Source organism: Afipia sp. GW821-FHT04G03 (genome assembly GCF_059419985.1).
Genome location: NZ_JBWKSV010000001.1, coordinates 56,126 through 112,031 on the forward strand (window position 1 = coordinate 56,126; position 55,906 = coordinate 112,031).

The following is a 55,906-nucleotide window of genomic DNA, read 5'->3' on the forward strand; positions in this document are numbered from 1 at the left end:
CGCCGGACTGATTTCGAGAATGCCTTCCGCGACCAGCGTGCGCAGGCGCACGGTGAGGATATTCTTCGCCACCCCGAGATTTTTCTGAAACTGGCTGAAGCGCCGCGCGCCCAGCAGCGCGTCGCGCACGATCAGCAGCGACCACCAGTCGCCGATAACGTCCAGCGACCGCGCGATGGGGCACAGATCGCCTTGAAGACTCTTGCGTTTCACGAGCAGACCCTCCGGTCACGACATTCTGGTTGCATCATAAAACTAAAAGCATTACTCAGCAAGTATGGTTTCATTATTAAACTAGATTGAACCAGGAGAGTTCCATGCGATTGAAGGGCAAAACCGCGCTGATCACCGGCGGCAACAGCGGCATCGGCCTGGCCACCGCCAAGCTGTTCGCGGCTGAGGGCGCGAAAGTCGTCATTACGGGCCGGGATCAGACAAGGCTGGATGCGGCCGCCAAGGAACTGGGCACCAACGGTTTTGCCGTTCAGGCCGACACGAACGACATAGGCGCTTTGGAGAAGGCGTTCGTGTCGGCCGCGGCGAAGTTCGGGAAGCTCGACATTCTCTTCGCGAACGCGGGCATCGCGGGCAACACGCCGGTCGGCGGCACGACGCTCGCGACGTTCGAGAGTGTGATCCGCACCAATCTGACATCGGTGTTCTTCACGGTGCAGGCCGCGCTGCCGCATCTCAACGACAACGCGTCGATCATTCTCAACGGCTCGGTCATCTCCGTGCTCGGCAATCCGGGATACTCGGCTTACGCGGCGACCAAGGCCGGCGTTCGCGCGATGGCGCGCGTGATGGCATCCGAACTGTCGCCGCGCGGCATTCGCATCAACGTCGTCGCGCCCGGCGGCACGCGCACGCCGATCTGGGGGCCGGGGATCGCGACGCCCGACGCCGAGAAGGCGCTTGAGTCCCGCATCGCGCGCGCAACGCCGCTCGGGCGCATGGGCGAAGCAGATCACATCGCCAAGACTGTCTTGTTTCTGGCGTCGGACGATGCCGCGCATGTCCAGGGTCAGGAGATCTTTGTCGACGGCGGCGCGACATCATCGCCGGCCGGCGCGCCGATCTATCGCGGATAGGAATTAGAGAAGCGAGACCATCCCGCCGCCGTGGCGCTCCAGCCGTCCTGCCAGTTCGAGTTCGAGCAGGATGGTCCGTGTCACGGCGGCTGAAACACCCGCCATGCGAATGAGATCGTCGATGCCGACGGGCGAGGGGCCAAGCAGATTGACGATGCGCGCGCGTTCGTCGGCGGCGGGTTCGTCGTCCATCGGCTGACTGTCGTCGGATTCGCCGATCGGCAATTCGACCGGACGTCCCATGATCGGCTGCACCGCGTTGATGACGTCGGCCGCCTCCGTCACCAGTGCCGCGCCTTGCTTGATGAGATCGTTGGTACCGGCGGCGCGTGGATCGAGCGGCGAGCCGGGCACGGCGAACACCTCGCGGCCCTGCTCGTTGGCAAAGCGCGCGGTGATGAGCGAGCCCGAGCGATGCGCGGCCTCGATGATGACGACGCCGAACGAGACGCCCGAGATCAGCCGGTTGCGCCGGGGAAAATCCCGCGCACGCGGGCCGTGGCCGAGCGGCATTTCGGAAATCGCGCCGCTGCCGGATGAGATGATCGCCGTCAGCAGGTCTTCGTGTTCGGGCGGATAGATCTTGTCGTGACCGCCGGCCAGCACGGCGACGGTGCCGCTCTCAAGCGTGACGCGATGCGCCGCCTGATCGATGCCGCGCGCCAGCCCCGATGCGATGACGAAACCGGCGTCACCGAGATCACGCGATAGCGTCTGTGCGAATTTCAATCCGGCGCCTGAGGCGTTGCGTGAGCCGACGATGCCGATCATCGGCCGCATCTCGACTTCAAGCGCGCCGCGGACACCAAGCAGCGGCGGTGCATCGTCGATCAGGACGAGGCGAGGCGGGTAACCGGCTTCACCGGGCGCGAGCAGCGTGACGCCGATCCGCCTGCTGTTCGCGATCTCGCGTTCGGCATCGGCCTGCGTGCAGATCCGTCCGGGTTTTGCCGCGCCGCCGCGCCGCGCGAGATCAGGCAGACGGTCCAGCGCCGCGCGTGCACTGCCGTAATGATTGACGAGGGAGCGGAAGGTACGCGGGCCGACATTGTCGGAACGGATCAGGCGCAGCCAGTCGATGCGCTGCGCGTCGGTCAATCTGGTCGTGGCTGACGTTTTGATGTCCACGCGGCCCCCGTGGGACGGGAGTGTTGCGCAACTTCAGGATGTGGACAATCCCGGTTGCGAAGGAATTACCCCTTCTTCCCGATCTTCCCCTCGGTGCCGTCCATCAGCCGCTTGATGTTGGCGCGGTGCATGATCCACAACACGATGGACATCACGGCGAACACCAGCGCGAGCGTCACGTGCTGCGACCAGAACAGCATCAGTGGAATGACCGCGCTCGCGATCAACGCCGCCAGCGACGAATAGCGGAAGATCAGCGCCACGGCGATCCAGATGCCGCAGAATGCAAGCGCGGCCGGCCAGAACAATCCGAGCAGCACGCCGATATAGGTGGCGACGCCTTTGCCGCCCTTGAACTTCAGCCATACCGGGAAAAGATGACCGGCGAACGCGCCGACGCCTGCTGAAATCGCCGCATCGGGTCCCGCGACATATCCCGCGACGATCACGGCGAGCGTGCCTTTCAGCATGTCGCCAAGGAGTGTCGCGGCGGCGAGACCCTTGTTGCCGGTGCGCAGCACGTTGGTCGCGCCGATGTTGCCGGAGCCGATGGAGCGCAGGTCCTGCGTGCCGGCGAGCTTTGTGAGGATCAGCCCGAACGGCACCGAGCCGCACAGGTAACCGAAGGCCAGCGCCAGCAGGAGAGTGCCGATCATGTTGCCTCACACATGTTCATAGACCGTGCGTCCGCCGACGATGGTGCGCGCGACGCGGCCCGTAAAGCGCGCTTCATCGAACGGCGTGTTCTTGCATTGCGACTTGAGGTCCGCCGGATCGAGCACCCACGGCGTGTCGAGATCGATCACGATCACGTCGGCGGGCGATCCCGGCCGCAGCGATCCACCGGGCAGCCCGAGCAATTCGGCGGGGCGCGTGGACATGGCGCGGATCAACGCTTTCAGTTCGAGGTCGCCGGAATGAACGAGGCGCAGTCCTGCGGACAGCATGGTCTCCAATCCGATGGCTCCGGGGGCGGCTTCCGCGAAAGGAAGGCGCTTCACCTCGACGTCCTGCGGATTGTGATCCGACATGATGACGTCGATGAGCCCGGATGCGACGGCCGCGACCAGCGCGAGACGATCGGTCTCCGTGCGCAGCGGCGGCGACAGCTTGAGGAAGGTCCGGTAGGGGCCGATGTCGTTCTCGTTCAGCGTCAGGTGATTGATCGAGGCCGACGCACTGACGTTGAGGCCGGCTTCCTTGGCGCGCTTCAGGACATCGAGCGAGTCGATGCAGGTCAGCGAGCCTGCGTGATAGCGCCCGCCGGTGAGCGCCACGAGGCGCATGTCGCGCTCCAGCACCACGGCTTCGGCAGCGTTGGGAATGCCGAACAGGCCGAGCCGCGAAGCAAGTTCGCCTTCGTTCATCACGCCTTCGCCGATCAGATGCGGGTCCTCGGTGTGATGCACGATCAGCGCATCGAAATCGCGGGCGTAGGTCAGCGCGCGGCGCATCACCAGAGCGTTCATCACGCTGCTGTCGCCGTCGGTGAAGGCCACCGCGCCCGCTGCTTTCAGCAGGCCGATCTCGGTCATTTCCTCGCCCTTCATGCCCTTGGTCAGCGCGGCCATGGGATGAATGTTGACGATGGCGGTGTCGCGCGCTCGGCGCAGGATGAAATCCACCGTCGCGGAATTGTCGATGACGGGCTTGGTGTCGGGCTGGCAGACGATGGTGGTGATGCCGCCCGCCGCTGCCGCCAGACTCGCTGAGGCAATGGTTTCCCGGTGGCCGGCACCGGGCTCGCCAACGAAGGCGCGCATGTCGATCAGGCCGGGGGCGACCACCTTGCCGGCGCAATTAATAATGTCTGTGCCTTCGGGGACTCCGGCGACACCGATGCCACGCCGCGCGTCGCGGATGGAGCCATCGGCAATCAGCACGTCGCCCGGTCCGTCGAGATCGCGAGACGGATCGATCAGGCGGGCATTGGCGAGCAGGATAGGGCGGCGATCGTTTCTCATGATGTCACGCGTTCGGCAGGTTGCGGGCGAGTGCTTCGAGCACCGCCATGCGCACTGCCACACCCATTTCGACCTGTTCGCGGATCAGCGACTGCGCGCCGTCCGCGACGATGGAGTCGATCTCGACACCGCGATTCATCGGGCCCGGATGCATGACGAGCGCATCGGGCTTGGCGTAACCGAGTTTCTTCTGGTCGAGGCCGTAATAGTGAAAATACTCGGAGCTGGACGGCACGAACGAGCCGTTCATGCGTTCGCGCTGCAACCGCAGCATCATCACGATATCCGCGCCCTCGAGACCTTCGCGCATGTCGCGCGCGACCTCGACGCCCATGCGCTCGATGCCGGACGGCAGCAGTGTGGAGGGCGCAACCACGCGGACGCGCGCACCCATCGCATTGAGCAGGATGATGTTGGAACGCGCGACCCGCGAATGCAGCACGTCGCCGCAGATTGCCACCAGCAGACCCTCGAGCCGGCCCTTGTTGCGGCGGATGGTGAGTGCGTCGAGCAGCGCCTGCGTCGGATGCTCGTGCGCGCCGTCTCCGGCGTTGATGACGGAGCCGTCAACCTTCTGGGCGAGCAGTTCGCACGCGCCGGACGCGTGATGGCGCACCACCAGAATATCCGGATGCATGGCGTTCAGCGTCACCGCGGTATCCATCAGGGTCTCGCCCTTGCGGATCGATGACGAGGCGACCGACATGTTCATGACGTCGGCGCCGAGCCGTTTGCCGGCGATCTCGAACGAGGATTGCGTGCGCGTGGAGGCTTCGAAGAACAGGTTGACCTGGGTGCGGCCGCGCAGATTGCTGCGCTTTTTATCGACCTGCCGGTTCAGTTCGACGAACTCTTCGGAGAGGTCCAGAAGGCCGGTGATATCGGCCGCGGAAAGGCCCTCGATGCCCAGCAAATGCCGGTGTCCGAGGACGAAACTCGATTTCGATGCAGTTGTCATTAAAGCAAGAGCTATAGGGAGAGTTGCCCGGCTGAGCAAGGTGGATTCGGCACTTCTGGAGTTTTCCCCCGCTGATGTCCGGGCAGGGTAAACAGGCCGAAAGCACGGTGCGGAACATTGCACTTATCGTATTTTTGCCGTCATGGCGGGGGTTGTCCCCGGCATGACATATCGGACGCCGGGTCATGAAATTTGCAATTGCAGTCTTGCTAAACGGCCTCTGGATGGCTGCCGCCATCGCCCAGCCATTGCCCGCCGATTTCGTCCACCTGCGCGATATCGATCCGACCATCATCCAGGATATGCGTTATGCCACGGCGAACAACTTTGTCGGGCGCGTGCTGAACGGCTACGAGGCGGGGGAGTGCATCGTGACCCGCAGCGTCGGCGCGGCGCTGAAGCGCGTGCAGCAGGATCTGAGACCACGCGGGCTATCGCTCAAGATGTACGATTGCTATCGCCCGCAGCGCGCAGTGGATGACATGTATGCGTGGGCGCAGGATGGACGCGAGACACCGGCGCAGCGGCGTTACAATCCGAAGATGAGCAAAGCCGATCTGTTTCGGCTCGGCTATATCGCCCGGCGCTCGGGGCATTCCACCGGCAACGCGGTAGACCTGACGCTGGTGCGGTTGCCTGCGTCCGCGCCGCCGCCGTTCGATCCCAATGCGAACTATGCCGACTGCACCGGCCCGGCGAATCTGCGTGCGCCGGACTCAAGCGTCGATATGGGCGCCGGTTACGATTGCTCCGACGAGAAAGCGCATACCGGCTCGAAAGCGATCACTGCGTCGCAGCGACAATGGCGCGCCACGCTGGTTTCCGCGATGGCGAAGCAAGGATTCGCGAACTACCGGCTCGAATGGTGGCATTTCTCGCTGCCGGGCGGAGGCCATGCGACTTTCGATTTTCCGGTGAGGAATCGGTAGCTCTGTGGCGGTTTTGGGCTTGAATTGCGGCGCGCCGATCATACTTCAAAAAGACGCGCAAACGCAGCGTGTCTGATTTAAGAAAGGCCTCCATCATGAGCAGAGGCGCTATCGCGATCACCGTCAGTCTTCTGGCCATCCTTGCGGCGACGATATGGTGGGCCTGGCAAGGCTGGGTTGCACATTCCGACGTGCAAATGTCCATTCATGGCTACATCGCCATGGGACTGGGAGTTTTCTTCTCGCTGGTTATTGGCTTCGGCTTGATGGCGCTGACATTCTACAGCAGCCGTCGGGGGTACGACGATCTTCCGCAGGCCAAGGAAAAGTCGATCGAACTGTCCGGCGATAACGAGCCGGCGACGCGCAAGATTCCCTGACTGAACCTGCGTGAAACGTACCGCGATCCGGTGTAACCTGTTGTTCTCAGCTCCGGGAACAACTCATGACGCAATCGATTCTCGCCGCCACAACCGAAGTCTTCAATCAATCGCCTCCGTTCGAGGATGTCGATCTGTATTCGCTCGATCGCCCGCTCGCGGAAGCGGTTGCGGCGAACGGCGGAGAGGGCGCGACAGCGGAGCTTGCCGATTTCGGCCGGCATTGGGGTTCGGCGGCGATGGCGCAGCGCGGCCGCATCGCCAATGAGAACACGCCAAAATTGAAGACCTACGACGCGCGCGGATTTCGGCGCGACGAGGTCGAATTTCATCCGGCCTATCATGAATTGATGGCGCATAGCGCCCATGCCGGACTTCACAACGCGACGTGGAACGAGAGCGGCGAGGCCGCGGGCGGCGCGTCCGAAGTGGTGCGCGGCGCGAAATTTTTCATCGCTGCACAGGTCGAGACCGGACATCTGTGCCCGATCACAATGACGCGCGCTGCGGTCGGCGCGCTGTCAGTGGATCCCGCGTTGCGCGCCAAGGTGATGCCGGTGCTCGGCACGCGCTCTTACGATCCGGCGTTCGCGCCGTGGTGGACCAAGCGCGGCATGACCATGGGCATGGGCATGACGGAGAAGCAGGGCGGCACCGACGTGCGCGCCAACATCACCCGCGCCGTGCGCGACGGCGACGCTTACCGCATCACCGGGCACAAATGGTTCATGTCGGCGCCGATGTGCGACGCATTCTTGGTTCTCGCGCAGGCCGAAGGCGGGCTGACCTGTTTCTTCATGCCGCGTTTCGCGCCGGACGGCTCAGTCAACGGCATTCACTTCCAGCGTTTGAAGGACAAGCTCGGCAACCGCTCGAATGCGTCGTCGGAAGTTGTTTTTGAAAATGCTTACGCGCTGCGCCTCGGCGACCAGGGGCGCGGCGTGCCGACCATCATCCAGATGGTTTCGCTGACCCGGCAGGATTGTTCGCTGGCGTCCGCCGGTCTGATGCGCTCGGGATTGGCGCACGCGCTGCATCACACGCGCCATCGCAGCGTGTTCCAGAAGCATCTCGCCGATCAGCCGCTGATGCGCAGCGTACTCGCCGATATGGCACTGCATGTGGAAGCCTCAACCGCGCTGGTGATGCGGTTGTGCCGCTCGTTCGACCGCGCGCCGACGGAGCGCGCCGAAGCGGCCTATATGCGATTGCTGACGCCGGTGGTGAAATACTGGACCTGCAAAAGTTCACCGGGTTTTCTCTACGAGGCGATGGAGTGCCTCGGCGGCAATGGCTACGTCGAGGAGGGCATCCTGGCGCGGCATTATCGCGAGTCGCCGGTCAACGCGATCTGGGAAGGTTCCGGCAACGTGATGTGTCTCGACGTGCTGCGCGCGCTGTCGCGCGAGGCGGATGCCGCGGCGGATGTGCTGCGCGGCCTTGTCGATCACACAAGGGGACTTCCCGGCGTGGTCGAAGCAGTGGCGTTCATCGCGAAGTCTTTCCGCCAGCCTGACGCCGAACGGGTTGCCCGGCTCGCGGTGGAGAAGCTGGCGCTGGTTGCGGCAGCCGCCGCGCTCAACGAGGTGTCGCCGAAACATGCCGAATTGTTCGCGGCGACGCGGCTCGGTGCGGATCACGGCAATCTCTACGGCGCGGTCGATCTTGCAAATGACGACATCCGCGGTTTGCTGGATCGCGCATTACCTGCTTGACCGTACCAGCGAATTGCCGGAGCGCCCACGATGACTGTTGCCGAAGGCCCTGCCGACCTCGCGCCGGTGTCGCCACCGGGCAAGAGCCGCGAGCCGCGGGTCTGGAAATTTGTCGGAACCAGTCTGTGGGGTCTCGTGCTGTTCGGCGCGATCTTCCTGGGGCAGATCACCGTGGTCGGCTGGTTTCTCCTGCGCGCAGGCGATGCCATCGACGGCCAGTCCATGCAGGCCGTGGCAGCCAACGGCCGCGTTATTTCCTTGTCGGTCATCATGGGTCTGCCGCCGGTTCTGCTCGTGCTGTGGGTCGCAATACGATGGTCGGGGGTTTCGTTCGCGGATTATCTCGCGTTGCGCTGGCCTGCGTGGTGGACCCTCGCGAAGGGTGTCGGAAGCCTCTTCCTGTTGATGGTTGCTTGCGAAATCGTCTCACGGCTCGCCGGCCGCGAGCCATCGCCCGGGTTCATGGTCGATGTTTTGAAAACGGCGCGGGCCGACGGGGCGCTATGGCTGTTGGTCTTCGCGTTCTGCGTGGCCGCGCCAGCGATGGAGGAATTCTTCGCGCGCGGGTTTCTCTACCGCGGATGGTCGGAGTCGTTTCTGAGGCCGGCCGGAGCGATCATCCTGTCGTCGACCGTATGGACGGCGATGCATCTGCAATACGACTGGTTCTTCCTGGGGCAGGTGTTCTCCATCGGACTGCTGCTCGGCTACCTGCGGTATCGCAGCGGTTCGACCTGGCTGACGGTGATCCTGCACGGCATCAACAACCTCGCCGCGACGGTGCAGAGCTTTCTGCTCGCGAATGGGTCGTAGGCGTTTTTCGCTGGACATGATCCTTTCCGAAAACCGGTGCCCACTTTTCGGGGATCATGTCACCAGCGTGATGATGATGGGCATGGTGATGACGGCGAGCGCGGTTTGCAGCGTCAGGATTTCGGCGACCAGCGGTGCGTCGCCGCCCATCTGCCGCGCCAGCACATAGGCGCTGGACGCCGTCGGCACCGAAGCGCAGCACGCGACGATCGCGAGATTGGGCCCGGTGAGCTTGAACGCGAGCCCGAGCCCGATCGCGAATGCGGGCATTACGATCAGCTTCAGCACGCAGGTCAGAAGTGCGGGCGCATCAGGGCGCAGCACGCCCTTGAGTTGCAATCCAGCTCCGACCACCAGCAGTCCCAGCGCCAGCGACGAGCGTCCGAGAGCGTCGATCAGATCGTTGACGAAGGTTGGAAAGGAAACTCCGGTCAGGTTGGCCGCGAGTCCGAGCGCACACGCCCATATGAATGGATTCTTCGCGATCGTCAGAAGAATATGAGCCCACGACAGCCGGGTGGGCGCGGCGTAGTGCGCGAGAACCCAGACGGCCATGATGTTGAGAATGGGGATCATCGCCACCATCGCCACGGAAGCGAGGGTGAGCCCGACCGCGCCATAAAGATTTCCCGCCACCGCGAGCGCGACGTAGGTCTGCCAGCGGCAGGCGCATTGAAAGACCGATGTAAACGCTGGTCCGCTGACGCCCATCCGTTTCATCAGAACGGGCCGCAATGCAAAGCACAGTCCTGCCATCAGCAGCACCGCAATCAGCAGCGCACCGCCGACGCCCGCGACCGGGACGCTGGCGAGATCGGCGCGCGCCAATGTCTGGAACAGCAAGGCTGGGAACAACACGTAGTAGACGAGTTGTTCGACCCCGAGCCAGTGAGCGTCTTCCTTCAGCAGGACGCGCTTCAGGCAAAATCCCATGACAATCAGAAGAAACACCGGGAGCAATGCGGCAGCCACGAGCAACATCGGTTACGGCTTTCCCGGCACTTGCCGCAGTACGGACAGGCGGTCCAGCGCGCCTTGCAAAATGAAAATCGCGGCGTGTTCGTCGATCACCTTGGCGCGTCTGGCGCGGCTCATATCCATGTCGATCAGTTCGCGTTCCACCGCGACGGTGGACAGCCGCTCGTCCCAGAGCCCGATGGCAAGCTCCGTGAGCCTGGAAAAATTCCGCGCGAAGGCGCGGGTCGATTGCGCGCGCGGTCCCTCGCTGCCGTCCATATTGATGGGCAGGCCGAGGATGAAGCCCGCGACGTTGCGCTCGGTGGACAGTGCGAGCAACCGTGCTGCATCGGCGGTGAAGGTTTTGCGCTGAATAGTCTCGACGCCGGTCGCAAGTTTGCGGTCGGGATCGGAGACGGCGACCCCGATCGTCTTGGTGCCGAGGTCGAGCCCGATCAGGGCGCCTCGGACGGGCCAGAGCGCGGCGGCCTCGGTCAACGGGAGAATGGATGCAGGCATGGTCTTCGCTTAACACGCAGCACGCCGGTGGTGCAAAGCGCAGTTGCACGCCACACGCTGCGAAAGGGGCATAGCCGCCTTGTCCGGCGACATGCTAGATCTGGGCCTGCCCCGGCAACGATGCCGCCGCCAAATCCCCATCGCGCGAATTCCTGTCATGAATGAGCAAACCATGTGGCCTGACCGCAGACTTCTCGACCTCTTCAAGATCAGCGTTCCAATCGTGCAGGCGCCTATGGCGTCCGCGATGGATTCCGAGCTTGTGATCGCAGCCAGTGAGGCGGGGGCGCTCGGTTCGCTGCCCTGCGCGACCATTTCAGTCGAAAAGGCGCGCGAGCAAATCGGCATCATCCGTCAACGCGTCACCGCGCCGCTGAGCATGAACTTCTTCTGTCACACGGCGGTCGATGTCGATCCGGCGCGCGAGGCGGGATGGCGCAAGCGGCTGACGGCTTACTTTGAAGAATTGGGACTCGACCCGGGCATGTCGGTGCCGGCGGCCAATCGCGCGCCGTTCGATGCGGCGATGTGCGAACTGGTCGAGGAGATGAAGCCTGAGGTCGTCAGCTTTCATTTCGGCCTTCCCGACAAGACGCTGCTGAAGCGCGTCAAGGCAACCGGATGCGTGGTGATCGGCTGCGCTACCGTGGTGAAGGAAGCGGTCTGGCTCGAGCAGAACGGCGTGGATGCCATCGTTGCGCAAGGCGCAGAGGCGGGCGGTCATCGTGGAATGTTCCTCACCGACAACATCGCCTCGCAGCCCGGCACGATGTCGCTGGTGCCGCAGGTGGTAGATGCGGTGCGCGTGCCAGTGATCGCGGCGGGCGGCATCGCCGATGGACGGGGCATCGCGGCCGCCTTCGCGCTGGGCGCGGCCGGTGTGCAAATCGGAACAGCCTATTTGCGGACCCCGGAATCCAGGGTCAGCGCGTTAGGGCAGGCGGCTATTGCCGGGGCCACGGACGATTCCACTGTCATCACCAATGTCATGACGGGCCGTCCGGCGCGCGGCGTCGCCAATCGTGTCATGCGCGAAGTCGGGCCGGTGTCGTCCGATGCGCCGACGTTCCCCCATGCAGCTACGGCGCTTGCGCCGCTCAAGGCGGCTGCGGAAAAGCAGGGACGGGTGGACTTCACCAATCTTTGGGCCGGTCAGTCGGCGGCGCTTGGCCGTCAGATCGGCGCGGCGGACCTGACGCGTGCGCTGGCCGCCGAAGGTCTCGCTTGTCTGAAGCGACTGGCGGAATAAATATTCCGCAGCGGGTTTGACATTCTGAACGGCTCCGCATACCCGCGCCAGCGGTTTGGCGATCTGCCCGTTCTTTATCTCTTGCCCGCCGGATCGACTGCTGTTGCCCTTCACGACGGCCGGGAAGGATGTGGAACACATCCATTGTGTGATCACCCTGTTCGCGGAAGATAACCGTTCGCCGTTTGAGGTGATGCGGAAGTCCGGTTCGCCGGACGCATAATGACGGGAACACGCCTTCGTCCCGTCTCAGGCGAATACCGCAAGAAACTGATATTATTGCGCTAATTCAGGCGATGGTGATGGGTCCGCGACTTATTTGACGTTGGCGATCCACGCCGAATGTTCTATGAGGGCGGCAGAAACGTCGTCCCCGGAGCCTTCATTATATGTCAGTCGATGCCGCCACCGTCCGCCGGATCGCGCACCTTGCGCGGATCGCCGTGAAGGATGAGGAAGTATCTCATCTGCAGGGCGAACTGAACGCGATGCTGGCGTTCATCGAGCAACTGTCGGAAGTCGATATCGACGGTGTCGAGCCGATGACTTCGGTGATGCCGATGGACATGAAGAAGCGGGCCGACGTCGTCACCGATGGCGAGATCCCCGACAAGGTTCTCGCCAACGCGCCTGCCACCGAGGATCATTTCTTCCTGGTGCCTAAAGTCGTCGAATAATTCGGAGGCCATGTCATGTGCCTGTTGTGCAGCGACGAGAAGGCCTACGCGGCCTACATGGTCTATCTCGATGAGATGGAACGGCAGGGAAAGAATGTCGATCCCGACAAGGCCATCGATGCAGTGATTGACATGCTCGAAGCCGAGGCGGCACAAGTTAAGAAGAACAAGTCTCCCTTTCACTGCGACCCGATTGAAGAATGAATGACTGATCTCACTTCGTTGACGCTTGCCGATGCCCGCGAAGGCCTCACGCAAAAATCCTTCACCGCGCTTGAATTGACCGACGCACATCTGGCCGCGATGGAAAAGGCGCGCGTGCTGAATGCCTATGTGCTGGAGACGCCGGAGCACGCGCGCGCGCAGGCACGCGCGGCGGACGTAACAATCGCGAAGGGCGAGGCGGGTCCGCTGGCGGGAATTCCACTCGGTATCAAGGATCTGTTTGCCACCACTGGCGTTCGCACCACGGCGTGCTCGAAGATACTCGGCAATTTCATTCCGCCCTACGAATCCACCGTGACCTCGCAGCTCTGGCGCGACGGCGCGGTGATGCTCGGCAAACTCAACAACGACGAATTCGCGATGGGCTCGTCCAACGAGACCTCGGCGTTCGGACCCGTCGTCAATCCGTGGCGGCGGCGCCATCCTGCGGTCAACGCGCGGCCACCCAATGCGGACAACGCCAAGGTGGGGCGAATTGAGTTTCCGGAACTCGACGACGCCAAACTGGTTCCGGGTGGCTCGTCCGGCGGTTCCGCTTCGGCGGTTGCAGCCAATCTCTGTCTGGGTGCGACCGGCACCGACACGGGCGGCTCGATCCGCCAGCCGGCGGCGTTCACCGGCATCGTCGGCATCAAGCCGACTTACGGACGCTGTTCGCGCTGGGGTATCGTGGCATTCGCCTCGTCGCTGGATCAGGCAGGGCCGTTCGCGCGCACCGTGCGCGATACCGCGATCCTGATGCGCTCGATGGCTGGCCACGATCCGAAGGACACGACCTCAGTCGATCGGCCGGTGCCCGACTATGAAGCCGCGATCGGCAAGTCGGTGAAGGGCATGAAGATCGGTATTCCGAAGGAATATCGTCTCGACGGCATGTCCGGCGAAATAGAGAAGCTGTGGACGCAGGGCGCGGACTGGCTCAAGGCTGCAGGCGCGGAACTGGTCAAGGTGTCGCTGCCTCACACGAAATACGCGCTGCCTGCTTACTACGTCGTGGCGCCTGCCGAAGCTTCTTCCAATCTCGCGCGTTACGATGGCGTGCGTTACGGCGCGCGCGTCAACGGCAAGAACATCGCGGAGATGTACGAGAACACCCGCGCCGCCGGTTTCGGGCCTGAGGTCCGCCGCCGCATTATGATCGGCACTTACGTGCTCTCCGCGGGTTACTACGACGCTTATTATCTGCGCGCGCAGAAAGTCCGGACGTTGATCAAGAAGGATTTCGAGGACGTGTTCGCGCAGGGCATCAGCGCAATCCTGACCCCGGCGACGCCGTCGGCTGCTTTCGGCATTGGTGAGAAGGGCCAGGCCGATCCGGTCGAGATGTACCTCAACGACATCTTCACAGTGACGGTGAATATGGCGGGATTGCCCGGCATCGCGGTTCCCGCAGGCCAGGACGGACAGGGATTGCCACTCGGCCTGCAACTGATCGGCCGCCCGTTCGACGAAGAGACGTTATTCTCGCTTGGCGACGTGATCGAGCAGTCGGCAGGGCACTTTACACCCGGGAAATGGTGGGTATGACGCGGCCGGACACTTCACGGCTTTTCGCGTTGCAATTGGAGTGCGACCCCGGCATGTTTCATCCATGAGCGCCGATGACGGTACGCCGCCTCCCGAGCAGGTCGATCAGCTTCTAAGTTCGCCTTCGCTGGTCCGCGCCATTGAGAACGACAAGTACAAGCATCTGCTGGACAGTGTTCCGGTCGCGGTCGCCGTATCGCGCGGATCGGGAGCCATTCAATACATCGCTTATGCCAATGCCGCTTTCGAGGCCGTCATCGGCATGGCGGTGGCGGATGTCGAGGGCAAGCCGTGGTCGTGCCTCGACGGATTCCAGAACGAAGACGATCCGCTGCAGACGCTGGGACAGGCCATTGCCGACGGCGAAGATTTCATCGGTGTCTTCCGGCCCGTTCAGGCCGATGGCCGCATCGTGATTGTGCAGGCCTATGCGTCGGTCATCGAAAGCGATGACGGCGTCGAGAATTTCCGGATCGCGGCATTGGTCGACGTCGGCGGCCGTGAGCGCGCGCAGCTCGAGCAGTACGAAACCCAGATCCGCGAGCGCGATACGCTGATGCGCGAGTTGCAGCATCGCGTGAAGAACAACCTTCAATTGATCACCGCATTGATCCGCCTCGAGGCGCGGTCGGCGACCGAGGGTGAATCCGTGGCGCTGGCTCGGCTCGCGAGTCGCATCGACGCGTTGACGGTGCTGTATCGCGCGCTGTCCGCCGAGGATGCGGGAGACGACATCGATCTCGGGCAATACCTGACGGATGTCGCGGGCGCGGTCATGAAGGCGAATGCGGGACCGGAGATCGAATACGAGGTGCAGGCGGATTACTGCCTGCTGTCGATCAACATTGCGATGCCGGTCGGCCTGCTGGTCAACGAGATGCTCACCAACGCGCTGAAGTACGCCTTCGCCGGACGCAGCAGCGGTTTGCTAAAGGTGATCTGCAAGCTGGATGGCGAACGAATCTCCGTTGTCGTCTCCGATGACGGCGTCGGTATTGGCAATACCGTGTGGCCGGCGCCTCGCAAGCTTGGCGCGCTGGTTCTCCAGACGCTCAGGGAAAATGCGAAGAACGTCCAGTTCGATGTCACCAGTATACCGGGGCAGGGAACTTTCTTCACATTGCTGTTCGACCGGAAGTCGTCGAAGCAGATTCCGAACTAGCTCTTCGGTACATCAACCGCCTTGCATTAACCACGTTGCCCGCGTGAAAACCTGTGACGAAGGTTGTGTTAGGCGTTTTTTGCGGAAGCGGTGATAATCCGTTCTTCCCAGTTCTGGTGGTTCATGCGTCGCGTGCGGTCCCTTTTCGGTTTTGCGTTCTGTTGCGCGGCGTTGCTCGGTTGCGCGTCGATTCAGAACGCACCGGTCAACCTTCCGGGCGCGTCGGATAGCCTCGGCGACCGGGGAAACATTGGGTTCGGCGAGACGACGAGCCACGACGATACCGTCGTGGGCCTGTCGTTTTCCGGCGGCGGAACCCGCGCAGCCGCATTTTCCTTCGGCGTGTTGTCCGAACTCGAGCGGATTCCGGTGCGCGGCGCGCAGGGGGCGATGATCGACCGCGTTGAATTCATCTCCGGCGTCTCCGGCGGATCGGTGACCGCAGCCTATTACGGCCTCCGGAAGCGGGCCGGACTGGCCGATTTCCGCGAAAAGTTTCTGCTGCGCAACGCGGAGGAGGGACTTCAGACGAATTTGACGCTCGCGACCCTGTCGCGCGCGGTTGCGGGCGGCATCAATGACTCGACCGGCTTCCCGCGCTGGCTGGACGCCAACCTGTTTCAGGGCGCGACGTTCCGCGATCTCGGCCTCGAAAGCCGGCCGCAGGTCTGGATCAATGCATCGGACATCTATAACCGAACGCCGTTCGTGTTCGGCGCTGTCGCGTTTCGCGCCATGTGCAGCAACCTGTCGGAATATCCATTGGCGAATGCGGTGGCGGCGTCCGCAGCGGTGCCGGTGGCATTCGCGCCGGTCGTCATCCAGACCTTCCCGGGCAAGTGCAACGACCGGCTGCCGTCCTGGGTTGCCCGCGCGCGGGACAATGCCAACGCGCCACCGATGCTGAACTCGTTCGCGAAGGCGATCAGCCGCTATCACGACGGCTCGATGCCTTACATCAAGCTGCTCGACGGCGGCCTGGTCGATAACTACGGCCTCGCGGGGTTCACCATCGCGCGGCTGTCGTCGGATACGCCTTACGGGCCGCTGTCGCCCCGGCAGGCCGTGCGGCTGCGACGCGGTATGTTTCTGGTGGTGGACGCCAAGACCGGCGTCTCTGGCAACTGGATCAACACCATCGAGGGACCGACCGGAGCGGATCTTATGAAGGCTGCGGCCGATACCGCCATCGACGCCAGCGTCGCGGGCAGCTTCACCGCGTTCAACGCGACCATGAACGATTGGCAGGCCGCGCTGGTGCGCTGGCGTTGCGGGTTGTCAGCCGCCGATCGTGCGAAGTATGGCGCGCGTCCCGGCTGGAATTGCCGCGACCTGAAATTCTACGTGGGCCGGGTCGGCTTCGACCAACTCGATCAGGCGCGCGCCGCCGAGCTTGAAGTGATCCCCACCCGTTTCCGGCTGCCGCCGGAGCAGGTCGACAATGTGATCGCCGCCGGGCGCGATGCTCTGCGTGCAAGCCCGACATTGCGCAGCTTCGCGGCAGGGCTTTGAGCCAATTCGGGGTTTTCTCGCCCGCGCGAGCAGGGTAAAAGCCGCCCATGAACGCACCTGTGAAACCTTCAAAGCTCATCAAGGGCGCCACCGGCGACTGGGAAATGGTCATCGGCCTGGAGATCCACGCCCAGGTCACGTCCAACTCCAAGCTGTTCTCGGGCGCGTCGACCGAATTCGGCGGTGCGCCGAACGATCATGTCTCGCTGGTGGATGCGGCGATGCCCGGGATGCTGCCGGTCATCAATCAGGAGTGCGTGGCGCAGGCGATCAGAACCGGCCTTGGCCTCAATGCGCAGATCAACCTGAAGTCGACCTTCGATCGCAAGAATTACTTCTATCCTGACCTGCCGCAGGGCTACCAGATCAGCCAGTACAAGTCGCCGATCGTCGGCGAAGGCGAGGTCGTGATCGAGGTTCGTGACGGCGAAAGCATCACGGTGGGCATCGAGCGCCTGCATCTGGAGCAGGACGCCGGCAAATCACTGCACGACCAGCATCCGACCATGTCGTTCGTGGACCTCAACCGCTCCGGCGTGGCGCTGATGGAGATCGTCTCCAAGCCGGACATGCGGTCGTCCGAGGAGGCGCAGGCCTACGTCGCCAAGGTGCGGACCATTCTGCGCTACCTCGGCACCTGCGACGGCGACATGGAGAAGGGCAACCTGCGCGCGGACCTCAACGTCTCGGTGCGCAAGCCTGGTGCGCCGTTCGGGACCCGCTGCGAGATCAAGAACGTCAACTCGATCCGGTTCATGGGGCAGGCCATCGACTATGAGGCCCGCCGCCAGATCGGCATCCTCGAAGACGGCGGCACCATCGATCAGGAAACCCGGCTGTACGATCCGAACAAGGGCGAGACCCGCTCGATGCGGTCCAAGGAAGAAGCGCACGACTATCGCTACTTCCCGGACCCCGATCTGCTGCCGCTGGAGTTCACCTCAGCCTATGTGGACGACCTGAAATCGAAGCTGCCGGAATTGCCCGACGCTAAGCGGGCAAGGTTCATGGCCGATTTCGGCCTGACGCCGTATGACGCCAGCGTGCTGGTCGCCGAGCGGGAGAGCGCGGACTTCTACGAAGACGTGCTGGCGAAGCTCGCCGACAAGGCGCGCGACGGCAAACTGGCCGCCAACTGGGTCATCAACGAACTGTTCGGCCGTCTCAACAAGGAAGGGCAGGATATTTCTGCGTCTCCCGTCTCGGCGGCGCAAATGGGCGCGATCGTCGGTCTGATCGGAGAAGAAACCATCTCGGGAAAGATCGCGAAGGACCTGTTCGAGATCGTCTGGACCAAGGGCGGCGATCCACGCGCGCTGGTCGACAACCTCGGGATGAAGCAGGTGACCGATCTCGGCGCCATCGGGAAGGTGGTGGATGACATCATCGCCGCAAATCCGGACAAGGCCGAACAGGCGCGCGCCAAGCCGCAGCTCATGGGCTGGTTTGTCGGTCAGGTGATGAAGTCATCGGGCGGCAAAGTGAACCCGCAGGCGGTCAACGACCTGCTCAAGTCCAAACTCGGTATCTGAACATCGTTAATGCAGCGACGCTGACACGATCGGCGTCGCTTTCGCGCATCGTTCGGTCACCCGATTTTCCATTTTTCGACATGACGATGACTTTGCGGTGGTGACGCGCCGGGTTCGAAAGCGTCGCGTGACGCGGAATCGGTTTGCGAATCAGATTCGCAAAAAGTCGGAAAAAGTTCTCCGGTGCGAGCGATGATCGCGCCAAAAGCAGATTTCCCCGAAAATATTTTTGTTGCCAAAATTCCCGACTCAGAGTCCGCGAAACGCATTTTTTCCGACCGCGAAGTTATGCGCGGTTTTATTGGCGTTGTGATGCGTGTTGTTTTGCGATGAAAGAAACGACTGCGGCACAGGGGTTTCTTTAGTGTCGCGTGTGGTGTCGCTCGCATGTTTCGTGCCGGCGAAGCAGTGGTGCGAAGATGCATCGTGGTGCTTCCGTTTCGTGTTCGCAGCGCGCGCTGCGCCTCCTGCGTAAACACTTCCTTAAGCGGGACACTGTTTTTTTGAATGCGTTGGTGTAATCCAGATGAAGTGCATTTCGATTCCCGAGTGCACACAGCGATTAAGCCATCTCACTAACTCAGGAGGGCAACATGGCCAAGAAAGCGAAGAAGGCGAAGAAGGCGAAGTCGGCAGTGAAGAAGACTGCCAAGAAGACCCGCAAGGTCGCCAAGAAGAAGAAGTAAGGCTACGCCTTATGGAATTGCCGGCACTTGATGCCGGCATCGTCACAAGAGCCGCCAGACCGATCAGTTCGCAAGAACGAGTTTGAACCGGCGGCTCAGGTCGACGAAAGAGGGTGTCGGCGAGACATCAGGCGAGACGGCCCGGCCACTGGTCTGGCAGAAGAGTTCAAGAGCTCTTCGTTCGTTGCGGGGGATGACCTCGCAGTTTCCTGGCCATCTGCCTCGGCAGGTACCGGTGAGATCTCGGTCCTGACGTGTTCACCGACGCCCTCGTTTTTTTTTGCCGCCGCATTATTGGCCGCGGCCATGGCACGCCCGAGTGCCGCAATCCCCCAATCCATTCCTGACAATGCCGCTTGATGCAGACGATGTCGGCCGCTGCTGATGGCGCAGGCTGGGACGTCGCCCGTTCCATTTGGCCACCGTCGGTTGTCAGGGCCGGCGCGTGATGCCGGCGGCCCGGCTCTCGCGCGATGGTTATCGCTTCGCCAAGTACGAAGGTGAATCGTTTTTCACGATTGCCGAGAAACCCCTGCAAATAAAGGGTTTCTGAAGCGCGGCGAGCGCTGAGCGGACGCGGCGTTCACGTTCGATTCATCGCGATGCTTAAACTGCCATTCAAATTTTACGGGTCATATGATCTCCAACAAGCCGGCAAACGGCGAGCGCGTATTCCGCAAGAACGGAAACCGGATTTGCGGAATACGCGTCACTCAAAATAACGGTCGCGTCACACAGGATACGGACAGGAGCCGCGCTCGCCGCGGCGGGAAATCGGAGAGCCAGGATGTTTCAGGGAACGATCGATACCGGTGTCGCGATGCCGGTCGAAGCAATGGCGAACGGCGACGTGCTGTTTGACCTCGGCATGATCTATTCGACCGGCCGCAGCGGCCTGATCGATCTGGTCGCCGCGCATAAATGGTTCAACCTCGCAGCCCTGAAGGGTCGGGTGGACGCCATCGCGTTGCGCCGGGAAGTCGCCGGACTGATGTCGGATGTCGAGATCGCAATGGCCCAGCGCGAAGCCCGGGCGTGGATGGCGACGCACTGAGCTGTTCGGCCATCTGTTCTGTGTCGGTGGCAGGCCGTGCGTTCTTGATGCCTGCGGAAAGAATCACCCAACGGAATGACAGGACAGGCGAAGACGCCGCGTGCTCATCAAGAAATGGTGCTGGCGGAGACGATGGGATTCGAACCCATGATACCCTTTTCAAGGTATGCTCATTTAGCAAACGAGTGCCTTCAGCCGCTCGGCCACGTCTCCACAGGCCTCGATATGCCTGACGCGCTCGAAGGCTGCAAGTCGCTGGCGCGCTTTTCGGAATTACCCTTTATCCAAGCGTCTTTCAGACGGATTTTGCGCTCGATTGGCCCTGTCAGCGCCCGAAGTGCGGGATTCGCGAGTCGAAAATCACCCTTACGGTGCCTTGCTGAGCGATCCGCGTGATATTTGTGCAACATATTTTGCAAGCGGCCATGCCCGGCGCGCCGCCCCTCAAGTTCCTTCGGGCTTAACGCTCAGCCTGATCGCAACGCGCGCAAAACGCGACGATGCGATCCATGGTGGGCTTGTCCGCCAGCAGAGGGGCGTGGCCCTGATCGGGCACCTTCACCAGATCGATGTCTGGCCGCCTCGCCATCATGTCCTGTACGCCCTGGACCGAGAGCAGATCGGAGAGGCCGCCATGCACCAGCATCAGCGGGACGCCGGCCATCGCATCGAACAACTCCCAGACCTGCGGCAGCGGATTGGACGGGTCGAGCCCGTCGAGCGTGTGTGAGAGTTTCAGATCGTAGGTGCGTTCGAGTCCGCCGCCGGCCTTGTCGCGGAACGCGCGGCGTGCCCAAGCCATCCACTCGGCGTCGGTGAGCGAAGGAAAGACGCTGCCGAACAATTCTTTCAGACCGCGCGCCGCGTCGTCCCATGTCTTTCGCTCCGGCGGGTTGGCGATGTAGCCCTTGATCTTCATCAGGCCGTCCATCTCCAGCGCGGGGCCGATGTCGTTCAGGATGACACCGGCCAGCAGCTGCGGCTGTACCGCCGCCAGCGCCATCGAGATCAGGCCGCCACGCGAGGTGCCAAGCAGAATGGCGCGCGAGATGCCCTGCGAGGCCGCGATGGCGAGAACGTCGCCCAGTTCGACGGGGACCGCATACTTGGCGGGATCGGGATCGTAGTCGGACAGGCCGCGCCCGCGGTAGTCGATTGCGATCACCTTGCGCGGGGCGGTGGGGTCAGTCGCAATCGCGCGCGCAATGTCGTCGAAATCGTCGGTGGTCCGCGTCAGGCCGGGCAGGCAAAGCACCGGCAGCGCGCTGTTGTCGGGGCCTGTGACCTTCGCATGGAGCCTCAGCCCGTCGGCCGATTGACAGAAGACATCGCGGAATGGGTTGGACATGAGTTTCCTCGAAATGGGGCGTGATCGCGATAGTCTCGGACCGTCATTGCCGGGCAAAGCCGTCTAGAGGACGGCGTCGCTTCGCTTGCCTATGCCGGCAATCCAGCTTCTCGCCGACATCTTCTTGGGATGGATCACCGGGTCAAGCCCGGTGATGACGGTAGTGGAATTTTGCGGGCTGTCGCGTGCGAACTATTCCACACTCGCGCCGCGGCGCAAATCCGCTTCGATCAGCAGCTTGCTGCCGCCTCCGAACCGCGCACGGTAGACTTGCACGTTCTCCATGATGCGCTGGACATAGTTGCGGGTCTCGGAGAACGGAATTTGCTCGACCCAGTCGACCGCGTCCACCTTCGGGTCACGGGGATCGCCATAGCGCTCGATCCATTTGCGGACGCTGCCGCGGCCGGCGTTATAACCCGCAAACGTCATGATGTAGGAGCCGCGGTAGTCGTCGATCAGGCCGCCGAGTTCGGCTGCGCCGAACGACGCGTTGTAGGACGGATCGGTCTTCAGCTTGTTGAGATCGAAGGTGGTGCCGTATTTCTTGGCGACGTACTTCCCGGCGCCTGCCGTCACCTGCATTAACCCGTAAGCCTGCGCCGGGGACACCACCGTGGGATTGAACGCGCTCTCCTGCCGGGCGATGGCGAAGACGATCGCCTTCTCGACCTCAGGTCCGATATCCTTGTAGGGCGGAATGCCGCTGATCGGATAGGCGCAATGATCGAACGGCATTCCGCGATTGAGCGCGGCCTTGCCGACCATCAGCATCCCGCGCGCATCGTTGCGGCGCTGCGTCAGCTCGCAAAGCGCGAGCAGGCCATCCATGTCGGCGCGGTCGCCCATGTCCGCGAGGATAGGAATGACCATGTCTCGCTCATCGAGCGCGTAAAGCAGATCGACGGCACGGACGATCTCCAGCCGGTCGCCGTTGCGCGAGCGGCCCGGAGGTTCGTGGAGGGCGATCTGCGGCAGCCGCAGCTTCGCGCGCGCCAGTTGACCGTAATAGCTGGTCGATTGCGCGGCCGCGGCCTCGTACGCCGTGCGCGCGTCCTGTGGACGTCCAGCGGCTTCTGCCGCGCGACCCTGCCAGTAACCGGCGCGGGCCAGCGCCGTCGGGTTGACGCTTCCAACGCCGATGCGCGCGAAATGCTGTGCCGCGAGGTTCGGGTCGTTGAGAAACCGCAGCGCGATCCAGCCTGCGGTGAATTCCTGTTCGGTCTTGTAGATGTCGCGTGCAGGCAGCGACGCGTCGCGCGCGACGCCATAGGCCGCGCGGGGCTCGTTGGTGTCGAGCAGTTTGCGGGCCAGCAACCGCCGCTCGATCCACCATTCGTCGGCGTTGACCAGCCGTGCGGGATCCTTGGGGGCTGCCTGCATCGTGCGCGCGGCCTCCGCGAACTTGTCCTCGCGGCGAAGCCATTGCGCCTTGCTGAAAAGATAGAGCGGATCGTTGTGCAGGTCGCCGGGAACGGCGTCGAGCAGGGCCTTCGCGTTCGAGGCCTTCTTGTTGAGGGCGATACGCGCTTTCGCGAGCGCGACATGACCGCTGCCGAGCCGTTTGGCCGAGCGCATCGCTGCCTCGCTGTTGTCGCCGCTGTACAGCAGCATATCCATCCGGATCTTGATGTCGCCCGGAGTGAGCAGCGAACCGAACTGGGCGAACGCGGTGTCCTCGGTGTCCGAGGAAAATCCGTCGCTGCGCCAGGCTTCGCGGACCAGCCGCTCCGCGCTCGGTCGGTCGCCGCGCGTCAGCAGCGCGCGTGCGAGCATGAAACGGCCTTTGGCCGAGATCGGTTGTTCGCCGTTGAAAAATGCGAGAACCGTGGCGTCGTCGCGCTTGTCGTCCCATAGCGCGGCCTCGCCACGCCGCCGCAGGAACGACAGACTCGGCCAGCTTGGATTTTCGGTGATGAACGCCTTGTAGCGGTCGGACGGCGCGCCGTTGTTGTCGCTGCGCAGGATCACCCATTCTGCCAGCTTTCGCGCGACCGGGTCACTGATGGAGGCCGTGAGCTGTGTTGCGTCGAGCGGCTTCCTGTTGCGCACGAACTCGATCACCTGTTCGAGCGTCTCCGCGTCCGCCTTCGAGGTGGACGATGTGGAAGACAGCGCCATAGGCGCCGAGGGCTTTTTCGTTGGAGCAGGGCGAGCGGTCAGTTGGTCCGGCGCGGCCTTCTTTGAGGCGGCCGGTGGCGCGGCTTTCGCCGACGATGCGCCAGGTGGCTGAGGCGGTTTCGCCGGGACCGGCTGCGGTGTCACATTGCGGGACGTCGGACGCGGCTTCGGCAGCGGCACTGCCGATGCGGCCTGTGACACGAGAGCGATCGCCGTCGCGCCGAGCAATGCGGCGGTCCAGCGCTTTAACCGGGTCGATCCCGACGATGGAGGAGCAAATGGCATCACGGGCGGCCTGTGCAGCGAATCATTCAAGGGCCTTGGCCTTGATGTGTAGTGCATTGATTATGTGGACAAAACATCAAATGTGTTAGATTGGGCAACTTGCCGCAACACCACGGCGAAATAGCGGCTGATGTGGGTCGTTGGACCGCCCGGAGCGCCCGGGACTTTCATCGCGCGCCGGGACTCGTTATCAATCAACAATAAATCGCAAGTTGCGATGCGTTCGGAGAAAAACAATGGCAGCCAAGACGAAGTTCCGGGGGTCTCTTACCGCCTTGGTCACGCCGTTCAAACAAGGCGCGCTGGACGAGGCTGGTCTTCGTCAGCTCGTAAACTGGCAAATCGAACAGGGGTCGCACGGTCTTGTTCCGGTCGGAACGACGGGCGAAAGCCCGACGCTGAGCCACGACGAGCATAACAAGGTGACCGAATGGTGCGTCGAGGAATCGAAGGGCCGCGTTCCCGTGATCGCGGGGGCCGGCTCGAACTCCACGCGCGAGGCCGTCGCACTGGCGAAGCACGCGGAAAAGGCTGGTGCCGACGCCGTGCTGGTGGTGACGCCTTACTACAACAAGCCGACGCAGGAAGGGATGTATCATCACTTCAAGGCGGTGAATGACGCGATCGGAATCCCGATCATCATCTACAACATCCCGCCGCGTTCGGTCGTTGACCTGTCGGTCGAGACGATGACCCGGCTGTTCGAGTTGAAGAACATCGCCGGCGTGAAGGACGCCACCGCCAATCTCGCCCGTGTCTCGCAGCAGCGTCACGCGATGGGGCCTGACTTCATCCAGCTCTCGGGCGAAGACATGACCGCGCTCGCCTATATGGCGGCGGGTGGTCATGGCTGCATCTCCGTCGTCGCCAATGTCGCGCCGAAGCCCTGCGCCGACCTGATGACGGCCGTGTTGAAGGGTGACTATGCTGCGGCGCTCAAGATCCAGGATCGGCTGACGCCGCTGCATGATGCGATCTTCAAGGAGCCGGGTCTTGCGGGCGCCAAGCATGGCCTTAAGCTGTTGGGGCGTGTCGACGAGGAGGTGCGTCTGCCATTGGTGCCGGTCACACCACCGACCGGCAAGGTCATCCACGACGCGATGGTCTACGCGGGTTTGCTGAACTGACGTTCTATTGAAATCCATCGGAGGAGGCGACGATGCTTGAAGAATTTAAAAAATTTGCGCTCAAGGGGAACGTGGTCGATCTGGCAGTCGGTGTGATCATCGGCGCTGCGTTCGGCGCCATCGTCAACTCCATGGTGGCTGACATCATCATGCCGATCATCGGCGCGGTGACGGGCGGGCTCGATTTCTCCAACTACTTCACAGGTCTTTCAAAAGCCGTGACGGCGACCAATCTTGCCGATGCGAAGAAGCAGGGCGCGGTTCTGGCATGGGGCAGCTTCCTTACGCTGACGCTGAACTTCGTCATCATTGCTTTTGTGCTGTTCCTGGTGATCCGCCTGATGAACCGTATGAAAGCCAAGGAAGAAGCTTCCCCGGCACCGGCGGCCTTGACCAAAGATCAGCAGCTGTTGATCGAGATTCGCGATGCGCTGAAGTCGAAGTAATCTTCGACTTCGACAAGCACGGTCTGCGCGTGGCCATCATGCCCTGCACGGGCGTGATGGTTTGTTTCCGAGGACGTCATGGCTGAAAAGAAAGAGCGTCCGATCAAGGTCGTTGCGGAAAACCGCAAGGCGCGGTTCAACTATTCCATCGAGGATACGGTGGAGGCTGGCGTCGTCCTGACCGGCACCGAGGTGAAATCCGTGCGCGGCGGCAAGACCACCATCGCGGAGTCCTACGCGGATGCGAAGGACGGCGAAATCTGGCTCGTCAACGCGAATATCCCGGAATATCTGCAAGCCAACCGCTTCAATCATGAGCCGAAGCGGTTGCGCAAACTGTTATTGCACAAGAAAGAGATCAACAGGCTGGCCGGCGCTATCGAGCGCGAGGGTATGACGCTCATTCCGCTCAAGATGTATTTCAACGAGCGCGGCATGATCAAATTGCAGCTCGGGCTCGCCAAGGGCAAAAAGCTGCACGACAAGCGCGATACCGAGAAAAAGCGCGACTGGGAGCGCGAGAAGGGACGCCTGTTAAGGGCGCGAGGCTGACTTCCGTCGCCCTTCGAGGCCGTCGCTTCGCGACGGCACCTCGGGGTGACGATAGGGTCCGTGGAGCGTCATCCTGAGGTGAGAGGGCAAAGCCCGAGCCTCGAAGGATGACGAAAGTTGAAGGGACTTTCATGAGCCAACAACCGAACTTGCTGGACGTGGACTGGAGCAAGATCCCGGCGCCCGCCGATGACGGCGCTGCGAAGCATCTTGTCGGCATGAAAATTCCGCCGGTTGCGCTGCCTGCGACCGATGGCGCTTCAGTGACACTGTCTTCGTTGCCGGGACGGGTGGTGCTATTCGCCTATCCGCGCACGGGAGAGCCCGGCAAGATCAGTCTTGTCGACGATTGGGACATGATCCCCGGCGCGCGGGGCTGCACGCCCCAGACGTGCGCCTTCCGCGATCTGTTCAAGGACCTGAAGGACGCGGGCGCGCAGCATGTATTCGGGATTTCGACGCAGGATACCACCTACCAGCGCGAGTTAGTCGAGCGGATGCATGTCCCGTTTCAAATTCTGTCCGATGCCGGTTTGACGTTCATGCGCGCGCTGAACCTACCGTCGATGGATGTCGCTGGGCTGACGCTGATCAAGCGGCTGGCGATGATCATCGACGACGGGACCATCACGCACGTGTTCTATCCGGTGTTTCCACCCGATCGGAACGCAGGCGACGTGCTCGCGTGGTTGCAGGCCAATCCGGCTTAAGCGCCGAGGTAATTCCGCACACTTGCGAAGACAGCCCGGAACATTTCCGGCGTGAGAACCCGTGTGTTCGTGTTGTAGCGCGAGCAGTGATAGCTGTCGAACAACCGGTACGGTCCTGCCTGATGTTCTGCACCGTGTCCGAACGGTGCGGCCGCGGCCCGAACGCCGAGTGTCTTGAGCGTTGTGTCGTGCGAGACGCGGCCCAGCATGACGATGGCGCGCAGGCGCGGCATTTCGTCAAGCGTCGCATTGAAGAATGTGCGGCAGGTTTTGATTTCAGCGGGCAGGGGCTTGTTCTGCGGCGGCACACAGCGCACCGCATTGGTGATGCGGCAGTCGACAAGCGTCAGCCCGTCGTCGGGGCGGGCTTCGTATGTCCCCCGGGCAAAGCCGAGTTCGAGGAGTGTTCCGTAGAGAAGATCACCGGCAAAATCTCCGGTGAAGGGCCGCGCCGTGCGGTTAGCGCCCTGAAGGCCGGGCGCGAGGCCGACGATCAGGAGCTGCGCATCGACAGGACCGAAAGAGGGAACAGGTGCGTTGAACCAATGCGGATGCTGTGCGCGATTGGCGTCACGGTAGTCTTTGAGGCGCGGGCAGAGAGGGCAATCCAGACCGGGTTCGTTCAATCGCCCTGACACATCAAGGGAAGGGCCGGCGCCGCTGCGCCGGCTCTCCTTGGTCTTATCTTCAATCGTCGAATGGGTCGGCATCGCCTCGCGGGACCATTGTGCTCGTGCTTCGCTGCAGGAATTGCGGCGTGTGCTGACGCGGTTCGCGTGGTTCCCGAGGAGCAGGGCGCTCGCTTGGATCGCGGCCGAGCTTTGCTTGTAGCTGGACCAGATCAGTAAAGACATCCGCCTGGCGGCGCAATTCGTCGGCGATCATCGGCGGCTGGCTGGAGATGGTGGAGACCACGGTGACGCGAACACCGCGCCGCTGCACGGCTTCCACCAGCGAGCGGAAATCGCCGTCGCCCGAAAACAGCACCATCTGGTCAATGCTCTCGGCCAGTTCCATGGCATCGACCGCGAGTTCGATGTCCATGTTGCCCTTTACCTTGCGGCGTCCGGAAGCGTCGATGAATTCCTTGGTCGCCTTGGTGACGACGGTGTAGCCGTTGTAATCGAGCCAATCAATCAACGGCCTGATCGACGAGTATTCCTGATCTTCGATAATTGCGGTGTAGTAGAAGGCTCGCACCAGAGTGCCACGACTCTGGAATTCAAGAAGCAGCCGCTTGTAATCGATATCGAAACCAAGAGTCTTCGCTGTAGCGTAAAGGTTGGCACCGTCAATAAACAGCGCGATCTTGTTCGTGGCAGAAGGCATCAGTTTTTACTCGCATCGTTGTTGTTGTGTCGGTTTTTGGCGCGTATTCAACACCGCGCATTCCCATTGAATTTTAGTTATTCGTCGGAAGGTTTAGAGAGGATGAAAATCGCCGTTATCAAACGCTGCGGACGAAGCGCGCAGGCTACAACACTGATGAAGCAATGAAGCGATTTCTTGTCCATGGGACTATTTGACCCTCAGCCATGCTCTGACGGCAGTCTCGTGAAGGGCGATTCGCCGTCGGATCGGAAATTGATGCTTGCAGAAAGGCTCTGGTCGCTATACCTAGCGCGCATAGCGACATATTTTCAGACCTAGACCCGGAGCGACAGCCGATGGCGCGCGTCACAGTTGAAGATTGTATTGATAAGGTCGACAACCGTTTCGACCTCGTGCTTCTGGCCGCGCATCGTGCGCGGATGATCTCTTCTGGATCACCCCTGACCATTGACCGGGATAATGACAAGAATCCGGTCGTTTCGCTACGCGAAATCGCCGATACGACCATTTCTCCGGAAGATTTGCGGGAAGAATTGGTCCATTCCCTGCAGAAATTCGTCGAAGTCGATGAGCCGGAGCCCGATACGGTGCCTCTGATCGGTTCCGCAGGGGCTTCCGTGGACGCCGACGACACCGAAGTGGCCGTCGAGCGCATGACGGAAGAAGAACTTCTGAAAGGCCTCGAAGGCCTTGCTCCGCCGGAGGAGCAGCCCGAGGAAGACGAATAAAGTTCCATTCCGGTTGCTGGCCGGATTTGCCAGCGTTTGAAGCGTTGCCTGCCAAGGCCCGGACGGATCGTCCGGGCCTTTGCGTTTATTGACATTTTTAGCGTCTTCCTTGCGATTACCGGAGAACCGGCGATACTGTGAACGGCGGTTCCTTTTCCTGGAATTGCGACGCAAGGCAGCAAGCGGATGGCCATCTGGCGCCGAAAACAGCCCCAAATGCAGGCGGCGACCGAAGCGGTCGCAGCGATTCCGGCTGTGTCCGAGGTGGCGCCGGCCAAGAAGCAGCCGCGCGCCAAAATGATGCGGCAATACGATCTGGTGGACCGGGTCCGCGCCTATAATCCGAACACCGACGAAGACCTGCTCAACAGGGCCTACGTTTACGCCATGATGGCCCACGGCGAGCAGAAGCGTGCGTCGGGTGATCCGTACTTTTCGCACCCGCTGGAAGTTGCCGCGATCCTGACTGGACTGAAGCTGGACGACGCGACGATCGTCGCGGCGCTGCTTCACGACACCATCGAAGACACCGAATCGACGCGCACCGAAATTGACCAGATGTTCGGCCAGGAGATCGGCGCGCTGGTGGAGGGGCTGACCAAGCTCAAGCGGCTCGAACTGGTCTCGCGCGAAGCCAAGCAGGCCGAAAATCTCCGAAAGCTGCTGCTCGCGATCGCCGACGACGTGCGCGTGCTGCTCATCAAACTCGCGGACCGGCTGCACAATATGCGGACGCTGGAATTCGTGCCGCCGGCATCGCGTCACCGTATCGCGGAAGAAACCCTCGACATCTATGCGCCGCTTGCCGGCCGCATGGGTATGCAGGAAATGCGCGAGGAGCTGGAGGACCTGTCGTTCAAGGTGATCGATCCGGAAGCGCACGCGGTGGTGGTGCAGCGTCTGGACGCACTGGAAGAACGCGATCGCAATCTGATCGGTGAGATCGAATCCCAGCTGTCGGCCAAACTCGCGAAAAACGGTATCAACGCGCAGGTGAAAGGTCGCCGCAAGCAGCCGTTCTCGATCTGGATGAAGATGGAGCGTAAGTCCGTCGGTTTCGAGCAATTGTCCGACATCTTCGGATTCCGCATCGTCGTCAACAGCATCGCCGAGGTCTACCGCACCGTCGGAATCGTGCATACGACCTGGCCGGTGGTGCCGGGGCGCTTCAAGGACTACATCTCGACGCCGAAGCAGAACGACTACCGTTCGATCCACACCACGGTGATTGGTCCCGGCAAGCAACGCGTCGAACTCCAGATCCGCACCGAGGAAATGGATCGCGTCAACGAATACGGCATCGCCGCGCACGCCTTCTACAAGGACGGCGCCGGTTCGCCCACCGAGCGGCTCGAGCGGGAATCCAACGCCTTCGCCTGGCTGCGGCACACGGTTGAGGTTCTTTCGGAGAGCGCCAATCCGGAAGAATTCCTCGAACACACCAAGATGGAGCTGTTCCACGATCAGGTGTTCTGCTTCACGCCGAAGGGCAAGCTGATCGCGCTGCCGCGTCATGCCAACGTGATCGACTTTGCTTATGCGGTGCATACCGATGTCGGCAACAGCGCGGTAGGCTCCAAGATCAACGGCAAGTTCGCGCCGCTGTCATCCGAATTGCAGAACGGCGATGAGGTCGAGGTGCTGACATCGCAGGCCCAATCCGCTCCGCCGACGGCGTGGGAGTCGCTTGCGATCACGGGTAAGGCCAAGGCCGCGATTCGCCGCGCCACGCGCACCGCCGTGCGGGATCAGTATGCAGGCCTCGGACGGCGTATCGTCGAGCGTTTGTTCATGCGCGCCAAGATCGTTTATGCCGACGACAAGCTGAAAGGCGCGCTGCCGCGCCTCGCGCGGGCCTCGATCGATGACGTCATGGCCGCCGTCGGGCGCGGCGAGATGAAGGCGTCCGATGTCGCGCGCGCGATGTACCCCGACTACAAGGAAGAGGCTCGGCTCGGCGGCAAGAAGACGGTTGGCGCCAAGCAGAAACCCTCTGCCGACGCCAAGGCGTCGAATGCGATTCCGATCCGCGGCATCAACAGCGATCTTCCGATCAAGTTCGCGCCGAACGGCGGCGCGGTCCCGGGGGACCGCATTGTCGGTATTGTGACGCCCGGCGAAGGCATCACCATCTATCCGATCCAGTCGCCCGCGTTGAAGGACTTCGAGGAAGAGCCCGAGCGCTGGCTCGATGTTCGCTGGGACACCGAGGAAGCCACACCGCGGCGTTTTCCGGCACGATTGCATGTGCAGAACGTCAACGAGCCGGGCAGTCTCGCGCAGGTCGCATCGGTGATAGCTGAACATGACGGCAACATCGACAACATCAGCATGAGCCGCCGCTCGCCGGATTTCACAGAACTGACCATCGATCTTGAGGTCTATGACCTGAAGCATTTGAACGGTATCATCGCTCAACTGCGCGCCAAGGCGGTCGTCGCCAGCGTCGATCGCATCAACGGCTAAATCTCGTCGGATCTTCCATGTCAGCTATTCCGCCGCTTCGTCTCGGGGTCAATGTCGATCACGTCGCGACCTTGCGCAACGCGCGAGGCGGGCGTGCGCCCGACCCGGTGCGCGCTGCATTGCTCGCGATCGAGGCAGGGGCCGACGGCATCACTGCGCACCTGCGCGAGGATCGCCGCCACATTCGCGACGACGACATGGCGCGCCTGAAAGCCGAAATCTCCAAGCCGCTGAATTTCGAGATGGCGGCGACCGCCGAAATGCTCCAGATCGCGCTTGCGACCAAGCCGCATGCAGCATGTCTCGTGCCTGAGCGGCGCACCGAAGTCACGACGGAGGGCGGGCTTGATGTGATTGGGCAGCGCGATGCGCTGGGGCCGTTCATCGCGCGGCTTGGCGATGCCGGCATCCGCGTCTCGCTGTTCATCGCCGCTGATCCCGCCCAGATCGAGATGGCGGCGACGCTCAAAGCGCCGGTGATCGAGATTCACGTCGGCGCGTGGTGCGACGCCGTCGTCGAGGAGAAAAAGCCTAAAGCCGAGGCCGAGTGGCAGCGCATTGTCGATGGCGCGAAGCTTGCGCAATCCGCCGGGCTCGAAGTGCATGCGGGCCATGGTCTGGACTATGCGACAGCGGAAACCATTTCGGCACTGCCGCAGATCGTCGAACTCAACATCGGGCATTTCATGATGGGAGAGGCGATGTTCGTCGGTCTCTCGCAGACCGTTCGCGACATGCGCGCGGCCATGGACCGCGGCCGCAAGTCGCTGCGGGGTCATGTCCGGCTATGATTATCGGAATCGGATCGGACATCATCGACATCACGCGGATCGAGAAGGTGATCGGCCGTCACGGCGACCGGTTTATCGATCGCATCTTCACCGAGGCCGAGCGGGCCAAGGCGGAGCGGCGCTCCAAGATGCCGAAACTCATATGGGCAACCTATGCGAAGCGATTCGCGGCGAAGGAGGCCTGTTCCAAGGCGCTCGGCACCGGCATCCGGCGTGGGGTGTGGTGGCGCGATATGGGAGTGGTCAACCTGCCGGGCGGTCGTCCGACCATGAAACTGACCGGCGGCGCGCTGGCCAGGCTGGAATCGCTGACCCCGCCGGGCCATGAGGCTCGCATCGATCTCACGATCACCGACGATTGGCCTCTGGCGCAGGCTTTCGTCATCATTTCGGCGGTCCCGGCGGTAAAGACCTGATCCGGTCCGGCTTGCCGGTTCCGAGCGATCCAAAAATCTAAAATTCACTGAACTGTCAGACAATTAGCAAGTTTTCATGAGGCCGTTGATTGCACCCCCTGCGACAACGGTCTAAAACCCGCGCGGGTGATTTGGGCCGCGTCTTCGCCTCTGTGGAGGCGTCGAAACCAGGATTTTGAAAGAGCAAATGAGCGTGACAACTCCGGCCAAATCCGAAGGCGGCGTCGGCGAGACCGTCCGCGTCGTCATTCACGCGCTCATTATCGCGCTGGTGATCCGCACCTTCCTGTTTCAGCCCTTCAACATCCCGTCGGGATCGATGAAGGCGACACTGCTGGTCGGCGACTATCTGTTCGTCTCGAAATACTCTTACGGCTACAGCCATTATTCGATCCCGCTGTCGCCGCGGCTTTTCACCGGCCGTATCTTCGGCTCGGATCCCGAACGTGGCGACATTGTCGTGTTCCGCCTGCCCAAGGACGACACCACCGACTACATCAAGCGAGTCATCGGATTGCCGGGCGACCGCATCCAGATGAAGGAGGGCCTGCTTTACATCAACGACAAGCCGGTCCAGCGCGAGCGGCTCGCGGATTTCGTCGGCGAGGATCCCTGCGGCACCGACGCTACCGCGCGCGTCAAGCAGTGGAAGGAAACGCTGCCAAATGGCGTGACCTACAAGTCGCTCGATTGCGTCGATAACGGCTTCTACGACAATACCAACGTTTACACCGTACCGCCTGGCCACTTCTTCATGATGGGCGACAACCGCGACAACTCCACCGACAGCCGCGTGCTGTCCGCCGTGGGTTATGTGCCGTCCGAAAACCTGATCGGCCGCGCGCAGATGATCTTCTTCTCCATTGCCGAGGGCGAACAGGCCTGGCAGTTCTGGCGCTGGCCGGTTTCGGTGCGCTGGAATCGCATTTTCTCTATCGTGCGATGAGCGGCGATCCCGCACTCGTCAAAGAAGCTGTGACCATGGACGACGCCGCGAGCGCCGATGCCGTCAAACCTGTCAAGAAGGCGCGCCGGCCGAGCGCCAAGGCTGCTGCCAAGATCATCGAGCAGCGTATCGGTCATACGTTTGCCGATCCCGCACTGCTGGCGACGGCCTTTACGCATGTCTCCGCGCTGAAATCCGCGCGCAGTCGCGCCGACAGCTATCAGCGGCTGGAATTTCTTGGTGATCACGTCCTCGGCCTGATCGTGTCGGATATGCTGTATCGCGCATTTCCAAAGGCGGACGAGGGCGAGTTGTCAAAGCGCCTCGCGGACCTCGTGCGGCGCGAAGCCTGCGCGGATGTGGCGAAGTCGCTCGGACTGGACGAGGCGATCAAGCTCGGATCGGTAGGGGCAGGCGCCAGCGCCCGGTTGCGAAACTCGGTGCTCGGTGACATCTGCGAAGCAGTGATCGGCGCGGTGTTTCTCGACGGCGGTTATGCGGCAGCGGCGCAGTTCGTCGAGCGCAACTGGACCGAGCGGATGCGAAAGCCCGTGCGTCCGTTGCGCGATCCGAAAACCGTGTTGCAGGAATGGGCGCAGGGCAAGGGTCTTCCGACGCCGGTTTATCGCGAGGTCGAGCGCACCGGGCCGCATCACGATCCGCAATTCCGCGTCGCGGTGGAATTGCCGGGACTGACGCCCGCCGAGGGCGTAGGCGGCAGCAAGCGCGCGGCCGAGAAACTTGCGGCGACAGCGCTGCTGAAACGGGAAGGCGTAACGGGCGGCAATGATGCCTGACGAAACACAAGATACACCGGCCAGCGAAACGCGCTGCGGCTTCGTCGCCCTGATCGGCGCGCCGAACGTCGGCAAATCGACGATGGTCAACGCGCTGGTCGGCTCGAAGGTCACCATTGTCTCAAAGAAGGTGCAGACCACGCGGGCGCTGATCCGCGGCATCGTGATCGAGGACAACGCGCAGATTATTCTCGTCGATACGCCGGGAATCTTCGCCCCGAAGCGCCGCCTTGACCGCGCGATGGTGTCGACCGCATGGAGCGGCGCGCATGACGCCGATCTGGTCTGCGTCCTGCTCGATGCGCGTGAAGGCATCGACGAGGAAGCCGACGCGATTTTCAAGAAGCTCGCCACCGTCAATCACCCGAAGATCCTGGTGCTGAACAAGATCGATCTTGTTCCGCGTGAGAAGCTGCTGGCGCTCGCCCAGAAAGCGAACGAACGGCTGCAGTTCTCCGAAACTTTCATGGTCGCCGCCTTGTCGGGTGATGGTGTGGACGATCTGCGCCGCGCATTGGCCAAGGCCGTGCCGCCGGGTCCGTATCATTATCCCGAAGACCAGATGTCGGACGCGCCGCTGCGGCATCTGGCGGCCGAGATCACGCGAGAGAAAATCTATCGTCACCTGCACCAGGAACTGCCGTACCAGTCCACTGTCGAGACCGACTCATGGACCGACCGCAAGGACAAGTCGGTGCGGATCGAGCAGACGATCTTTGTGGAGCGCGATAGCCAGCGCAAGATTGTGCTCGGCAAGGGCGGGGCGACCATCAAGGCCATCGGCGCGGATTCCCGCAAGGAGATCGCGGAGATCGTCGGTCAGCCGGTACACCTGTTCCTGTTCGTGAAGGTGCGCGACGGCTGGGGCGACGACCCGGAACGTTATCGCGAGATGGGTCTGGAGTTCCCCAAGGAGTGATATGACTGGCCCCGACGTCAACGTTCCGAAGAACATCTTCTACTTCGAGGTGCTGCTTTATCTGTCGCTGCTGATCGATGTGTTGTCGGCCGCGTTCCTGGACCGGATGCCTGACGACGTCACCGACTCGACCAAGCTGGTCGTGAATGTCATGGCGGTCGGCATGACCTTGGTGTTCATGCACCTCGTCTGGCTCACGGCGCATCGGCGCAAGAACTGGGCGCGGATGATCCTGATGGCAGCGTTGATGTTGTCGGTGGTGTCTCTCGTCACCACGGTGGGCGAAACCGGACTCCAATTCAGTACCTTTGTGGACGTGATCTCGACGGTCCTGACCGCTTTCGGTCTGTATTTCTCGTTCACCGGCGATGCCACGGACTGGTTGCGGCAGCCCGGAGAGTAAACCCCAGGTCACGCTGGAGGCATGTTTTTCGAACCCATGCCGCCGTAGAATCCTGTAAACTCCAGACCATGGAATGGATCGACGAGGGCATCGTTCTGGGCGTGCGGAGGCATGGCGAATCCAGCGCCATCGTCGAACTGATGACGCGCGGCCACGGCCGGCATCTGGGGCTGGTGCGCGGTGGGGCGGGCTCGCGGATGCGGCCGCTGCTCCAGCCCGGCAATACCGTGAGTGCGGTCTGGCGCGCGCGGCTCGACGAACATCTCGGATACTACGTCGTTGAGGGAACGCGGCTGCGTGCGGCCACCATGTTCGCGTCGTCGCACGCGGTCTATGGCGTGACGCATCTGGCGTCGCTGGTGCGGCTGCTGCCCGAACGAGATCCGCACGAAGGCATCTACGAGATGCTGGAATCCATTCTCAATCATTTCGACGATGCAGCCGAGGCCGCCGTGCATCTGGTGAAATTCGAGCTTGCGATGCTGACCGAACTTGGCTTCGGCCTCGATCTGTCGTCCTGTGCGGCGAGCGGCGCGGTGAACGATCTGATTTACGTGTCGCCCAAATCAGGCGCCGCCGTCTCGCGGCAGGCGGGTGAGCCATGGCGCGACCGGCTGTTGCGGCTGCCGCCATTCCTGCGCGAGAGCGATGACGGCACCAATGGCTGGACCGGACAGGACATCGAAGACGGCTTCCGGCTGACCGGCCTGTTCCTGCTTCGCAATGTGCTGGAGCCGCGCGGGCAGGGACATTCCGACGCCCGCGATGGTTTTATCAACGCGGTGATCCGGCCGCGTGCTGTCGCGGCCGCCGAATAAAAAAGCAGGCCGGACAAGGTCCAGCCTGCTTCTCCTGATAGCGGGTCAGAAGACCGGCTATTTTAGATCAATAGCGGTGGCCGCGATGACCGTGACGGTGGCCATAGTGGCGCGGCTTGTGGAAATGCGGGCGCACATCGCGGCAGGTTTTGACAAGGCGATGGCCGACACGGCGGGTGGTGCAAACCAGGCGAACCTGCTCGGTCTGCTGCGTGGCGCCTGCCAGCGGAGCCGGGAGGCTCATGGCTTCCGCGCGGCTGCCACCCAGTGAAACGGCTGCGGTCAACGCGGCGAACGCCGCGGCTGCGATGACAAATCGATTCATTAGTCTTCCTTCCTTGAAGTCCCGCCGGCACATCGCCAGCGAGTGCTGCATTATCCACGGACTTCGGCCCCTTCCACGACCCGTTGACCGGATCGCGAGGCCTAAGTGCAGACGGCGAGAATATGGCAGAAGAATTGCGAACAGAAGATGTCCATGGGATTCATCTGTTGTTCATTTAGCCGACTGGCGTTAACCCCTTTTCCATGGGTAAGAGACTGATTCCACCGGAGCCGATGGACATTCAGGAGGTCGCACTCCGGGAGGCGCTCGAGGAGCGCTATCTCGCCTATGCGCTCTCCACCATCATGCATCGCGCGCTGCCGGACGCTCGCGACGGGATGAAGCCCGTCCATCGCCGCATCCTGTACGGTATGCGGTTGCTGCGGCTCGATCCCGGCACGCCGTTCAAGAAATCCGCCAAGATCGTCGGCGACGTGATGGGCTCGTTCCATCCACATGGCGACCAGTCGATCTACGACGCGCTGGTGCGTCTCGCGCAGGATTTCTCCTCGCGCTATCCGCTGGTGGACGGGCAGGGCAACTTCGGAAACATCGACGGCGATAACCCCGCCGCCTATCGCTACACCGAAGCGCGCATGACGGAAGTCGGGCGGCTTCTGATGGAGGGCATCGACGAGGACGCCGTCGAGTTTCGCCCGAATTACGACGGCCAGTCCAAAGAGCCGGCGGTGCTGCCGGGCGCGTTTCCGAATCTGCTGGCCAACGGGTCGCAGGGCATCGCAGTCGGCATGGCCACCTCGATCCCGCCCCATAACGCGGCCGAGCTTTGCGACGCCGCGCTGCATCTGATCGACAAGCCCGCCACCAAATCGCGCGGCCTCCTGAAGTACGTCAAGGGTCCGGATTTTCCGACCGGCGGCATCGTGGTGGATTCCCACGAGAGCATCGCGGAGGCCTATACCACTGGTCGCGGCTCGTTCCGCGTGCGTGCGAAGTGGGCCCAGGAAGAGGGCGCGCGCGGCACCTGGAATATCGTCGTCACGGAAATTCCCTGGCTGGTGCAGAAGTCGCGCTTGATCGAGCGCATCGCTGAACTTCTCAACGAGAAGAAGCTGCTGCTGGTCGGCGACATCCGCGACGAATCGGCGGAAGACGTGCGCATCGTCATCGAGCCGAAGTCGCGTAACGTCGATCCTGAAGTGCTGATGGAAACGCTGTTCAAGCAGACCGAGCTTGAAAGCAAGATTTCGCTGAACCTCAACGTGCTGGTCAAGGGCCGCGTGCCGAAGGTGCTGGGCCTCGCCGAGTGTCTGCGGGAATGGCTCGACCATCTGCGCGAAGTGCTCGTCCGCCGCGCGAACTTCCGCAAGAACCAGATCGAGCATCGTCTTGAAGTGCTGGGCGGCTACCTGATCGCCTATCTCAACCTCGACAAGGTCATCAAGATCATCCGCACCGAGGATGAGCCGAAGCCGGTGCTGATCAAGACCTTCAAGCTCACTGACTTGCAGGCCGACTCCATTCTCAACATGCGGCTGCGCAACTTGCGCAAGCTCGAGGAAATGGAGATTCGCGGCGAGGACAAGGCGCTGCGCGGGGAACTGAAAGACCTCAAGACCCTGATCGGCTCCGAAGACGAGCAGTGGAAGAAGGTCGGCGAACAGGTCAGAAAGGTGCGCGACACCTTCGGCCCCAAGACGCCGCTCGGCAAGCGCCGCACCCAGTTTGCGGATGCGCCGGAGCACGATCTTGCCGCCATCGAAGAGGCGCTGATCGAACGTGAGCCGATCACGGTGGTCGTGTCCGACAAGGGCTGGGTCCGCACGCTGAAGGGTCACGTCGAGGATCTGTCGAATCTTGCCTTCAAGACCGACGACAGCATGGGCTTCTCGTTCTTTGCTGAGAGCACATCGAAGCTGACGCTGTTCGCGACCAACGGACGATTCTACACGCTCGACGCGCAGAAATTGCCCGGCGGGCGCGGCCACGGCGATCCGATCCGCATGACGATCGACATGGAAGGCGACGCAAACGTCGTTTCGATGTTCGTGCAGAAGGGCGGCCGGAAATTCCTCGTCGCCAGCAGTGATGGGCAGGGCTTCGTTGTCAATGAGGACGACTGCGTGGCCAACACCCGCAAGGGCAAGCAGGTGCTCAATGTCACCGCGCCCAACGAGGCAAAGGCGATCACGACCGTGACCGGGGATACCGTTGCGGTGATCGGTACCAACCACAAGATGGTGATCTTCCCGCTCGAGCAGGTGCCCGAGATGGCGCGGGGCCGTGGCGTGCGGTTGCAGAAGTACAGCGGCGGCAAGCTGTCGGACGTCGCGACCTTCGTTGCGAAGGACGGCCTGAGCTGGAAGGATTCCGCGGGGCGCGATCAGGCCATGACGTGGAAGGAACTGTCCGACTGGCGCGGCAACCGCGCCGACGCGGGACGTCTCGCGCATGGCCTGCCGAAGTCGAACAAGTTCGGCAAGGTGATCGAGTAGGCGGACAGCGTTTGCAGTTGGCTGAACCGGCGGTACATTCCTCGCGAGACGCTGCGGTCGAGTGAGGTTTGCACGAATGGTCCGCTACAACGAAATCCGCGACGGCGAAGTCGCGGTCGATCCACCGCCGCCAACCGACGCAGGTCTTGTGTTTATCGGCTGCATCCGGACGCCTTGGACCGATCGGTTGAAGACGCCGCGTCAGGGCCGCCACGATGGCCCGGTTTGCCGCATCGAGATTTTCGATCCGTGGGTGCCCGCGCTGAAGGGTCTCGATAAATTTTCTCAGGTCGAAGTGATCTATTGGCTTCACGAGTCGCGCCGCGATCTCGTGCTGCAAAGTCCCGCCAGCGACGCCAACACGCATGGCACTTTTGCCCTGAGATCGCCGGTGCGGCCCAATCCGCTCGGAACGTCGGTGGCCAAACTCGTCGGCATCGAGGGTAACACGGTTCTGGTCCGCGGCCTCGATTGTCTGGACGGCACGCCGCTGGTCGATCTCAAGCCCGACCGCTGCCAGTTCACGCCGATCGCGCCGCCGCAGCCGGGAGATTCTGAAACCGGAAGTTGAGGCGGTCCGGGCGGCCCGCGCCCTCCGGCGTGACAGGCCGGCATCCTAACCAACAGTCGGCAACTGGATAATTCCCCGGAAACGCTGTTGCAAGTCACTTGCAACTAGCGAGGGCACCATGCATATTACCAGCATGGACGCACGAACTCCGTCATTGCCGCCTGACCGGGCCGCCGCGCCGCCTGTGCCGGGCGGATGGCGGACGCCGCGTGGCGAGCCGTCGCTGGCGGACATGTTCGGCTCCATCAAGGTGGCAAAGAACGGTTCATTCTGGCGGAAACTCGCGGCTTTCCTGGGTCCGGGCTATCTCGTCGCCGTCGGCTACATGGACCCCGGCAATTGGGCGACATCTCTCGCGGGCGGATCGAAGTTTGGTTACGCGCTGCTCGCGGTCGCGCTGATCTCCAACATCATGGCCATTGTGTTGCAGGCGCTGTGCGCGCGGCTCGGCGTGGGTTCGGGGCGCGACCTCGCGCAGGCCTGTCGTGATGCCTATCCGAAGTGGGTATCTTGGCCGCTGTGGCTGCTGGCGGAAATCGCGATCAGCGCGACCGACCTCGCGGAGATCATCGGCACGGCGATCGGTCTCAATCTGCTGTTTGGGATTCCGCTTGAAATCGGCGTGCTGATCACGGCGCTCGATGTGTTTCTCATTCTCGCGTTGCAGGCGATCGGCTTTCGCTGGATCGAGGCCTTCGTGGTCGCGCTGCTCGGTGTTATTGCGGCGTGCTTCGCCGTGCAGATCGCCATGGCGGATCCTGACTGGGGCGCGGTGATCCGCGGCTTTGCACCGACGGTCGACATCGTTCGCAATCGCGACATGCTTTATCTCGCGCTCGGGATTCTCGGCGCGACGGTGATGCCGCACAATCTCTATCTGCATTCAGGGTTGGTGCAGACGCGGGGGTACGGCGACAGCGTTCCGGAAAAGAAGGAGGCGATCAAGCTCGCCACCATCGATTCCACCATTGCGCTGTGTCTTGCGCTGCTCATCAACGCCTCGATCCTCATTCTAGCAGCGTCGACCTTTCACAAGGCGGGCAGGACAGATGTCGCCGAACTCGATCAGGCGCATTCGTTTCTGGCGCCGCTGCTCGGCTCCACGCTGGCGCCCACGCTGTTCGGCATCGCGCTGCTCTGTTGCGGATTGAATTCCACGGTGACCGCGACGCTGTCCGGTCAGATCGTGATGGAAGGCTTCATCAACATCAAGATCGCGCCGTGGCTGCGGCGCCTGGTGACGCGCGCCATCGCCATCGTGCCGGCCGCCATCGTGACCATCTGGTACGGCGAGAAGGGCACAGCGCAGTTGCTCATTCTCAGTCAGGTGGTGCTGAGCCTGCAACTGCCGTTCGCCATCGTGCCGCTGGTGATGTTCACGGCGAGCAAGGCGAAGATGGGCACGTTCGTCGCTCCGCGATGGCTGTCGCTGTTTGCCGCCGTCATCGCAGCGGTCGTTGTCGCGCTCAACGTGAAATTGCTGATCGATTTCGTGACGGGCTGAGGCCGCCGGCGAAGATTACTCGCGCTTGGTATCGAACTTTTCGCGCGCCGTCTGGATTTGCGGCAGATGTTCGAACGCCCATGAGCCGAGATGCTGCACGGGCTCCTTCAGCGAGTGGCCGAGCTCAGTCAACTCATAGTCCACGCGCGGTGGAATGGTCGGAAAGATCGTGCGCGTCACAAGACCGTCGCGCTCAAGCCCCCGGAGCGTCAGCGTCAGCATCCGCTGCGAGATTCCGCCGACCATGCGCTTGATTTCGTTGAAACGGCGCGGCCCGTCGCTCAGCAGCATGATGATCAGCACACTCCATTTGTCGCCGATGCGCGACAGGATGGATCCCACAGCCAAGCAATCGCCGGGCAGGTGCCGGTCGGGCGGGGCGGTTACATCGATGTGCTCAGGTGTCACAGCTGTGCTCGGGTTCAGAAAATGTGCCTTCTTGTGCGGTTTATCAAAGGTCACCAATAGTGTCCAGGTATCAATCTGATACTAGAGCTAAAGGTGAACCTATGAAACTGCTCCATATCGATGCCAGCATCCTCGGCGGCAATTCCGTCTCGCGGCAACTGTCCAACGCCGCCGTTGAGCGCTTGCGCCAAACGACCCCGAATCTCGACGTGACCTATCGCGATCTCAGCGCCAAGCCGCTTTCGCATTTGAGCGGGGAGCATCTCGCCGCTGCCCATGGCGCGACACCGGAAACGCAAGCGGTGCGCGACGACATCGCCGCCAGCACCGCTGCGCTGGATGAGTTCCTCGCCGCCGACGTCGTTGTTATCGGCGCGCCGATGTACAACTTCACCATCCCGAGCCAGCTCAAGGCGTGGATCGACCGTCTTCTCGTCGCGGGGAAGACCTTCAAATACTCGGAGAAGGGTGTTGAGGGGCTGGCTGGCGGCAAGCGCGTGATCATCGCCATCGCCCGCGGTGGCTTCTATGGCGCCGGCGCGCCGGCTGCGGCAGGCGAGCACCTCGAAACCTATCTGCGCTGGGTGTTCGGCTTCATCGGTATCCACGATCCCGAATTCATCGCCGCCGATGGAATCCAGATCAGTCCGGATCAGCGCGAGAAGTCGGTTGCCGAAGCGTTGCAGGCGGCGGGCGCGTTGAAAGCCGCATCAGGTTTGCAGGCGGCGTGAAGTTACATATCGACTGAACAACAGTGCCGTCATCCTGAGGTGCGAGCCGCGCTTGCGGCGGACCTCGAAGGATGACGGTTTGACGTTTTTTGCGAAAAGCTAATCCTGCGGCTCGGGCGCCATCGAGCCGGTGGCGTCGACGCGCAGCCAGCCGCTTGGCGCGAGGCGCTGTTGCGGCAGGAAGCGGGCCTTGTAATCCATCTTCCGCGAGCCATCGATCCAGTAGCCGAGATAGACGTAAGGCAGGCCGAGCCGCCTCGCGCGGGCGATATGGTCGAGGATCATGAACGTGCCCATTGAGCGGCTTTCCTCGCCGGGCTCGAAGAACGAATAGACCATCGACAGGCCGTCGCTGAGCACATCGGTCAGCGCCACCGCAATCAGATCGCCGCCCTTGCCGGTGATGCCGCTGTCGGGCGTGCGCCGCCGGTACTCGATGATGCGGGTGGCGACATGGCTGTCTTCCACCATCATCGCGTAATCGAGCACGGTCATGTCCGCCATGCCGCCGTCGCGATGGCGCTCGTCCAGATATGCGCGGAACACCGAGTACTGTTCGGACGTCGGCACTGCGGTGCGCAGTTCACTGACGATGTCGGCGTTGCGGGCCTGGATCTTGCGGAAATTGCGCGAGGGACGGAATTCGTTGGCGATCACGCGCACCGAGACGCAGGCGCGGCACTGGTCGCAGGCTGGCCGGTAGGCGATGGACTGACTGCGGCGGAAGCCGCCATGGGTCAGAAGGTCGTTGAGTTCGCCGGCCTTGTCGCCGACCAGATGCGTGAAGACCTTGCGTTCCTGCTTGCCCTCCAGATAGGGGCAGGGCGAGGGCGCCGTCAGGTAGAATTGCGGCGTATTGCGTGAATGTTGTGTCACGTGAGGCCGTTTGACTCCGGTCTGCGCGATTCCTGTCACAGCATCGCGCCGCGGCGGGCAGGGGTCAACGAGTTTGAGCGCGCCGCAGCAAGGTTATGACGCGATTTTCGGGCGACATTGTGCACGTCGTCCGGGCAGGGCCACGTCAACAAAACGTGCCCCGCCCGTGAGTGAAAGCAGCAGTCTAGACGCGAGTCGTTTGCACGACCGTCGCGTTGACGTTGCTGTTGATAAACACCGTGCCCAGCACGATGTCATGCAGCAAGCGCCGGCGGCCGTTGAACAGGCCCACCAGCAATACCAGCGGCGTCAGGAAAGAGACCGACACCCAGTAGAGGACGGCGTGAACAGCGCCGAGGATGAAATAGGGCCGGTCGCCGGTCCATGTCCGCATCTGGATGTCCATCATGCGCATGCCCACGGTGGCGCCGTGTGGGCCACCGAGCGATGCGCCGTAATAGATCAGCGCCCAGACAACCGAGAACGGTGAAATCAGCCAGAACAGGAACCAGCCGAGGCCCAGTGTGACGATGCCGAACAGGGTGACGAAGATGACGGCGAGGATGATCGGGATCGACAGGATCACGAGGTCAATGAGAAACGCGAAAAATCGCTTGGTCAGCACGCCGCGAAACAGTTCGGGCTGCAACCAAGGATCATAGGCCTGCTGCGCGCTCGCGCTGGCCGATGGATTGTTGCGCCAGGTGGCGCCGCCGGTGTTTCGCGTGTCAGACATGGAAACCCTCCTCAACCGGCCCGAAACTCTCCGGACCGCTTGCTGCGCACATGGCCCCGCCGGTTCGTCCGCGCAAGACGGCTTAGGCTCACATGGAGAAAAAGTTATCTCGCCTGTCGCGGAACCGCCGTCAGCGACCGGCCTTCAGCTTTTCCGCCGCCTGCGCCGCGAAATAGGTCAGCACGCCGTCTGCACCGGCGCGCTTGAATGCGACGAGGCTTTCCATCATCGCGCGGTCGCCGTCGATCCAGCCGTTGTTGGCGGCCGCTGCGATCATCGCGTACTCGCCGGACACCTGATAGGCGAAGGTCGGCATCGCAAAGGTGTCCTTCACGCGGCGCACGATGTCGAGATAGGGCAGGCCGGGCTTGACCATCACCATGTCGGCACCTTCCGCGATGTCGAGTTCGACCTCGCGCAACGCTTCGTCGGAATTCGCCGAGTCCATCTGGTAGGTGCGCTTGTCGCCAGTCAGCGTTTTCGCCGAACCGATGGCGTCGCGGAACGGGCCATAAAACGCTGATGCGTATTTCGCCGCGTAGGCCATGATCTGCACGTCGCCGAAACCGGCGCGGTCGAGACCGTCGCGGATGGCGGCGACGCGGCCGTCCATCATGTCGGACGGCGCAATGATATCGCAGCCGGCTTCGGCCTGCACCAGCGCCTGACGGACGAGGATAGCGACAGTCTCGTCGTTCAAGATCCTGCCGTCCTGCAAAAGCCCGTCATGGCCGTGGCTGGTGAACGGATCGAGCGCCACATCGCATAGAATGCCGAGATCGGGAAATTCCTTCTTGATCGCGCGGACCGACTGGCAAACCAGATTGTTGGCGTTCAAGGCTTCGGAGCCATGCTCGTCGCGCAGCGAAGGTTCCGTGTAGGGAAACAGAGCGATGCAGGGAATGTCGAGCTTCATCGCGCGCTCGGCGTCGCGCACGCATTGATCCACACTGAGACGGTCGACGCCGGGCATCGAGGCGATCGGTGCGCGGGTGTTTTTGCCGTCAACAACGAACAGCGGCCAGATCAGATCGTCCGTGGTCAGCACGTTCTCGCGCACCAGCCGGCGCGCCCATTCCGACTTGCGGTTGCGGCGCATACGGGTCGTCAGATCGAGAGAAGGGGCGGCCGTGTCCCGGTGGGGAGTATCCCGCAATTCGATCGGACGTCCGAATTTGATCGCCATCTTGTTACCACTCCGCGCAAACAGATATCCACGTGTAGCATCTGCCGGGGCTCCCGTCACCGCACGGGGGCGTCATCGGCGGATTGATTTTAAGGTTGTAAAGGATCAAACAGGCGGCATGAACAAGGACATTCGGCAAATGACCGCGCGCGTGAACCGGGGCGCGAACGACGACGTGCCGCGCGATCAGGTCAACATGGTCACCGCCATGACGTCGCCGGACACGGAGACCGGTGACAATACCTGGACCGGACGGCTCGTGCTGTTCCTGCGTGTCATGGCCGTGCTGTCGATGATCAAGGGACTCTACCACTGGGCGGAAATCACCGGCTTTATCGGCGGCGAGGAGCGCGCGTTCGAAGCGCAGACCACGCAATGGCAAACCGCCACGGTTTACTTCGCGGTGATCGAACTGGTTGCGGCGGTCGGACTGTGGCTCGCAACGCCGTGGGGCGCGGTGGTATGGCTCACGACGATCGTTTCAACCGCAGTGATCGAACTGATGTTTCCCGCGATCTACGGCGGCAATCTTTTCGCGGTCCTCGTGTCCCTGATCCTGCTTGCCGCCTATCTCATTCTGGCGTGGCTTTCGGCGCGGGAGCGGCCGCCGTAGCGGCCGGGTTGGGCCCGCCGCCATGATGCTTGACGAAGTCTTTCAAATTTGAACGAACGCTGTGCTGGAATGCGACAAGTCGCGTGACGAAGCGTGAACATCGCTCCTTTTGGGTGAATCAAAACTAACAAAAAGCCCTTATTTTATCGGTGTAATATACGATTCACCGTTTCAAATAAACCTTCTCTTTATGCTGTTATTTAAGCTGATCTTCAAACGCCTCCCTTAGTTTCCACCTATCAGACGAGACAAAAGTTTCGTCGAATAAGTCGTAAAAACGACAACAGGGGAAGTGTCATGATCAAAGCAGCCGCTACGGCTATTGAACCCGCTCGCGACAACGCCGCTGCGCCTGTGCAGCCGCTTTATCTCGAAGCTCTCACGCTCGTTGAACGCCTTCATCGCCGTCTGCTCGACGTGATCAAGGATGAATTCGATCGCCGCGGCCGTGCCGACATCAATTCGGTGCAGGCTCTGCTGCTCTATAACATCGGCGACAAGGAATTGACCGCCGGCGAACTGCGCACGCGCGGTTACTATCTCGGCTCCAACGTCTCGTACAATCTGAAGAAGCTTGTCGAGATGGGCTTCCTCGATCATCAGCGTTCGCGCGTTGATCGCCGCTCGGTCCGGATTCGTCTGACCGCGCAGGGCCAGGAAATCCGCCACATCGTCGACGCGCTGTATCAGAAGCACGTCAAGACGGTGGAGCAGGTTGGCGGCATCTCGAACGCCGAGTTCGCGACGCTGAACAAGTCGCTGCATCGCCTCGAGCGCTTCTGGACCGACCAGATCCTGTATCGCCTTTGAGAATTTAAGGCGCTCACGACATTCGGGCCAGCCGGCGCAAGATCGGCGGCCCACCAGTTCTCCTTCGACAGTTTATGCCGGTGCCCTCCGGCCGTTACCGAAGTGCGCACAAGACGCACGCGGAAGAATTCCGCACGAGTTTCCCCTGGTGTGGGACGACGCGACTTGAGGCGCCTTCGGGCGCCTTTTCGCGTTCCAGGTGAGAATCGACTCGTAAACGAGTTCTGAATCCTTGCCCGCCAAGAGCAAAAATATCGCCCGAGACTCTTGCGCGGACTCTTTCCATCATCCTCAAATCATGAGGCCGATTCTCAAATTCGCCGGCGACCGGCTGCAGGTCGCGTTGATGCTCGTGCTGCTGGCCGCGTGCTCGCTGAACGTGATGTTCCTCTGCGCCCGGCTGTAGGCCCGCGCGATCCGACGCAATTAAGTTGCCCAACAAGGGGCACTGAAACCCAGAATGTGGCGAGATGGGCCGCCGCCTTGGGGCCCGAGCCGGGCTGGAACAAGCCAAAACCGCATTCGTAACGGCCGTGCCGGGGAAAGTTGGCCTGCCGCCCACGGAATCGGCTGCTGGCGGCCAAGGACCGCATAAATCTGGCCCACTAGCTTGTGGAACTTGGCCCCCAACGCCAGATGTGGTATCTCGCGGCTGCCGCCCTTGATGCCACCCGTAACCGTCCGTGCGCCTTACGAAAAGGCCGCGGCGGTGGAGACATTTCATCCATGAGCTCTTCCGCCAAGACTGCATCTGCCCCCGATTCGTTTTTTACAGCCTCGCTCGCGCAGGCCGATCCGGAGATAGCCAACGCGATCAAGGGCGAACTCGGTCGCCAGCAGCACGAGATCGAGCTGATCGCGTCGGAGAACATCGTCAGCCGCGCCGTGCTCGAGGCGCAGGGCTCGGTGATGACCAACAAATATGCGGAAGGCTATCCGGGCGCGCGTTACTATGGCGGCTGCGAATTCGTCGATGTCGCCGAGACCCTGGCGATTGAGCGCGCCAAGAAACTGTTCGGCGCGGGCTTCGCCAATGTGCAGCCGAATTCCGGCAGCCAGATGAATCAGGCGGTGTTCTTGGCGCTGCTTCAGCCGGGCGACACCTTCATGGGCCTCGACCTCGCAGCCGGCGGACATCTCACGCACGGCGCACCGGTCAACATGTCGGGCAAGTGGTTCAAGCCGGTGCACTACACCGTGCGCCGCGAAGACCAGATCATCGACATGGATTCGGTGGCGAAACAGGCCGAAGAGATCAAGCCGAAGCTGATCATCGCCGGCGGCTCGGCCTATTCGCGCGCGTGGGACTTCAAACGCTTCCGCGAGATCGCCGACAGTGTCGGTGCATATCTGATGGTAGACATGGCCCACTTCGCAGGATTGGTTGCGGGCGGCGTTCATGCCTCGCCGGTGCCGCATGCGCATGTCACCACGACGACGACGCACAAGTCGCTGCGCGGCCCGCGCGGTGGTTTGATCCTCAGCAACGATGAGGCGATCGCCAAGAAGCTGAACTCCGCGATCTTCCCCGGTCTTCAGGGCGGCCCGCTGATGCACGTCATCGCCGCGAAAGCCGTGGCGTTCAAGGAAGCGTTGCAGCCGGATTTCAAGATCTACGCGAAGAACGTGGTCGAGAATGCCAAGGCGCTGGCTGAGACGCTGCGTTCCAACGGTTTCGAGATCGTCTCTGGCGGCACCGACAATCACCTGATGCTGGTCGATCTGCGGCCGAAGGGCCTCAAGGGCAACGTCTCGGAGAAGGCGCTGGTTCGTGCCGGTCTCACCTGTAACAAGAACGGCATTCCGTTTGACCCCGAAAAGCCGTTCGTCACCTCGGGTCTGCGTCTCGGCACGCCGGCGGCGACCACGCGCGGTTTCGGCGTCGCCGAATTCAAGCAGGTCGGCGCGTTGATTTCAGAAGTGCTCAACGCCGTCGCCCAGTCGGGTGAAGGCTCGGCGCCTCTGGTCGAGGCGTCGGTGAAGGACAAGGTGAAAGAACTCACCAGCCGCTTCCCGATCTATCAGTAAGGCGGGCTTAGATGCGCTGCCCAAGCTGCAACAGTCTCGATACGCAGGTAAAGGATTCACGGCCGACGGAAGATTCGGCCGTGATCCGTCGGCGGCGCGTCTGCATGGCGTGCAATTTTCGCTTCACCACGTTCGAGCGCGTGCAGCTTCGCGAACTCACTGTCATCAAGCGCAACAGCCGCCGCGTTCCGTTCGATCGCGACAAGCTGGTGCGTTCGTTGCAGATCAGCCTGCGCAAGCGGCCGGTCGATCCCGAGCGCGTGGAGAAGATGGTGTCCGCCATCGTGCGTGAACTGGAAAGCGGCGGCGAGGCGGAGATCTCCTCGGAGGTCATCGGCGAGACCGTGATGGAACATCTGCGTCAGCTCGACGACGTGGCTTACGTCCGCTTCGCGTCGGTCTATCGCAATTTTCGCGAGGCCAAGGACTTCGAGGCGGTTCTGGGCGAGCTGTCGGGCGAGGACGAACCGCCGCGGCCGGCAGTCGTTCGCAAGTGATTTTTTCGCGGCACAGCGTTCGCTAATCCGCTAGCTTGATCGCCGTGCCGGATATCCCTGACCCAATGTCTCAAGACTTGCGCTACATGCAGCTCGCGCTGGCGCTTGGCCGGCGCGGACAGGGCCGCACCTGGCCGAACCCAGCCGTCGGCGCGGTGGTCGTCAAGGACGGCATCATCGTCGGGCGCGGCTGGACCCAGCCGGGCGGGCGGCCTCATGCCGAGCCCGAGGCGCTCAAGCGTGCGGGCGAGGCGGCACGCGGCGCAACGCTTTATGTCACGCTGGAGCCCTGTTCGCATTTCGGAAAGTCGCCACCCTGCGCGGACGCGATCATTGCGGCGGGCATCGCGCGGGTTGTCTCTGCCGTTGAAGATCCAAATCCCGAAGTCGGCGGGCAGGGCCATGCGCGCCTGCGCGCCGCTGGCATCGAAGTTCAGGTCGGCCTGTGCAAAGAGGAAGCCGCGCGGGATCACGCCGGGCATTTCCTGCGCGTCGGCGAGAAGCGCCCGTTCGTCATTCTGAAACTCGCGGTTTCTGCCGACGACAAGATTGCTGCCGCGGGTCATCGCCAGGTGGCCATTACAGGAGAAGCCGCGAAGGCGCGGGTGCATCTGCTGCGGGCGCAGAGCGATGCGATCCTGGTCGGCATCGGCACGGTGCTGGCCGATGACCCGCTGCTCACGGTGCGCCTGCCGGGGCTGGAAGCACAATCGCCGGTGCGCGTGGTCCTGGATCGTGCGCTGCGGCTCCCCGGCACCAGCAAGATTGTTCATTCCGCGCGGCAAACACCGCTGTGGGTCATGACATCCGATCTGTCCGAGGCACCGGCCGCCATGAAGCTTGGTGCGGCGGGCGCGCAGGTTCTCCGCGTGCACGTGACGACCGCGCCGCCGCCGGGCCTCGATCTCAAGGCTGCTTTGAGGGTACTCGCCGGGCGGGGCATCACGCGGCTGATGGTCGAAGGCGGCGCGCGGGTGGCGTCGTCATTCCTGAGCGCCGGTCTGGTCGATGAAGTCTGGCTGCTGCGCGGGCCGGGCACGATCGGCATGGATGGTATTCCGGCGCTCGATACGCAGCCGCTCTCGGCCATCACCCAGTCGCCTCACTGGCGGGGGCGTGCTACCGAGGCCTGGGATAAAGACACTCTCACGATTTACGAAAGACCATGATCCGGAAAATTGGAAACTGGTTTTCTGATCGGATCAGGGTCAATTGAAAAGAGAACTGGATGTTTACCGGCATTATTACGGACCTTGGCGAAATCACCACTATCACACCCACCGCGCAGGGGCAGTTGCACCGTTTGCGGATCGCGTGCCGCTACGATCAGGCGACCATTGCGGACGGCGCGTCGATTGCCTGTAACGGCGTGTGCCTGACGGTGGTTCGGTCCGGTGTCGATCAGGGCTGGACATGGTTCGATGTTGATGCTGCCGCCGAGACGCTGCGCATGACTACGGCAAAGGGCTGGGGCAAGGGTACGCGCCTCAATCTCGAACGTGCGCTGAAGATCGGCGACGAACTCGGCGGCCACATCGTTGCCGGACACGTCGATGGTATCGCGACGATCGTTGCGCGCGACGATCTGCCCGATATGGCGAAATTCGAACTGCGCGCGCCGCGTGATCTTGCGAAATTCATCGCCGCCAAGGGCTCGGTGACGCTCGATGGCGTCTCGTTGACGGTCAACACGGCGGTTGACGATGTGTTTTCGGTGCTCATCATTCCGCACACGTTGCAGGTGACCACTCTGCGCGACTGGCGCGGGGGCTCGGAGGTCAATCTCGAAATCGATTTGATGGCGCGCTACGCGGCGCGGCTGACGGAGATGCGGACGTAGAAACCGCACTTCAACCGTTCAAACAGAAAGTCCGGGGGGATTCGTATGCCGCTGTTCAGCGACTATCCGATTGCAACGCTCAAGGACGTTGAAAAATTCGAAACCGAAAAGACGCTTGAGCAGCGTTACGATGCGTGCAGCGTGTACGACATTTTCGTCAAGTCCGCCGCGCGTCACCCGGACCGTGCCGCGCTGACCATGCTGATGACAGGTGCGGACGACGAGACGCCGCGCATTGTGACTTACCGGCAGATGCTCGAGGGCGTCACCCGCGCGGCGAATCTCTTCGCGAGTCTCGGCGGGCCGGGCGTCGGCGTCGCCTACATTATTCCGAGTCTGGTGGAGACACATTTCACACTCTGGGGGGCGGAAGCCGCCGGCTACGCCGTCCCGATCAATTTTTTGCTTCAGCCGCAGAACATCGCCGATCTCGTCCGTGCATCCGGCGCGAAGATTCTCGTCGCGCTGGGTCCGCATCCGGTGCTCGATATCTGGGAGAAAGCCGTCGCGGTCGGCAAACTGCTGCCGGACGTCAAGCTGGTGCAGATCTCGTTATCGGATGCGCCGCTGCCGGAAGGGGTGATCGGGTTTGCGCCATCGCTGAAGTCGCAGGACGGCAGCGCGCTAACGTTCGGCGCTGCGCGCAGCGGCGACGATGTCGCAGCATATTTCCACACTGGCGGCACAACCGGTTCGCCCAAGCTCGTCACCCATACCCATCGCATGCAAATCGCCGCCGCGTTCGGCGGAACGGTGCTGCAAGATCTAAGCGAGAGCGATATCATCACAAACGGGCTGCCGTTGTTTCACGTCGCCGCCACCATCTCCTGCGGACTCTCGTTCTTCATCGCGGGCGCGAACGTTCTTGTGCTGTCGCCATCGGGAATGCGCAACCCGGTCATCATCAAGAATTTCTGGAAGATCATCGAGCGCCATCGCGCCACGGTCATCGGCGGCGTGCCGACGGCGCTTGCCGCGCTGCTCAATGTGCCGGTCGATGCGGACATCTCGTCGGCGCGTTACAGCATCTCGGGTGCTTCTCTGCTGCCGCGCGCGGTCGCCTTACAATTTCAGAAGATGACCGGGACCAGGATCCACGAAATCCTCGGCATGACCGAAACGGGCGGATTGGTGTCGATCGATCCCGCGCCCGCGGATCCCGTGCTGGGCTCCGTCGGAATCCGCTTGCCGTACACCAGGGTTGTTGTCCGCAAGCTTGCCGCCGACGGTTCGCTGAGCGAGGCCTGCGCGCCGCACGAGGTGGGCGTCATGACCGTGTCGGGTCCGAACGTTACGCCGGGTTACAAGGACCAGAGCCAGAATGGTGGCGCGTTGCGCGGCGGATATCTCGACAGCGGCGATCTGGCCTACACCGACGAGCAGGGGCGGCTGTTCATCGCGGGGCGTTCGAAGGATCTCATCATCCGCAGCGGTCACAATATCGATCCGGTGCTGATTGAGGACGCGTTGCAGTCCCATCCGGCGGTCGCGCTGGCTGCGGCGGTCGGCCAGCCCGACAAATACGCCGGCGAGTTGCCGGTGTGTTACGTGGCTCTGAAGCCCGGCGCACAGGTGACGGCGGACGAACTGAAATCCTATGCCGAGCCGTTGATCGCGGAACGCCCGGCATGGCCGAAGCAGGTCATCGTGATCGACGCCATTCCGGTCACCAGCGTCGGCAAGATTTTCAAGCCGCAATTGCGCAACGACGCCGTGCAGCGGCTCGTCGCGCAGGTGGTCGCGGACACAACCGGGTCCGGCGATGCCGTGATCGATGTCGCGGCGGGCGGCAAACGCGGCATCGAAGTCACGGTGACGCTGCCGGCGGCGCTGTCAGCCCAGCAGTCAGTGGTCGAGACGGTGCTGGAAGGCTATCTGTTCGACTACAAGGTTGCGCGGGCCAATTGAGGCGGTTTGGGGCTGCATCCCTGCCCTGAAACAGGGCTGTTGCGCTTGGCTTTGCGGCGGCCAGCGACTACAAACGCACTCCCGTAAGTCGACAGTTTGCCCAGTGCACTGACTGTCAACTTGTTGCTGACAATCAGAAAAATGGACCTGACCGAACAATGGCTGAACCGCGCCGCGCAGAACTCAAAGACGAGACCGACATCAGCGGCACACATGTCGTCATTATCGAAGCGCGCTTCTACGACGATATTCAGGAAGCGCTGCTTCAGGGCGCGATCCGGGAACTGGAAGCCGCCGGCGTCGGCTATGACGTGATCAGCGTGCCCGGCGCGCTGGAAATTCCGGCGGCGATCGCGATCGCGATGGACGCGTCCAAGAAGAACGGCAAGCCCTATGACGGCGCCATCGCGCTCGGCTGCGTGGTGCGCGGCGACACCATTCATTTCGAAATCGTGTCGATGGAATCATCCCGCGCGCTGATGGACCTTGCGGTCGCGCGCAGTCTGCCGCTCGGCAACGGGATCATTACTGTCAACACCACGGAGCAGGCGTGGGAACGCGCGCGCGCCGACAAGCTTAACAAGGGTGGCGACGCCGCCCGCGCGACGCTCACCATGATGCGCATCAAGAAGCGTCTGGCGAAACCGCTATGAGCGACCCCAAAAAAACCGACAAGGCTCCGGGCGACAAGAAAGCCAACCGGCGTGGCGCAGCGCGTCTGGCCGCCGTGCAGGCGCTCTATCAGATGGACATTGCAGGCGCGGGCATCGAAGATATCTTTGCCGAGTTTGAAAGCCACTGGCTCGGCAGTGAAGTCGAGGGCGATACGTATTTGCCGGCCGAGGCGGCGTTCTTCAAGGACATCGTCGCCGGTGTGGTTCGCGACCAGAGCAAGCTCGATCCCCTGATCGACGAAGCGCTCCAGAGCGGCTGGCCGCTGAAGCGGATCGACGCGATCCTGCGTGCGACGTTGCGGGCAGGGGCCTATGAGCTCGAACACCGCAAGGATATTCCGGCGCGCGTCGTGGTGTCGGAATATGTCGATGTAGCCCATGCGTTCGTCGACAAGGACGAGACTGGCATGGTCAACGCCGTGCTCGATCAGATTGCACGGCAGTTTCGCGCGAGCGAATTCGCGCGCGCAGGTCACTAATCATGACGCCGCCGGGTGCCAAAGCATCGGGCGAGCATGATCTGATTGCGCGCTATTTCCGCCCGCTCGCCACCGATCCCGGCGCTTTTGGCCTGATCGACGATGCCGCGCTCCTCAAGAACTCCGGCGATGATCTCGTGATTACCACGGATGCCATCGTCGAGGGCGTTCACTTCCTTCCCGACGATCCGCCGGACACCGTCGCGCGCAAGGCGCTGCGGGTGAACCTGTCGGATCTGGCAGCGAAGGGCGCCATCCCTGCGGGCTTTGTGCTGACGCTGGCGTTGCGGGAAGCGAAGGATGAGTGGCTCGCGCCGTTCGCGCGCGCCCTCGGTGCGGATGCAACGGCGTTCGGCTGTCCCGTGCTCGGCGGCGATACGGTTTCGACGCCCGGGCCGCTGATGATTTCGATTACAGCGTTTGGCCGGGTCCCGCCGGGCAAGATGGTTCGCCGGGACGGCGCGAAGGTTGGCGACAGGATCGTTGTCACCGGCACGATCGGCGATGCGGCGCTGGGATTGCGGATTCTCACAAACCGGATCACGGGCGAGGGGCTCGACGCGCCGTCGCGCGATTTTCTGATCCAGCGCTACCGTGTGCCGCAGCCGCGCAATGTGCTCGCGGCCGCGATCCGCGATCATGCGAGCGCGGCCATGGATGTCTCGGACGGACTGGCCGGCGACCTTGCGAAATTGTGTGCGGCCTCGCGTGTTTCGGCGGACATCGATCTGTCGGGTGTTCCACTGTCGGCTCCGGTGCGCGCCTTGGTGGCGAACGGAAGCGCCGACATCGAAGCCATCGTGTCGGGCGGGGACGATTATGAGGTCCTTTGCGCGATCCCCGAGAATCGGTGGGATTCGTTCAGCGCGGCGGCGCGGCAGGCCGATGTGCCATTGATCAGCATCGGAAAGGTCGCCGCTGGTGCGGCTGTGCCCCGGTTTCTTGATGCCGCGGGCAAGCCTGTCGTGCTGAAACGCCTGTCCTACAGCCACTTTTAACGATTTTCGCGCCGCAACCGACGCACGTGCGACGTTTGTTGAATCGTCCGAAAAAGCGCTGCTCAAGGCCTTGGCGGCGTTGCGTCAAGGGTATGATTTTGGCATTGTCCGCGCCGAATTGAGGCAGCTTTTCGCCTTTTGACGAAGCATGCCTCCTTTTTTGCGCGCCCGGCCGCCCTGTACGGCCAGCGGGGGCGTTTCTGGGGAAACATTCAGGGATCTGAGGCAACATCAATGACAGCATTATGGTTGATCGTGCTCGCGGGAGCGCTTTCCATCGTCTACGCCGCGTGGGCAACTTCGTCGGTCCTCGCCGCCGATGCGGGCAACGCCCGTATGCAGGAAATCGCTGCGGCGGTGCGTGAAGGCGCGCAGGCCTATCTCAAACGCCAGTACATGACGATCGGGATCGTCGGCATCGTGATTTTCGCGCTGCTGGCTTACTTCCTCGGCATCCTCGTTGCGGTCGGATTCCTGATCGGTGCGGTACTCTCGGGAGCCGCGGGCTTCATCGGCATGAACGTCTCGGTGCGCGCCAACGTCCGCACCGCGCAGGCGGCGACCAAGTCGCTCGCTGGCGGTCTGGAACTCGCCTTCAAGGCGGGCGCCATCACCGGCATGCTGGTTGCGGGTCTCGCATTGCTTGGCGTGACGCTTTACTTCATCTACCTGACGCAGGGCCGCGGGCTCGCCGTGAACGACCGCATCGTGGTCGACTCGCTGGTGGCGCTCGGCTTCGGTGCATCGCTGATCTCGATCTTCGCCCGTCTCGGCGGCGGCATCTTCACCAAGGGTGCGGACGTCGGCGGCGATCTCGTCGGCAAGGTCGAAGCCGGCATTCCGGAAGATGATCCTCGCAACCCGGCGACCATCGCCGACAACGTCGGCGATAACGTCGGCGATTGCGCCGGCATGGCGGCCGACCTGTTCGAGACCTACGCGGTGACGGCTGTCGCCACCATGGTGCTCGCGGCGATCTTTTT

General features: G+C 62.3%; 58 protein-coding genes and 1 tRNA gene (2 of these 59 cut by a window edge). 42 read left to right on the plus strand and 17 right to left on the minus strand.

All coding sequences use genetic code 11. The features are described 5' to 3' along the window. Positions 1–213: the beginning of a winged helix-turn-helix transcriptional regulator gene (locus AC07UB_RS00280; protein WP_494652579.1), read on the minus strand. It extends 237 nt beyond the left edge of the window; only the first 213 of its 450 coding nucleotides appear in the window; its start codon is at positions 211–213; the stop codon falls past the left edge of the window. A gap of 104 nt (positions 214–317) precedes the next feature. On the opposite strand from AC07UB_RS00280, the gene AC07UB_RS00285 reads away from it, so the two are divergent. Then, positions 318–1,091 carry an SDR family NAD(P)-dependent oxidoreductase gene (locus AC07UB_RS00285; RefSeq protein WP_494652577.1) on the plus strand — a complete coding sequence of 258 codons (774 nt, stop codon included), beginning with the start codon at positions 318–320 and terminating at the stop codon, positions 1,089–1,091. A 3-nt stretch (positions 1,092–1,094) separates the two neighbouring features. On the opposite strand, the gene dprA is transcribed toward AC07UB_RS00285, so the two are convergent. From dprA to AC07UB_RS00305, 4 genes are all read right to left on the minus strand, one after another. After that, the gene (gene dprA / locus AC07UB_RS00290; protein WP_494652575.1) at positions 1,095–2,219 is read right to left on the minus strand and encodes a DNA-processing protein DprA; all 1,125 of its coding nucleotides are present in this window, start codon (positions 2,217–2,219) and stop codon (positions 1,095–1,097) included. 65 nt (positions 2,220–2,284) lie between these two features. After that, positions 2,285–2,875, minus strand: a complete 591-nt coding sequence (gene plsY, locus AC07UB_RS00295) for a glycerol-3-phosphate 1-O-acyltransferase PlsY (protein WP_492789702.1) — start codon at positions 2,873–2,875, stop codon at positions 2,285–2,287. Between the two features lie 6 nt (positions 2,876–2,881). Beyond that, positions 2,882–4,183, minus strand: a complete 1,302-nt coding sequence (locus AC07UB_RS00300; protein WP_492789700.1) for a dihydroorotase — start codon at positions 4,181–4,183, stop codon at positions 2,882–2,884. 4 nt (positions 4,184–4,187) lie between these two features. Next, positions 4,188–5,141 carry an aspartate carbamoyltransferase catalytic subunit gene (locus tag AC07UB_RS00305; RefSeq protein WP_492789699.1) on the minus strand — a complete coding sequence of 318 codons (954 nt, stop codon included), beginning with the start codon at positions 5,139–5,141 and terminating at the stop codon, positions 4,188–4,190. A gap of 185 nt (positions 5,142–5,326) precedes the next feature. Here AC07UB_RS00305 and AC07UB_RS00310 point away from each other — a divergent pair, with 185 nt between their 5' ends. The 4 genes from AC07UB_RS00310 to AC07UB_RS00325 all read left to right on the plus strand — a co-directional run bounded on the left by AC07UB_RS00310 (position 5,327) and on the right by AC07UB_RS00325 (position 8,978). After that, positions 5,327–6,070, plus strand: coding sequence for a M15 family metallopeptidase (locus AC07UB_RS00310; RefSeq protein WP_492789697.1), 744 nt, complete (start codon positions 5,327–5,329; stop codon positions 6,068–6,070). Between the two features lie 95 nt (positions 6,071–6,165). Further along, the gene (locus tag AC07UB_RS00315; protein WP_492789695.1) at positions 6,166–6,450 is read left to right on the plus strand and encodes a hypothetical protein; all 285 of its coding nucleotides are present in this window, start codon (positions 6,166–6,168) and stop codon (positions 6,448–6,450) included. A gap of 65 nt (positions 6,451–6,515) precedes the next feature. Continuing rightward, positions 6,516–8,165 carry an acyl-CoA dehydrogenase family protein gene (locus AC07UB_RS00320; protein ID WP_492789694.1) on the plus strand — a complete coding sequence of 550 codons (1,650 nt, stop codon included), beginning with the start codon at positions 6,516–6,518 and terminating at the stop codon, positions 8,163–8,165. A 30-nt stretch (positions 8,166–8,195) separates the two neighbouring features. Further along, the gene (locus tag AC07UB_RS00325; protein ID WP_492789693.1) at positions 8,196–8,978 is read left to right on the plus strand and encodes a CPBP family intramembrane glutamic endopeptidase; all 783 of its coding nucleotides are present in this window, start codon (positions 8,196–8,198) and stop codon (positions 8,976–8,978) included. 54 nt (positions 8,979–9,032) lie between these two features. Here AC07UB_RS00325 and AC07UB_RS00330 read toward each other — a convergent pair whose 3' ends face one another. Beyond that, positions 9,033–9,959: an AEC family transporter gene (locus AC07UB_RS00330; protein ID WP_492789692.1), complete on the minus strand. Its 927-nt coding sequence runs from the start codon at positions 9,957–9,959 to the stop codon at positions 9,033–9,035. A 3-nt stretch (positions 9,960–9,962) separates the two neighbouring features. Continuing rightward, on the minus strand, positions 9,963–10,454 hold the full coding sequence (gene ruvX / locus AC07UB_RS00335; RefSeq protein WP_492789691.1) for a Holliday junction resolvase RuvX: 492 nt from the start codon (positions 10,452–10,454) through the stop codon (positions 9,963–9,965). Positions 10,455–10,626: 172 nt separating this feature from the next. Between ruvX and AC07UB_RS00340 the strand changes: the two genes are divergently transcribed. From AC07UB_RS00340 to AC07UB_RS00380, 9 genes are all read left to right on the plus strand, one after another. Beyond that, on the plus strand, positions 10,627–11,703 hold the full coding sequence (locus AC07UB_RS00340; RefSeq protein ID WP_492792641.1) for an NAD(P)H-dependent flavin oxidoreductase: 1,077 nt from the start codon (positions 10,627–10,629) through the stop codon (positions 11,701–11,703). 389 nt (positions 11,704–12,092) lie between these two features. After that, a complete protein-coding gene (gene gatC, locus AC07UB_RS00345; protein ID WP_492789689.1) occupies positions 12,093–12,380 on the plus strand; it encodes an Asp-tRNA(Asn)/Glu-tRNA(Gln) amidotransferase subunit GatC in 288 nt (95 codons plus the stop codon). A gap of 15 nt (positions 12,381–12,395) precedes the next feature. Then, entirely contained in the window at positions 12,396–12,584 is a 189-nt protein-coding gene (locus tag AC07UB_RS00350; RefSeq protein ID WP_492789687.1) for a hypothetical protein, read from the plus strand. Next, positions 12,585–14,132: an amidase gene (locus AC07UB_RS00355; protein WP_494652569.1), complete on the plus strand. Its 1,548-nt coding sequence runs from the start codon at positions 12,585–12,587 to the stop codon at positions 14,130–14,132. A 64-nt stretch (positions 14,133–14,196) separates the two neighbouring features. Beyond that, positions 14,197–15,294, plus strand: coding sequence for a sensor histidine kinase (locus AC07UB_RS00360; RefSeq protein ID WP_492789683.1), 1,098 nt, complete (start codon positions 14,197–14,199; stop codon positions 15,292–15,294). Between the two features lie 123 nt (positions 15,295–15,417). Next, complete coding sequence (locus AC07UB_RS00365; RefSeq protein WP_492789682.1) at positions 15,418–16,806, plus strand: patatin-like phospholipase family protein; 1,389 nt, start codon at positions 15,418–15,420, stop codon at positions 16,804–16,806. A 47-nt stretch (positions 16,807–16,853) separates the two neighbouring features. After that, positions 16,854–18,338, plus strand: a complete 1,485-nt coding sequence (gene gatB, locus AC07UB_RS00370; protein ID WP_494652567.1) for an Asp-tRNA(Asn)/Glu-tRNA(Gln) amidotransferase subunit GatB — start codon at positions 16,854–16,856, stop codon at positions 18,336–18,338. 192 nt (positions 18,339–18,530) lie between these two features. After that, on the plus strand, positions 18,531–18,671 hold the full coding sequence (locus AC07UB_RS00375; RefSeq protein ID WP_492789677.1) for a hypothetical protein: 141 nt from the start codon (positions 18,531–18,533) through the stop codon (positions 18,669–18,671). A 1,140-nt stretch (positions 18,672–19,811) separates the two neighbouring features. After that, complete coding sequence (locus AC07UB_RS00380; protein ID WP_492789675.1) at positions 19,812–20,078, plus strand: SEL1-like repeat protein; 267 nt, start codon at positions 19,812–19,814, stop codon at positions 20,076–20,078. 121 nt (positions 20,079–20,199) lie between these two features. Here the strand turns inward: AC07UB_RS00380 and AC07UB_RS00385 are convergent. The 3 genes from AC07UB_RS00385 to AC07UB_RS00395 form a co-directional block, all read right to left on the minus strand. Beyond that, a tRNA-Ser gene (locus AC07UB_RS00385) sits at positions 20,200–20,291 on the minus strand. A gap of 247 nt (positions 20,292–20,538) precedes the next feature. Further along, entirely contained in the window at positions 20,539–21,426 is an 888-nt protein-coding gene (locus AC07UB_RS00390; RefSeq protein ID WP_494652564.1) for an alpha/beta fold hydrolase, read from the minus strand. 192 nt (positions 21,427–21,618) lie between these two features. After that, a complete protein-coding gene (locus AC07UB_RS00395) occupies positions 21,619–23,832 on the minus strand; it encodes a lytic transglycosylase domain-containing protein (RefSeq protein WP_494652563.1) in 2,214 nt (737 codons plus the stop codon). 236 nt (positions 23,833–24,068) lie between these two features. On the opposite strand from AC07UB_RS00395, the gene dapA reads away from it, so the two are divergent. The 4 genes from dapA to AC07UB_RS00415 all read left to right on the plus strand — a co-directional run bounded on the left by dapA (position 24,069) and on the right by AC07UB_RS00415 (position 26,667). Then, positions 24,069–24,959 carry a 4-hydroxy-tetrahydrodipicolinate synthase gene (gene dapA / locus AC07UB_RS00400; RefSeq protein WP_494652561.1) on the plus strand — a complete coding sequence of 297 codons (891 nt, stop codon included), beginning with the start codon at positions 24,069–24,071 and terminating at the stop codon, positions 24,957–24,959. Positions 24,960–24,991: 32 nt separating this feature from the next. Next, positions 24,992–25,405 (plus strand): large conductance mechanosensitive channel protein MscL, encoded by a 414-nt coding sequence (gene mscL / locus AC07UB_RS00405; protein ID WP_492789671.1) that lies wholly within the window; start codon positions 24,992–24,994, stop codon positions 25,403–25,405. Positions 25,406–25,483: 78 nt separating this feature from the next. Further along, positions 25,484–25,957, plus strand: a complete 474-nt coding sequence (gene smpB, locus AC07UB_RS00410) for an SsrA-binding protein SmpB (RefSeq protein WP_492789670.1) — start codon at positions 25,484–25,486, stop codon at positions 25,955–25,957. Positions 25,958–26,088: 131 nt separating this feature from the next. Next, entirely contained in the window at positions 26,089–26,667 is a 579-nt protein-coding gene (locus tag AC07UB_RS00415) for a peroxiredoxin (protein WP_492789669.1), read from the plus strand. Here AC07UB_RS00415 and AC07UB_RS00420 read toward each other — a convergent pair. Both AC07UB_RS00420 and AC07UB_RS00425 read right to left on the minus strand, forming a co-directional pair. Then, a complete protein-coding gene (locus AC07UB_RS00420; protein ID WP_492792640.1) occupies positions 26,664–27,377 on the minus strand; it encodes a uracil-DNA glycosylase in 714 nt (237 codons plus the stop codon). The two genes, AC07UB_RS00415 and AC07UB_RS00420, sit on opposite strands and share 4 nt — an antisense overlap. After that, positions 27,355–27,996 carry a LabA-like NYN domain-containing protein gene (locus AC07UB_RS00425; RefSeq protein ID WP_492789667.1) on the minus strand — a complete coding sequence of 214 codons (642 nt, stop codon included), beginning with the start codon at positions 27,994–27,996 and terminating at the stop codon, positions 27,355–27,357. Before AC07UB_RS00425 ends, AC07UB_RS00420 begins: the two co-directional genes overlap by 23 nt. A 338-nt stretch (positions 27,997–28,334) precedes the next feature. On the opposite strand from AC07UB_RS00425, the gene rpoZ reads away from it, so the two are divergent. The 9 genes from rpoZ to recO all read left to right on the plus strand — a co-directional run bounded on the left by rpoZ (position 28,335) and on the right by recO (position 36,283). Then, positions 28,335–28,727, plus strand: coding sequence for a DNA-directed RNA polymerase subunit omega (gene rpoZ, locus AC07UB_RS00430; RefSeq protein ID WP_006020886.1), 393 nt, complete (start codon positions 28,335–28,337; stop codon positions 28,725–28,727). Between the two features lie 186 nt (positions 28,728–28,913). Then, positions 28,914–31,193 carry a RelA/SpoT family protein gene (locus tag AC07UB_RS00435; RefSeq protein WP_492789665.1) on the plus strand — a complete coding sequence of 760 codons (2,280 nt, stop codon included), beginning with the start codon at positions 28,914–28,916 and terminating at the stop codon, positions 31,191–31,193. Positions 31,194–31,210: 17 nt separating this feature from the next. Further along, positions 31,211–31,984: a pyridoxine 5'-phosphate synthase gene (locus AC07UB_RS00440; protein WP_492789663.1), complete on the plus strand. Its 774-nt coding sequence runs from the start codon at positions 31,211–31,213 to the stop codon at positions 31,982–31,984. After that, a complete protein-coding gene (acpS, locus tag AC07UB_RS00445) occupies positions 31,981–32,400 on the plus strand; it encodes a holo-ACP synthase (protein WP_492789661.1) in 420 nt (139 codons plus the stop codon). The genes AC07UB_RS00440 and acpS overlap by 4 nt, the downstream gene beginning before the upstream one ends. A gap of 187 nt (positions 32,401–32,587) precedes the next feature. Continuing rightward, positions 32,588–33,346 (plus strand): signal peptidase I, encoded by a 759-nt coding sequence (gene lepB / locus AC07UB_RS00450; protein ID WP_492789659.1) that lies wholly within the window; start codon positions 32,588–32,590, stop codon positions 33,344–33,346. Continuing rightward, positions 33,343–34,143, plus strand: a complete 801-nt coding sequence (gene rnc / locus AC07UB_RS00455; RefSeq protein WP_492789657.1) for a ribonuclease III — start codon at positions 33,343–33,345, stop codon at positions 34,141–34,143. Before lepB ends, rnc begins: the two co-directional genes overlap by 4 nt. Continuing rightward, the gene (gene era / locus AC07UB_RS00460) at positions 34,136–35,062 is read left to right on the plus strand and encodes a GTPase Era (RefSeq protein ID WP_492792639.1); all 927 of its coding nucleotides are present in this window, start codon (positions 34,136–34,138) and stop codon (positions 35,060–35,062) included. The genes rnc and era overlap by 8 nt, the downstream gene beginning before the upstream one ends. A gap of 1 nt (position 35,063) precedes the next feature. Continuing rightward, complete coding sequence (locus AC07UB_RS00465; RefSeq protein ID WP_492789655.1) at positions 35,064–35,465, plus strand: hypothetical protein; 402 nt, start codon at positions 35,064–35,066, stop codon at positions 35,463–35,465. Between the two features lie 68 nt (positions 35,466–35,533). Beyond that, entirely contained in the window at positions 35,534–36,283 is a 750-nt protein-coding gene (recO, locus tag AC07UB_RS00470) for a DNA repair protein RecO (protein WP_492789653.1), read from the plus strand. Positions 36,284–36,350: 67 nt separating this feature from the next. Here recO and AC07UB_RS00475 read toward each other — a convergent pair whose 3' ends face one another. Then, a complete protein-coding gene (locus tag AC07UB_RS00475) occupies positions 36,351–36,608 on the minus strand; it encodes a hypothetical protein (protein WP_492789650.1) in 258 nt (85 codons plus the stop codon). A gap of 203 nt (positions 36,609–36,811) precedes the next feature. Here AC07UB_RS00475 and parC point away from each other — a divergent pair, with 203 nt between their 5' ends. From parC to AC07UB_RS00490, 3 genes are all read left to right on the plus strand, one after another. After that, positions 36,812–39,064: a DNA topoisomerase IV subunit A gene (gene parC / locus AC07UB_RS00480; protein WP_492789648.1), complete on the plus strand. Its 2,253-nt coding sequence runs from the start codon at positions 36,812–36,814 to the stop codon at positions 39,062–39,064. 76 nt (positions 39,065–39,140) lie between these two features. Beyond that, positions 39,141–39,635, plus strand: a complete 495-nt coding sequence (gene tsaA, locus AC07UB_RS00485) for a tRNA (N6-threonylcarbamoyladenosine(37)-N6)-methyltransferase TrmO (RefSeq protein ID WP_492789645.1) — start codon at positions 39,141–39,143, stop codon at positions 39,633–39,635. A 133-nt stretch (positions 39,636–39,768) separates the two neighbouring features. After that, the gene (locus AC07UB_RS00490; protein ID WP_492792638.1) at positions 39,769–41,139 is read left to right on the plus strand and encodes an Nramp family divalent metal transporter; all 1,371 of its coding nucleotides are present in this window, start codon (positions 39,769–39,771) and stop codon (positions 41,137–41,139) included. A 15-nt stretch (positions 41,140–41,154) separates the two neighbouring features. Here AC07UB_RS00490 and AC07UB_RS00495 read toward each other — a convergent pair whose 3' ends face one another. After that, positions 41,155–41,547 (minus strand): winged helix-turn-helix transcriptional regulator, encoded by a 393-nt coding sequence (locus AC07UB_RS00495; RefSeq protein WP_492792637.1) that lies wholly within the window; start codon positions 41,545–41,547, stop codon positions 41,155–41,157. A gap of 101 nt (positions 41,548–41,648) precedes the next feature. On the opposite strand from AC07UB_RS00495, the gene AC07UB_RS00500 reads away from it, so the two are divergent. Then, positions 41,649–42,278 (plus strand): FMN-dependent NADH-azoreductase, encoded by a 630-nt coding sequence (locus AC07UB_RS00500; RefSeq protein ID WP_492789643.1) that lies wholly within the window; start codon positions 41,649–41,651, stop codon positions 42,276–42,278. A gap of 99 nt (positions 42,279–42,377) precedes the next feature. Here AC07UB_RS00500 and AC07UB_RS00505 read toward each other — a convergent pair whose 3' ends face one another. From AC07UB_RS00505 to hemB, 3 genes are all read right to left on the minus strand, one after another. Then, complete coding sequence (locus AC07UB_RS00505) at positions 42,378–43,154, minus strand: arginyltransferase (protein ID WP_492789641.1); 777 nt, start codon at positions 43,152–43,154, stop codon at positions 42,378–42,380. A gap of 184 nt (positions 43,155–43,338) precedes the next feature. Further along, positions 43,339–43,890: an RDD family protein gene (locus AC07UB_RS00510; RefSeq protein ID WP_492789638.1), complete on the minus strand. Its 552-nt coding sequence runs from the start codon at positions 43,888–43,890 to the stop codon at positions 43,339–43,341. 130 nt (positions 43,891–44,020) lie between these two features. Next, positions 44,021–45,076, minus strand: coding sequence for a porphobilinogen synthase (hemB, locus tag AC07UB_RS00515; RefSeq protein WP_492789637.1), 1,056 nt, complete (start codon positions 45,074–45,076; stop codon positions 44,021–44,023). 118 nt (positions 45,077–45,194) lie between these two features. Here hemB and AC07UB_RS00520 point away from each other — a divergent pair, with 118 nt between their 5' ends. The 11 genes from AC07UB_RS00520 to AC07UB_RS00570 form a co-directional block, all read left to right on the plus strand. Continuing rightward, on the plus strand, positions 45,195–45,689 hold the full coding sequence (locus AC07UB_RS00520; RefSeq protein ID WP_492789635.1) for a DUF6163 family protein: 495 nt from the start codon (positions 45,195–45,197) through the stop codon (positions 45,687–45,689). Positions 45,690–45,986: 297 nt separating this feature from the next. Continuing rightward, complete coding sequence (gene ldtR / locus AC07UB_RS00525; protein ID WP_235100524.1) at positions 45,987–46,499, plus strand: transcriptional regulator LdtR; 513 nt, start codon at positions 45,987–45,989, stop codon at positions 46,497–46,499. A 726-nt stretch (positions 46,500–47,225) separates the two neighbouring features. Further along, entirely contained in the window at positions 47,226–48,527 is a 1,302-nt protein-coding gene (glyA, locus tag AC07UB_RS00530; protein ID WP_492789632.1) for a serine hydroxymethyltransferase, read from the plus strand. Between the two features lie 11 nt (positions 48,528–48,538). Next, positions 48,539–49,024, plus strand: a complete 486-nt coding sequence (gene nrdR, locus AC07UB_RS00535) for a transcriptional regulator NrdR (RefSeq protein ID WP_019196807.1) — start codon at positions 48,539–48,541, stop codon at positions 49,022–49,024. A 65-nt stretch (positions 49,025–49,089) separates the two neighbouring features. Next, positions 49,090–50,193 (plus strand): bifunctional diaminohydroxyphosphoribosylaminopyrimidine deaminase/5-amino-6-(5-phosphoribosylamino)uracil reductase RibD, encoded by a 1,104-nt coding sequence (gene ribD, locus AC07UB_RS00540; protein ID WP_492789629.1) that lies wholly within the window; start codon positions 49,090–49,092, stop codon positions 50,191–50,193. Between the two features lie 59 nt (positions 50,194–50,252). Next, positions 50,253–50,864: a riboflavin synthase gene (locus AC07UB_RS00545; RefSeq protein ID WP_492789627.1), complete on the plus strand. Its 612-nt coding sequence runs from the start codon at positions 50,253–50,255 to the stop codon at positions 50,862–50,864. Positions 50,865–50,909: 45 nt separating this feature from the next. Then, positions 50,910–52,772: an acyl-CoA synthetase gene (locus AC07UB_RS00550; RefSeq protein ID WP_492789625.1), complete on the plus strand. Its 1,863-nt coding sequence runs from the start codon at positions 50,910–50,912 to the stop codon at positions 52,770–52,772. A gap of 158 nt (positions 52,773–52,930) precedes the next feature. Further along, the gene (gene ribH, locus AC07UB_RS00555) at positions 52,931–53,425 is read left to right on the plus strand and encodes a 6,7-dimethyl-8-ribityllumazine synthase (protein ID WP_492789622.1); all 495 of its coding nucleotides are present in this window, start codon (positions 52,931–52,933) and stop codon (positions 53,423–53,425) included. Further along, complete coding sequence (nusB, locus tag AC07UB_RS00560) at positions 53,422–53,925, plus strand: transcription antitermination factor NusB (RefSeq protein WP_492789620.1); 504 nt, start codon at positions 53,422–53,424, stop codon at positions 53,923–53,925. The genes ribH and nusB overlap by 4 nt, the downstream gene beginning before the upstream one ends. A 2-nt stretch (positions 53,926–53,927) precedes the next feature. Further along, positions 53,928–54,923 carry a thiamine-phosphate kinase gene (gene thiL / locus AC07UB_RS00565; RefSeq protein WP_492789618.1) on the plus strand — a complete coding sequence of 332 codons (996 nt, stop codon included), beginning with the start codon at positions 53,928–53,930 and terminating at the stop codon, positions 54,921–54,923. 234 nt (positions 54,924–55,157) lie between these two features. Next, a protein-coding gene (locus AC07UB_RS00570; RefSeq protein WP_492789616.1) for a sodium-translocating pyrophosphatase crosses the window boundary here: on the plus strand, positions 55,158–55,906 show its beginning. The gene runs 1,375 nt beyond the window's last position; the window shows 749 of its 2,124 coding nt (coding positions 1–749); it begins with the start codon at positions 55,158–55,160; its stop codon lies off the right edge, out of view.

Coding starts and splice junctions, on each gene's coding strand:
- AC07UB_RS00285 (WP_494652577.1), top strand. CDS start 318: ATGCGATTGAAGGGCAAAACCGCGCTGATCACCGGCGGCAACAGCGGC.
- plsY (WP_492789702.1), bottom strand. CDS start 2,875: ATGATCGGCACTCTCCTGCTGGCGCTGGCCTTCGGTTACCTGTGCGGC.
- AC07UB_RS00300 (WP_492789700.1), bottom strand. CDS start 4,183: ATGAGAAACGATCGCCGCCCTATCCTGCTCGCCAATGCCCGCCTGATC.
- AC07UB_RS00305 (WP_492789699.1), bottom strand. CDS start 5,141: ATGACAACTGCATCGAAATCGAGTTTCGTCCTCGGACACCGGCATTTG.
- AC07UB_RS00310 (WP_492789697.1), top strand. CDS start 5,327: ATGAAATTTGCAATTGCAGTCTTGCTAAACGGCCTCTGGATGGCTGCC.
- AC07UB_RS00315 (WP_492789695.1), top strand. CDS start 6,166: ATGAGCAGAGGCGCTATCGCGATCACCGTCAGTCTTCTGGCCATCCTT.
- AC07UB_RS00320 (WP_492789694.1), top strand. CDS start 6,516: ATGACGCAATCGATTCTCGCCGCCACAACCGAAGTCTTCAATCAATCG.
- AC07UB_RS00325 (WP_492789693.1), top strand. CDS start 8,196: ATGACTGTTGCCGAAGGCCCTGCCGACCTCGCGCCGGTGTCGCCACCG.
- AC07UB_RS00330 (WP_492789692.1), bottom strand. CDS start 9,959: ATGTTGCTCGTGGCTGCCGCATTGCTCCCGGTGTTTCTTCTGATTGTC.
- ruvX (WP_492789691.1), bottom strand. CDS start 10,454: ATGCCTGCATCCATTCTCCCGTTGACCGAGGCCGCCGCGCTCTGGCCC.
- AC07UB_RS00340 (WP_492792641.1), top strand. CDS start 10,627: ATGTGGCCTGACCGCAGACTTCTCGACCTCTTCAAGATCAGCGTTCCA.
- gatC (WP_492789689.1), top strand. CDS start 12,093: ATGTCAGTCGATGCCGCCACCGTCCGCCGGATCGCGCACCTTGCGCGG.
- AC07UB_RS00350 (WP_492789687.1), top strand. CDS start 12,396: ATGTGCCTGTTGTGCAGCGACGAGAAGGCCTACGCGGCCTACATGGTC.
- AC07UB_RS00355 (WP_494652569.1), top strand. CDS start 12,585: ATGACTGATCTCACTTCGTTGACGCTTGCCGATGCCCGCGAAGGCCTC.
- AC07UB_RS00360 (WP_492789683.1), top strand. CDS start 14,197: ATGAGCGCCGATGACGGTACGCCGCCTCCCGAGCAGGTCGATCAGCTT.
- AC07UB_RS00365 (WP_492789682.1), top strand. CDS start 15,418: ATGCGTCGCGTGCGGTCCCTTTTCGGTTTTGCGTTCTGTTGCGCGGCG.
- gatB (WP_494652567.1), top strand. CDS start 16,854: ATGAACGCACCTGTGAAACCTTCAAAGCTCATCAAGGGCGCCACCGGC.
- AC07UB_RS00375 (WP_492789677.1), top strand. CDS start 18,531: ATGATCGCGCCAAAAGCAGATTTCCCCGAAAATATTTTTGTTGCCAAA.
- AC07UB_RS00380 (WP_492789675.1), top strand. CDS start 19,812: ATGTTTCAGGGAACGATCGATACCGGTGTCGCGATGCCGGTCGAAGCA.
- AC07UB_RS00390 (WP_494652564.1), bottom strand. CDS start 21,426: ATGTCCAACCCATTCCGCGATGTCTTCTGTCAATCGGCCGACGGGCTG.
- AC07UB_RS00395 (WP_494652563.1), bottom strand. CDS start 23,832: ATGCCATTTGCTCCTCCATCGTCGGGATCGACCCGGTTAAAGCGCTGG.
- dapA (WP_494652561.1), top strand. CDS start 24,069: ATGGCAGCCAAGACGAAGTTCCGGGGGTCTCTTACCGCCTTGGTCACG.
- mscL (WP_492789671.1), top strand. CDS start 24,992: ATGCTTGAAGAATTTAAAAAATTTGCGCTCAAGGGGAACGTGGTCGAT.
- smpB (WP_492789670.1), top strand. CDS start 25,484: ATGGCTGAAAAGAAAGAGCGTCCGATCAAGGTCGTTGCGGAAAACCGC.
- AC07UB_RS00415 (WP_492789669.1), top strand. CDS start 26,089: ATGAGCCAACAACCGAACTTGCTGGACGTGGACTGGAGCAAGATCCCG.
- AC07UB_RS00420 (WP_492792640.1), bottom strand. CDS start 27,377: ATGCCGACCCATTCGACGATTGAAGATAAGACCAAGGAGAGCCGGCGC.
- AC07UB_RS00425 (WP_492789667.1), bottom strand. CDS start 27,996: ATGCCTTCTGCCACGAACAAGATCGCGCTGTTTATTGACGGTGCCAAC.
- rpoZ (WP_006020886.1), top strand. CDS start 28,335: ATGGCGCGCGTCACAGTTGAAGATTGTATTGATAAGGTCGACAACCGT.
- AC07UB_RS00435 (WP_492789665.1), top strand. CDS start 28,914: ATGGCCATCTGGCGCCGAAAACAGCCCCAAATGCAGGCGGCGACCGAA.
- AC07UB_RS00440 (WP_492789663.1), top strand. CDS start 31,211: ATGTCAGCTATTCCGCCGCTTCGTCTCGGGGTCAATGTCGATCACGTC.
- acpS (WP_492789661.1), top strand. CDS start 31,981: ATGATTATCGGAATCGGATCGGACATCATCGACATCACGCGGATCGAG.
- lepB (WP_492789659.1), top strand. CDS start 32,588: ATGAGCGTGACAACTCCGGCCAAATCCGAAGGCGGCGTCGGCGAGACC.
- rnc (WP_492789657.1), top strand. CDS start 33,343: ATGAGCGGCGATCCCGCACTCGTCAAAGAAGCTGTGACCATGGACGAC.
- era (WP_492792639.1), top strand. CDS start 34,136: ATGCCTGACGAAACACAAGATACACCGGCCAGCGAAACGCGCTGCGGC.
- AC07UB_RS00465 (WP_492789655.1), top strand. CDS start 35,064: ATGACTGGCCCCGACGTCAACGTTCCGAAGAACATCTTCTACTTCGAG.
- recO (WP_492789653.1), top strand. CDS start 35,534: ATGGAATGGATCGACGAGGGCATCGTTCTGGGCGTGCGGAGGCATGGC.
- AC07UB_RS00475 (WP_492789650.1), bottom strand. CDS start 36,608: ATGAATCGATTTGTCATCGCAGCCGCGGCGTTCGCCGCGTTGACCGCA.
- parC (WP_492789648.1), top strand. CDS start 36,812: ATGGGTAAGAGACTGATTCCACCGGAGCCGATGGACATTCAGGAGGTC.
- tsaA (WP_492789645.1), top strand. CDS start 39,141: ATGGTCCGCTACAACGAAATCCGCGACGGCGAAGTCGCGGTCGATCCA.
- AC07UB_RS00490 (WP_492792638.1), top strand. CDS start 39,769: ATGGACGCACGAACTCCGTCATTGCCGCCTGACCGGGCCGCCGCGCCG.
- AC07UB_RS00500 (WP_492789643.1), top strand. CDS start 41,649: ATGAAACTGCTCCATATCGATGCCAGCATCCTCGGCGGCAATTCCGTC.
- AC07UB_RS00510 (WP_492789638.1), bottom strand. CDS start 43,890: ATGTCTGACACGCGAAACACCGGCGGCGCCACCTGGCGCAACAATCCA.
- hemB (WP_492789637.1), bottom strand. CDS start 45,076: ATGGCGATCAAATTCGGACGTCCGATCGAATTGCGGGATACTCCCCAC.
- AC07UB_RS00520 (WP_492789635.1), top strand. CDS start 45,195: ATGAACAAGGACATTCGGCAAATGACCGCGCGCGTGAACCGGGGCGCG.
- ldtR (WP_235100524.1), top strand. CDS start 45,987: ATGATCAAAGCAGCCGCTACGGCTATTGAACCCGCTCGCGACAACGCC.
- glyA (WP_492789632.1), top strand. CDS start 47,226: ATGAGCTCTTCCGCCAAGACTGCATCTGCCCCCGATTCGTTTTTTACA.
- nrdR (WP_019196807.1), top strand. CDS start 48,539: ATGCGCTGCCCAAGCTGCAACAGTCTCGATACGCAGGTAAAGGATTCA.
- ribD (WP_492789629.1), top strand. CDS start 49,090: ATGTCTCAAGACTTGCGCTACATGCAGCTCGCGCTGGCGCTTGGCCGG.
- AC07UB_RS00545 (WP_492789627.1), top strand. CDS start 50,253: ATGTTTACCGGCATTATTACGGACCTTGGCGAAATCACCACTATCACA.
- AC07UB_RS00550 (WP_492789625.1), top strand. CDS start 50,910: ATGCCGCTGTTCAGCGACTATCCGATTGCAACGCTCAAGGACGTTGAA.
- ribH (WP_492789622.1), top strand. CDS start 52,931: ATGGCTGAACCGCGCCGCGCAGAACTCAAAGACGAGACCGACATCAGC.
- nusB (WP_492789620.1), top strand. CDS start 53,422: ATGAGCGACCCCAAAAAAACCGACAAGGCTCCGGGCGACAAGAAAGCC.
- thiL (WP_492789618.1), top strand. CDS start 53,928: ATGACGCCGCCGGGTGCCAAAGCATCGGGCGAGCATGATCTGATTGCG.